At 59.9% G+C, this 45,566-nt stretch carries 42 protein-coding genes and 1 pseudogene; 17 read left to right on the forward strand and 26 right to left on the reverse strand.

Annotation, left to right across the window (positions count from 1 at the left end):
- Nucleotides 1–227: 227 nt before the first annotated feature.
- Together JNB85_RS29600 and JNB85_RS29605 are read left to right on the forward strand one after the other, a co-directional pair.
- Complete coding sequence (locus JNB85_RS29600) at nucleotides 228–479, forward strand: hypothetical protein (protein ID WP_220337972.1); 252 nt, start codon at nucleotides 228–230, stop codon at nucleotides 477–479.
- 116 nt (nucleotides 480–595) lie between these two features.
- Nucleotides 596–1,033 (forward strand): universal stress protein, encoded by a 438-nt coding sequence (locus JNB85_RS29605; RefSeq protein ID WP_220337973.1) that lies wholly within the window; start codon nucleotides 596–598, stop codon nucleotides 1,031–1,033.
- Between the two features lie 4 nt (nucleotides 1,034–1,037).
- Here the strand turns inward: JNB85_RS29605 and JNB85_RS29610 are convergent, their stop codons facing one another.
- Together JNB85_RS29610 and JNB85_RS29615 are read right to left on the reverse strand one after the other, a co-directional pair.
- Nucleotides 1,038–1,226, reverse strand: a complete 189-nt coding sequence (locus JNB85_RS29610; RefSeq protein WP_220337974.1) for a hypothetical protein — start codon at nucleotides 1,224–1,226, stop codon at nucleotides 1,038–1,040.
- A 197-nt stretch (nucleotides 1,227–1,423) separates the two neighbouring features.
- On the reverse strand, nucleotides 1,424–2,326 hold the full coding sequence (locus JNB85_RS29615; protein ID WP_220337975.1) for a LysR family transcriptional regulator: 903 nt from the start codon (nucleotides 2,324–2,326) through the stop codon (nucleotides 1,424–1,426).
- A 158-nt stretch (nucleotides 2,327–2,484) separates the two neighbouring features.
- Here JNB85_RS29615 and JNB85_RS29620 point away from each other — a divergent pair, with 158 nt between their 5' ends.
- Nucleotides 2,485–2,877: a hypothetical protein gene (locus JNB85_RS29620; protein WP_223216648.1), complete on the forward strand. Its 393-nt coding sequence runs from the start codon at nucleotides 2,485–2,487 to the stop codon at nucleotides 2,875–2,877.
- 76 nt (nucleotides 2,878–2,953) lie between these two features.
- Here JNB85_RS29620 and JNB85_RS29625 read toward each other — a convergent pair whose 3' ends face one another.
- Nucleotides 2,954–5,341, reverse strand: coding sequence for a phosphoketolase family protein (locus JNB85_RS29625; RefSeq protein WP_220337976.1), 2,388 nt, complete (start codon nucleotides 5,339–5,341; stop codon nucleotides 2,954–2,956).
- Nucleotides 5,342–5,412: 71 nt separating this feature from the next.
- Entirely contained in the window at nucleotides 5,413–6,588 is a 1,176-nt protein-coding gene (locus tag JNB85_RS29630; RefSeq protein ID WP_220337977.1) for an acetate/propionate family kinase, read from the reverse strand.
- A 217-nt stretch (nucleotides 6,589–6,805) separates the two neighbouring features.
- On the opposite strand from JNB85_RS29630, the gene JNB85_RS29635 reads away from it, so the two are divergent.
- Complete coding sequence (locus JNB85_RS29635) at nucleotides 6,806–8,401, forward strand: inorganic phosphate transporter (RefSeq protein WP_220337978.1); 1,596 nt, start codon at nucleotides 6,806–6,808, stop codon at nucleotides 8,399–8,401.
- Nucleotides 8,402–8,407: 6 nt separating this feature from the next.
- On the opposite strand, the gene JNB85_RS29640 is transcribed toward JNB85_RS29635, so the two are convergent.
- Nucleotides 8,408–9,979 (reverse strand): putative bifunctional diguanylate cyclase/phosphodiesterase, encoded by a 1,572-nt coding sequence (locus tag JNB85_RS29640; protein WP_220337979.1) that lies wholly within the window; start codon nucleotides 9,977–9,979, stop codon nucleotides 8,408–8,410.
- 236 nt (nucleotides 9,980–10,215) lie between these two features.
- Between JNB85_RS29640 and JNB85_RS29645 the strand changes: the two genes are divergently transcribed.
- The 4 genes from JNB85_RS29645 (at nucleotide 10,216) to JNB85_RS29660 (ending at nucleotide 12,908) form a co-directional block, all read left to right on the forward strand.
- Nucleotides 10,216–10,458 carry a DUF6894 family protein gene (locus tag JNB85_RS29645; protein WP_220337980.1) on the forward strand — a complete coding sequence of 81 codons (243 nt, stop codon included), beginning with the start codon at nucleotides 10,216–10,218 and terminating at the stop codon, nucleotides 10,456–10,458.
- Between the two features lie 60 nt (nucleotides 10,459–10,518).
- Complete coding sequence (locus JNB85_RS29650; RefSeq protein ID WP_220337981.1) at nucleotides 10,519–10,869, forward strand: hypothetical protein; 351 nt, start codon at nucleotides 10,519–10,521, stop codon at nucleotides 10,867–10,869.
- 108 nt (nucleotides 10,870–10,977) lie between these two features.
- Nucleotides 10,978–12,471, forward strand: a complete 1,494-nt coding sequence (locus tag JNB85_RS29655) for a sensor histidine kinase (protein ID WP_223216649.1) — start codon at nucleotides 10,978–10,980, stop codon at nucleotides 12,469–12,471.
- Nucleotides 12,468–12,908 carry a response regulator gene (locus tag JNB85_RS29660; RefSeq protein ID WP_220337982.1) on the forward strand — a complete coding sequence of 147 codons (441 nt, stop codon included), beginning with the start codon at nucleotides 12,468–12,470 and terminating at the stop codon, nucleotides 12,906–12,908. The genes JNB85_RS29655 and JNB85_RS29660 overlap by 4 nt, the downstream gene beginning before the upstream one ends.
- A gap of 275 nt (nucleotides 12,909–13,183) precedes the next feature.
- Here the strand turns inward: JNB85_RS29660 and JNB85_RS29665 are convergent, their stop codons facing one another.
- Complete coding sequence (locus JNB85_RS29665; RefSeq protein WP_220337983.1) at nucleotides 13,184–13,729, reverse strand: histidine phosphatase family protein; 546 nt, start codon at nucleotides 13,727–13,729, stop codon at nucleotides 13,184–13,186.
- 226 nt (nucleotides 13,730–13,955) lie between these two features.
- On the opposite strand from JNB85_RS29665, the gene JNB85_RS29670 reads away from it, so the two are divergent.
- From JNB85_RS29670 to JNB85_RS29680, 3 genes are all read left to right on the forward strand, one after another.
- On the forward strand, nucleotides 13,956–14,165 hold the full coding sequence (locus JNB85_RS29670; RefSeq protein WP_220337984.1) for a CbtB domain-containing protein: 210 nt from the start codon (nucleotides 13,956–13,958) through the stop codon (nucleotides 14,163–14,165).
- A gap of 110 nt (nucleotides 14,166–14,275) precedes the next feature.
- On the forward strand, nucleotides 14,276–15,010 hold the full coding sequence (locus JNB85_RS29675; RefSeq protein WP_220337985.1) for a CbtA family protein: 735 nt from the start codon (nucleotides 14,276–14,278) through the stop codon (nucleotides 15,008–15,010).
- A gap of 84 nt (nucleotides 15,011–15,094) precedes the next feature.
- Complete coding sequence (locus JNB85_RS29680; RefSeq protein WP_338050384.1) at nucleotides 15,095–15,703, forward strand: hypothetical protein; 609 nt, start codon at nucleotides 15,095–15,097, stop codon at nucleotides 15,701–15,703.
- Here the strand turns inward: JNB85_RS29680 and JNB85_RS29685 are convergent.
- Nucleotides 15,688–16,350, reverse strand: a complete 663-nt coding sequence (locus tag JNB85_RS29685) for a sulfite oxidase-like oxidoreductase (protein WP_220337986.1) — start codon at nucleotides 16,348–16,350, stop codon at nucleotides 15,688–15,690. The genes JNB85_RS29680 and JNB85_RS29685 overlap by 16 nt on opposite strands.
- Nucleotides 16,351–16,600: 250 nt before the next feature.
- Here JNB85_RS29685 and JNB85_RS29690 point away from each other — a divergent pair, with 250 nt between their 5' ends.
- The 6 genes from JNB85_RS29690 to JNB85_RS29715 all read left to right on the forward strand — a co-directional run bounded on the left by JNB85_RS29690 (nucleotide 16,601) and on the right by JNB85_RS29715 (nucleotide 24,382).
- Nucleotides 16,601–18,334, forward strand: a complete 1,734-nt coding sequence (locus JNB85_RS29690) for a sensor histidine kinase (RefSeq protein ID WP_223216650.1) — start codon at nucleotides 16,601–16,603, stop codon at nucleotides 18,332–18,334.
- Nucleotides 18,331–19,686, forward strand: a complete 1,356-nt coding sequence (locus JNB85_RS29695; RefSeq protein ID WP_220337987.1) for a sigma-54-dependent transcriptional regulator — start codon at nucleotides 18,331–18,333, stop codon at nucleotides 19,684–19,686. The genes JNB85_RS29690 and JNB85_RS29695 overlap by 4 nt, the downstream gene beginning before the upstream one ends.
- A 375-nt stretch (nucleotides 19,687–20,061) precedes the next feature.
- Nucleotides 20,062–21,045 (forward strand): tripartite tricarboxylate transporter substrate-binding protein, encoded by a 984-nt coding sequence (locus tag JNB85_RS29700; protein WP_220337988.1) that lies wholly within the window; start codon nucleotides 20,062–20,064, stop codon nucleotides 21,043–21,045.
- A 93-nt stretch (nucleotides 21,046–21,138) separates the two neighbouring features.
- The gene (locus JNB85_RS29705; RefSeq protein ID WP_192729327.1) at nucleotides 21,139–21,600 is read left to right on the forward strand and encodes a tripartite tricarboxylate transporter TctB family protein; all 462 of its coding nucleotides are present in this window, start codon (nucleotides 21,139–21,141) and stop codon (nucleotides 21,598–21,600) included.
- Between the two features lie 9 nt (nucleotides 21,601–21,609).
- On the forward strand, nucleotides 21,610–23,115 hold the full coding sequence (locus tag JNB85_RS29710; RefSeq protein ID WP_220337989.1) for a tripartite tricarboxylate transporter permease: 1,506 nt from the start codon (nucleotides 21,610–21,612) through the stop codon (nucleotides 23,113–23,115).
- 91 nt (nucleotides 23,116–23,206) lie between these two features.
- Nucleotides 23,207–24,382, forward strand: a complete 1,176-nt coding sequence (locus tag JNB85_RS29715; protein WP_220337990.1) for a M20 aminoacylase family protein — start codon at nucleotides 23,207–23,209, stop codon at nucleotides 24,380–24,382.
- Nucleotides 24,383–24,388: 6 nt separating this feature from the next.
- On the opposite strand, the gene JNB85_RS29720 is transcribed toward JNB85_RS29715, so the two are convergent.
- The 19 genes and pseudogenes from JNB85_RS29720 to JNB85_RS29810 all read right to left on the reverse strand — a co-directional run bounded on the left by JNB85_RS29720 (nucleotide 24,389) and on the right by JNB85_RS29810 (nucleotide 45,118).
- Entirely contained in the window at nucleotides 24,389–26,176 is a 1,788-nt protein-coding gene (locus JNB85_RS29720; RefSeq protein ID WP_220337991.1) for an adenine deaminase, read from the reverse strand.
- The gene (locus tag JNB85_RS29725; protein ID WP_220337992.1) at nucleotides 26,173–27,093 is read right to left on the reverse strand and encodes a nucleoside hydrolase; all 921 of its coding nucleotides are present in this window, start codon (nucleotides 27,091–27,093) and stop codon (nucleotides 26,173–26,175) included. Before JNB85_RS29725 ends, JNB85_RS29720 begins: the two co-directional genes overlap by 4 nt.
- A 4-nt stretch (nucleotides 27,094–27,097) precedes the next feature.
- Entirely contained in the window at nucleotides 27,098–28,123 is a 1,026-nt protein-coding gene (locus JNB85_RS29730; RefSeq protein ID WP_220337993.1) for an ABC transporter ATP-binding protein, read from the reverse strand.
- On the reverse strand, nucleotides 28,116–28,895 hold the full coding sequence (locus tag JNB85_RS29735; RefSeq protein ID WP_220337994.1) for an ABC transporter permease: 780 nt from the start codon (nucleotides 28,893–28,895) through the stop codon (nucleotides 28,116–28,118). The genes JNB85_RS29730 and JNB85_RS29735 overlap by 8 nt, the downstream gene beginning before the upstream one ends.
- Nucleotides 28,892–29,719, reverse strand: a complete 828-nt coding sequence (locus JNB85_RS29740) for an ABC transporter permease (RefSeq protein WP_220337995.1) — start codon at nucleotides 29,717–29,719, stop codon at nucleotides 28,892–28,894. The genes JNB85_RS29735 and JNB85_RS29740 overlap by 4 nt, the downstream gene beginning before the upstream one ends.
- A 63-nt stretch (nucleotides 29,720–29,782) precedes the next feature.
- A complete protein-coding gene (locus JNB85_RS29745; RefSeq protein WP_220337996.1) occupies nucleotides 29,783–30,805 on the reverse strand; it encodes an ABC transporter substrate-binding protein in 1,023 nt (340 codons plus the stop codon).
- A 1-nt stretch (nucleotide 30,806) separates the two neighbouring features.
- Nucleotides 30,807–31,851 (reverse strand): annotated as a pseudogene (locus tag JNB85_RS29750) (LacI family DNA-binding transcriptional regulator).
- Nucleotides 31,852–31,880: 29 nt separating this feature from the next.
- Nucleotides 31,881–32,339: an IS3 family transposase gene (locus JNB85_RS29755; RefSeq protein ID WP_220337998.1), complete on the reverse strand. Its 459-nt coding sequence runs from the start codon at nucleotides 32,337–32,339 to the stop codon at nucleotides 31,881–31,883.
- A 23-nt stretch (nucleotides 32,340–32,362) separates the two neighbouring features.
- Entirely contained in the window at nucleotides 32,363–32,896 is a 534-nt protein-coding gene (locus tag JNB85_RS29760; protein WP_220337999.1) for a helix-turn-helix domain-containing protein, read from the reverse strand.
- Between the two features lie 82 nt (nucleotides 32,897–32,978).
- Nucleotides 32,979–34,412, reverse strand: coding sequence for an efflux transporter outer membrane subunit (locus JNB85_RS29765; RefSeq protein WP_220338000.1), 1,434 nt, complete (start codon nucleotides 34,410–34,412; stop codon nucleotides 32,979–32,981).
- A 154-nt stretch (nucleotides 34,413–34,566) separates the two neighbouring features.
- Nucleotides 34,567–37,677 (reverse strand): efflux RND transporter permease subunit, encoded by a 3,111-nt coding sequence (locus tag JNB85_RS29770; protein ID WP_220338001.1) that lies wholly within the window; start codon nucleotides 37,675–37,677, stop codon nucleotides 34,567–34,569.
- A 50-nt stretch (nucleotides 37,678–37,727) separates the two neighbouring features.
- Entirely contained in the window at nucleotides 37,728–38,945 is a 1,218-nt protein-coding gene (locus tag JNB85_RS29775) for an efflux RND transporter periplasmic adaptor subunit (protein WP_220338002.1), read from the reverse strand.
- 150 nt (nucleotides 38,946–39,095) lie between these two features.
- A complete protein-coding gene (locus JNB85_RS29780) occupies nucleotides 39,096–39,698 on the reverse strand; it encodes a TetR family transcriptional regulator (protein ID WP_220338003.1) in 603 nt (200 codons plus the stop codon).
- A 98-nt stretch (nucleotides 39,699–39,796) separates the two neighbouring features.
- Nucleotides 39,797–40,741 carry a phosphoribosylaminoimidazolesuccinocarboxamide synthase gene (locus JNB85_RS29785; RefSeq protein WP_220338004.1) on the reverse strand — a complete coding sequence of 315 codons (945 nt, stop codon included), beginning with the start codon at nucleotides 40,739–40,741 and terminating at the stop codon, nucleotides 39,797–39,799.
- A 181-nt stretch (nucleotides 40,742–40,922) separates the two neighbouring features.
- Entirely contained in the window at nucleotides 40,923–42,665 is a 1,743-nt protein-coding gene (locus JNB85_RS29790) for an SLC13 family permease (RefSeq protein WP_220338005.1), read from the reverse strand.
- A 108-nt stretch (nucleotides 42,666–42,773) separates the two neighbouring features.
- Nucleotides 42,774–43,457 carry a phosphoribosyltransferase gene (locus tag JNB85_RS29795; protein WP_220338011.1) on the reverse strand — a complete coding sequence of 228 codons (684 nt, stop codon included), beginning with the start codon at nucleotides 43,455–43,457 and terminating at the stop codon, nucleotides 42,774–42,776.
- An 11-nt stretch (nucleotides 43,458–43,468) separates the two neighbouring features.
- Entirely contained in the window at nucleotides 43,469–44,275 is an 807-nt protein-coding gene (locus JNB85_RS29800) for a pseudouridine synthase (protein WP_220338006.1), read from the reverse strand.
- 163 nt (nucleotides 44,276–44,438) lie between these two features.
- Nucleotides 44,439–44,645 carry a hypothetical protein gene (locus JNB85_RS29805; RefSeq protein ID WP_183829869.1) on the reverse strand — a complete coding sequence of 69 codons (207 nt, stop codon included), beginning with the start codon at nucleotides 44,643–44,645 and terminating at the stop codon, nucleotides 44,439–44,441.
- A gap of 134 nt (nucleotides 44,646–44,779) precedes the next feature.
- Nucleotides 44,780–45,118 carry a hypothetical protein gene (locus JNB85_RS29810; protein WP_007815384.1) on the reverse strand — a complete coding sequence of 113 codons (339 nt, stop codon included), beginning with the start codon at nucleotides 45,116–45,118 and terminating at the stop codon, nucleotides 44,780–44,782.
- Between the last annotated feature and the right edge of the window lie 448 nt (nucleotides 45,119–45,566).

A 45,566-nucleotide genomic window follows, 5' to 3' on the forward strand; every position in this document is an offset into this window, starting at 1 on the left:
GGCGACAAATCGCAGACGTTCCTCCATCACCGAAGTCTCTTTCCACGGCATCAACACCTCCCGCCAAAAGCGAAAAGTGTTACCCATCTCTCCGGTACAAAACGTCACCTATCTCTCAAGTCGGGCACCGAAAGCGAAATATTAGATACGCCTTAGCCGTGGTCTTGTTTTCGCGTATGCAAACGCCATAATTTCTACCATAGGCGCAGTGCAAATTGGGGACTTTCATGAAATACGCGTTTGCCGCAATGCTTCTCCTGGTGGCGGGTTGCAGCACTACGACCGCCGATCAGCCGATACCGGGTAGTCTGACCTATGGCGGCAAAGTTATCCACTCGCCCTACAAGCCCGGCACCGTGATCAAACATACTTTCCTTGGCGACTTCGGCCTTCGGCAGTTCGAGCGGTATGTCGTCCAGCCTGATGGCACGCTCAAGCTTGTTTCCCGTATCGAAAGCGAGGATTTCCTCTGGAATTGAGGGGAGGGTCGAATTCGGTCGCTCGTGCCTCAACGTTGACCTCAGTCAAGGCGGAGGATTACGATTGATGTTGAATTCGTTCGTCATTTGAATTCAACCAGCAGAATGGATCTTCCATGTACGATCGCATATTGTTGCCCACCGACGGTTCGGAACTTGCCGGTCGGGGTGTCGATCATGGTCTTGCACTTGCCAAGGCGCTCAGCCTTCCCGTGACCGTTGTCAGCGTCATCGTGCCGCTGACCGGTTTTGCGCTGCAAGGGATCGTGCAGGCTGAGGCGATGGACAGCTATAATGAGGGCCGCCGAAAAGAGATCGAGGATCTGGAAAAGATCATCGGGGAAAAAGCGAAGAGCGCCGGCGTCGTCGCCGACTTCGTCAGCAAGGTGCATCTTTCGCCGGCGGTCGCCATTCTGGAAACGGCAGCAGAGCGGGGCTGTGGCCTGATCGTTATTTCCTCGCACGGTCGCCGCGGGATTTCGCGGCTCATGCTCGGCAGCCAAACGTCCGAGGTCCTTTCCGAGGCGGGTATCCCGGTCCTGGTCGTAAAATAAAAGCTCAGTCTTCCGCCAGTGTCGCGAGGGGCGCCGTGTGTTCGGCGACATGATCTGCCCTCTTGGCGGGCACTGCTCCGCTTTCCTCGCGGCTGTCGTCGGCTTCGTCATAGCTGACTTCCTCCGGCGTCATGTAGAAGGCCAGCACTTCCTCTAGGCGGGAGGCGGTCAGGCTGGTGGCGAAACCCTTCATGGCTTTCCTCGGGAGTGTTTCCAGTTGCGAATTCATAGCCTCCCTCAGGCCGGTCCGGAACAAGGGCCACGAGGTTGTCACCAACTTTCGAAGATCGGTGAGCATTTCCGTTTCCCCCGATGCGAAGAAACGCCCCATCTCTTTGTTTTTTTAGGCAATTCCGCAAAACCGCTGTGCGCTTTTGCTGGAGAATAGCTTTAGTCGCTGATAAGTTCGAGGCAGAATTCGATAAAGGCGGTAACCTTGGCCGGCACGTGATGCCGAGAGGGATGGATTGCATAAAGCGGGAAGGATTCGCCCGGCCAGTCTGGATAGAGCTCAACAAGACGTCCTTCGGCAAGCAGGTCCTTGACGCTGAGGGCAAGCACCTGGGCGATGCCGGCGCCGGCAAGGCAGGCATCGAGCATGGTGCCGGGGTCGCTCATCAGAAGCGGACCACGGGCGTCGAGCCGCACGATCTTCTTGCCTCTGTGCAGTTCCCATTCGAAGGTCCGGCCCGTCAGCGGATCGCGGAATTGGATGCAGGAGTGGTCGGTTATTTCGGTGGGCGTCTTCGGCGTGCCGTGCTCAGCGAGATAGGCTGGTGTTGCGACCGTGAGAACGCGGGTTTCCATCAGCTTGCGGGCGATGCGCGAGGAGCTCGGCTGCTGGCCGAAGCGGACAGCGATATCGTTACCACCGGCGACGAGATCGCTCATCAGGTCGCGCGTTATCAGTTCGAGTTCCAGCGCCGGATAGCGGGCCATGAACCGCTTCAGATGCGGCGCCAGCACCATGCGGGAAAAGATCGGGTCAACATCGACACGCAGGCGGCCGCCCACGGTCAGTGACGCGCCTGATGCAAGCGTGGCGGCTTCCTCGATGCCATCGAGATGTGGAGCGACCTGTTCGTAGAAACGGGCGCCTTCGTCCGTCAGTCGTACCGAGCGGGTAGTGCGGTCGAGGAGGCGCACGCCGATACGGGCCTCCAGCCTAGATATGGCGCGGCTGACGCCGGAGGCTGAAAGGCCCAGCACATCGGCCGCTTTGACGAAGCTGCCGCTTTCGACCACTGCGGCAAGCGTGCTGACACCCGAAAGGAGGCGACCGTCGAATGCCATGATCCACTCCTGATTTGATGTCATGGATGATGTTGAGAAAGTGCAGCTTAGTCAAGAAAACACTCCCTTAGCGCTGCCAGCATTGGCTTAGAAAGCCTGCTCAATGGAACCTCTTGCCGCCGATCTGGTTTCTCCGATACAGATTGGAGGATCAAGCGATGACCCAATATGGTGACGACAAGAACCGAATTGTGGATGAGAAGACAGGCATGCCGCTCGGGCAGGCATCCTATGAAGAGGAGAAAACGCTTGCCGATGAGCGGCGCAGCGTTTCGCTCTGGGGCGTGCTGGCAGCCGGCATCCTGGTCATTCTGATCGCTGCGGCAAGCTTTGCTATCTGGCCGGGGACGACCAACGAACCGGCTTCGACCGCGTCCACGACCCAAGATCCGATCAACGCGCAGCCCTCGGGCCAGGGCACATTCGACAATAATCCGGCAACAGGCTCCATCAAGCCGCCGGAAGCCACCGACCGCGATCCGACACCTGATGGTAGCGGTGGTGGTCCGACCGGCGTGACCACGCCGAGCGGCACGCAGAACGGACGGTAATATTGTGATCCCGCATCACGGCTGGGGAAGGGCCGCGCGGTAACCGTGCGGCCCTTTCATGTAAGGTTACCTGCTCTCAGGCCGCGGGCCATTTCCAGTTACGCACGTCGGGCATGTCCTCACCATATTCGCGGACATAGGCATGATGCTCGACGAGTTTAGCTCTCAGGCTTTCCAGCACTTCAGGCACTTTCTCCTTCAGGCCCGGAACGCGCTCGATCCCCTCGATGGCGAGGTGGAAGCGGTCGAGCTCGTTGAGCACGGTCATGTCGAAGGGTGTGGTGGTCGTGCCTTCCTCAATGAAGCCGCGCACATGGATGTTGCGATGGTTGGTGCGCTTATAGGTCAGCCGGTGAATGAGGTAGGGATAGCCGTGATAAGCGAAAATGACTGGCTTGTCGGTGGTGAAGATCGCATCGAAATTCTCATCCGTCAGGCCGTGCGGATGCTGATCCTTCGATTGCAACGCGAGCAGGTCGACCACGTTTACCGTGCGGATTTTCAGTTCCGGAATATGCTGGTGCAGCAGATCGACGGCGGCGAGCGTTTCCATGGTCGGCACGTCGCCGGCGCAGGCCATGACGAGATCAGGCGCCACCGTATCTTCTTCATGGCTTGCCCAATCCCAAACGCCGATACCGGCCTCACAATGTTTCACCGCCTCGTCCATCGTCAGCCATTGCGGTTCCGGCTGCTTGCCGGCGACGATGACGTTGATGCGGTCATAAGTCCCAAGGCAATGATCGCCGACCCAGAGCAAAGTGTTGGCGTCCGGCGGCAGGTAAATGCGGACGATATCAGCCTTCTTGTTGGCGACGAGATCGACGAAGCCGGGGTCCTGATGCGAGAAGCCGTTATGGTCCTGCCGCCAGACATGCGAGGTCAAGAGGTAGTTGAGGGAGGAGATCGGCTTCCTCCACTCCAGTTCGCGGGTGACCTTCAGCCACTTGGCATGCTGGTTGAACATGGAATCGATAATGTGGATGAAGGCCTCGTAGCAGGAAAACAGGCCATGCCGGCCCGTCAGCAGGTAGCCTTCCAGCCATCCCTGGCAAAGATGCTCGCTCAGAACCTCCATGACGCGGCCGTCACGCGACAGACCGACATCATAAGACTCGATTTTCTCCATCCAGACGCGATCCGTGACTTCGAAGACGCTGCCGAGACGGTTCGATTCCGTTTCGTCGGGGCCGAAAATGCGGAAATTCGCATTGGCATCGTTGAGCTTCAGCGTATCGCGCAGATAGCGACCAAGGATTTCGGTGGATTGGACCATTTCAGCCCCCCGCTTTTCCACCTTTACCTCATAGGAGCGGATATCGGGTGCGATCAATTCTTTGCGCAGAATACCGCCGTTGGCATGCGGATTGGCGCCCATACGGCGCTCACCCGAGGGGGCCAGCGCCCGCAGTTCCGGCTTCAACCGGCCGGCGGCGTCGAAGAGGTCTTCGGGATCGTAGCTGCGCATCCAGTCTTCGAGGATTTTCCGGTGCCCGGCGTTATCGCGGCAATTGGAGACCGGCACTTGATGGGCGCGCCAGAAACCCTCGACCTTCTTTCCGTCCACCTCTTTGGGTCCGGTCCAGCCTTTGGGACTGCGTAACACAACCATCGGCCAGCGCGGGCAGGCTTGTGGCGCTTTGTCGCTGCGGGCCTCTTTCTGAATGGCGCGAATACGGTCGAAGACTTTCTCGAAGGTTGCGGCCATCTGCTGATGCATCTTTGCCGGCTCGTGACCCTCGACGAAGAAGGGTTCATAGCCATAACCTTCGAACAAATGCGTGAGATCCTCGTCGGTTGCCCGGCCGAGGATGGTTGGATTGGCGATCTTGTAGCCGTTCAGATGCAGGATCGGCAGTACGGCGCCGTCGCGGGCGGGATTCAGGAACTTGTTGGAATGCCAGCTTGCCGCAAGCGGGCCGGTTTCCGCCTCGCCGTCGCCGATAACGCAGGCGACGATCAGATCGGGATTGTCAAAAGCCGCGCCATAGGCATGGACGAGCGCATAGCCGAGTTCACCGCCCTCGTGGATGGAGCCTGGCGTCTCCGGCGCTGCATGGCTCGGAATGCCGCCGGGGAAGGAGAACTGGCGGAAGAGCTTGCGCATGCCGTCCTCGGTCTCGGCGATATCGGGATAGATCTCGCTGTAAATGCCTTCGAGATAGGTATTGGCGACCATGCCTGGCCCGCCATGGCCGGGACCGCACATATAGATGACGTCGAGATCGCGGGCGCGGATGACGCGGTTCAGATGCGCGTAGATGAAGTTGAGGCCGGGCGTCGTGCCCCAGTGCCCGAGCAGGCGGGGCTTGATATGTTCTGATTTCAGGGGCCGACGCAGGAGAGGGTTGGACAGGAGATAGATTTGCCCGACCGAGAGATAATTGGCTGCCCGCCAGTAGCGGTCGATAAGCGTGAGTTCGGCGTCTGACAGAACTGCTGGAGTCGAGACATGCTTTTCCATGGATTTCTCCGTTTAAACTTGTTCAACGTCAATTCTAGCCGATGGCGCCGGCATGCTCTTGATCTGGATCATCAGGAGCGAAGAATGGAGAGTGCCTCCTGCGCGATGACCTGTTCCTCGTCGGTGGCAATGACATGCGCCGTGATGCGGCTTGCGGGTGTCGTGATCGTGAAGCCGTTGGCGGCATTCGCCTTTTCGTCGACCGTAAGGCCGAGCCAGGCCAGCTGCCGGATGACGGAAGCGCGGATCTGCGGCTGATGCTCGCCAATGCCAGCTGTAAATACGATGGCGTCGAGCCCGCCCAGCGTCACCGACATGCGGCCGATCTCGCCTGCGATGCGCAATGTGAAGAGGTCGAGCGCCTCTTGGGCTTCTGCGCGGCTATCCTCGAGAAGATCGCGGGTATCGGCATTGATGCCGGAGACGCCAAGCAGACCGGAGCGATGGTAGAGCAAATCTTCCACCTGATCGGCGGACTGCTTCTTTTGCTGCAACAGATGGAGGATCACGCCGGGATCCAGCCAGCCCGGTCGGGTTGCCATGGGAATGCCGTCGAGCGTCGAAAAGCCCATGCTGCAATCGCGGCTGACACCCTTTTCCAGGGCGCAGAGGCTCGCGCCGCTACCGAGATGCGCGGCGACGATTTTCGGCTTGTTCGATAGCTTGCGGCTCACTTCGCCGGCAATGAATTTGTAGGAAAGGCCGTGAAAGCCGTAGCGCTTGATGCCCTCGTCATGAAGTACGCGGGGGATGGCGAAACGGCGGACGAGATCGGTCTGCGTGGCGTGAAAGGCGGTATCGAAGGAAGCCGTCTGGGCAAGGTGTGGCCGCAGGTGCTTCAGGGCGCGGATGAAGCGGAGCGCTTGCGGCTGGTGAAGGGGTGCGAGCGGCGTGAGTGCGTTGATCGCCTCGATCGCGGCCATATCGAGGGCCATTGCTTCGATGAAGTCATCGCCGCCATGAACCACGCGGTGACCTGCCGCACGAACGGCATCGATATCGAAATGCTCAGAGAGCAGCTTGAACGTTTCGTCGATGACGGCGTGCAGATCGTCGGTCAGCTTGGCCTTCAGCGGCGTTTCAAATGTCTGTGGGCCTTCGGTAAGACTGAAGGCAAGCGGTTCAGACCGAAAATCGATCACGCCCTTGCCGATGCGGCGCACATTTGCATCTTCGATTGCGAAAATGCCGATCTTCACCGTCGACGAACCGGCATTGAAGGTCAGGAGAAGGTCGGTCGACGGCATTTGCTTGATGCTCCCGCAAGCGTGACGATAAACGAACTTAGCGCCATGGCGCCGCGTGGAAAGCCTCTTCTCTCCCTGCGAGCAATTTTCGGTTGTCGATTTCGGTCCCCGAAGATGCCGGCTCGGGATGACGCGTGGAATGGTTGCGTCATGAGAGTTTCACGCTGCGGATTTATTAACAAATGGCAAATTTGCAAATGGAACAAGGAACTATTCCATGGCCGACATTGCCCCAAGCCATAGTGACGTTTCCCATCCGCTGCACCATTCGAATTCCGTAGGCAAGTGGTTCCTGCCGGTGTTCGGTCTCATTCTGGTCTGCGGTCTCGGATATGTCGCCTATGCCCTGTCCCGTGATCTGACTGCCGCCGTTGCCGTTCCGTGGGTACTTCTCGGTCTCGCGCTGCTGATCGCGCTCGGCTTCGAGTTCGTCAACGGTTTCCATGATACGGCCAATGCCGTGGCGACCGTTATCTACACGCGCTCCATGCCGGCGGAATTTGCCGTCATCTGGTCGGGCTTCTTCAACTTCCTCGGCGTTCTGACATCCACCGGTGCAGTGGCCTTCGGCATCCTGGCGCTGCTGCCAGTCGAGCTGATCCTGCAGGTCGGTTCCGGTTCGGGCCTTGCCATGGTCTTTGCGCTGTTGATCGCAGCGATCATTTGGAATCTCGGCACGTGGTATCTCGGCCTGCCGTCATCGAGCTCGCACACGCTGGTCGGCTCGATCATCGGCGTTGGCCTCGCCAACCAATTCCTGGCGCCGGCAGGCTCTGCCACCAGCGGCGTGGACTGGTCTCAGGCAACCAATATCGGCTTGTCGCTCTTGATTTCACCAATCATCGGTTTCGGCCTTTCCGCCGTCCTGCTCGTCGTTATGAAGTTCCTGGTGCGCAAACCCGAACTCTATCAGGAGCCGAAGGGCAACCAGCCGCCGCCGTTGTGGATCCGCGCCATCCTGATCTTCACCTGCACGGGCGTGAGCTTCGCCCACGGTTCGAATGACGGCCAGAAGGGCATGGGTCTCATCATGCTCATCCTCATCGGTCTGGTGCCGACCGCCTTCGCGCTCAACCGCACGCCTGATGTCAACTATCTCGAAGCCTACAAATCGGCGTCGGCGCAGGTAGAAACGGCGCTTGGCAAATATGTAAAGCCGGGCGTGACTGTCACCGACTACAAGGCCGAAGTCGGCAATGCCGTCAAGAACAAGGTCTGGACGGATGCGACCACCCCGGCGCTGCAGCAGTATATCCATCAGACGAGCGCCGAAGTCGCTGCTTTCCCGACACTGGAAGCCGTTCCGACCAATCTCGTCGGCAACGTCCGCAACGACATCTACCTGATCGGCGAGGCGCTCAAGCTCGTCGACAAGAAGAAGCTGCTGCCGATGGACGCCAGTGATCTCAAGGCCGTCACCGGCTATCATGCGGCGGTAGACAACGCGACGAAGTTCATTCCGTTGTGGGTGAAGGTCGCCGTCGCGCTGGCATTGGGCCTCGGCACGATGGTCGGCTGGAAGCGCATCGTTGTGACGGTTGGTGAGAAGATCGGCAAAACCCATCTGACCTACGGCCAGGGTGCCGCCGCGGAAGTCGTCGCCATGGCGACGATCGCCTCGGCCGACCATCTCGGCCTGCCGGTTTCGACCACGCACGTGCTGTCATCAGGTGTGGCCGGCACGATGGCTGCGAACGGCTCAGGCCTGCAATGGTCCACCGTGCGCAATATGCTCATGGCCTGGGTTCTGACGCTTCCTGCCTCGATCGCAATCGCCTTCTTGCTGTTCGTGGTTCTTCGCCAGATCTTCTAAGGTTGGTCAGGCCGTAAAGGCGAGACTGGTATTCTGATTTTCGATAAAGATGCCCGCCTCTGCGGCGGGCATCGCTTTGCCGAAGAGATGGCCCTGGCCGATGTCGCAGCCAAGCGGCAGTAGATAGGCGAGCTGGGCGTGCTCCTCGACGCCTTCAGCAGTCGTCTTGATGTTGAGGCTTCTTCCGAGAGCAAGCATGGCGCGGACGATCTTTTCCTGCTTCTCGTCCTCCCGGCAGGTGGCGATGAAACTCTTGTCGATCTTGATTTTGTCGAAGCGGTAACGGGCGAGCTGAGCAAGGCTCGAATAGCCCGTACCGAAATCATCGAGAGCGATCTGTACGCCGGCTTTATGCAATTCATCGAGAATATGGGCTGCGATCGCGGGATCCTGGATCAGCGCGTTTTCGGTAATTTCAACTTCCAGCCGCCCGGCGGGCAGGCCGCTTGCCGCGAGCACTTTGAAGATGCGCGAGGGAAGGAGTTTATCCTCCATCTGCACAGGTGACACGTTGAAGGAAAGCCTTACATCATCTGGCCAGGCGAGGGCATCGCTGCAGGCCTGGGCGAGGAGGTTTTCGAAAAGTTCGGTTATCATGCCGGTTTCTTCGGCAATGCCGATGAAGACCGGAGGCGGAATCTTCATACCGTCTTCGTCAGTCCATCGGGCCAGCGCCTCAAAGCCGCAGAGCCTACCACTCCTAAGGTCGATCAGCGGCTGATAGTGGGTCTTGATCGCCTTGTTCTGAATGGCGCCCCGCAGCTTGCTCTCGAGTGATGCGCGTTCCGTCACCTTGTCTTGCATGGACGGTCGGAAGATCAGGTGATGGTTGGGACCGCGTGATTTCGCCTCGTACATGGCAAGGTCGGCGCGGTGAGCTGCATCCTCGAGTGGCTCTGCGCCTTCGTTCCAGCGGTCGTAACCCACGCTGGCGCCGACTTCGACGGCAAAGCCATCGATCAGGATGGGTCGGGTGACTGCCTGGATGAGCACTTTGGCGAACCATTCCTCCCGCGCTTCGGTCATGCCGAGGGCGATGACGATGAATTCATCCCCGCCGAAACGATAAACGCAATCGGCATTTCCCAGTGCGCAGATGCGCTTGGCTACTTCCACCAGCAGCACATCGCCACCCTTGTGGCCGACAAGGTCGTTGACTTTCTTGAATCCGTCGAGATCGACGGAGAAGATCGTAACGTTGCTCTTGGCCCCTTCGGGGACGTCGCCGTCCTTATAGGCGGGCTTGGGCAGGATCTTGCGTTCAAAGGCGTAGCGGTTCGGAAGCTTGGTCAGATGATCGTGAGTAGCGGTCCAGTCGGCGCGCGCCTGGGCGGCACCGCGAAGTTGCGTCTCTTTGCGAAGGTCGCCAATCCGCAACACGGAATAGATGAAACTCATCCCGCCGGCAATGCCGAGGGCAAGCACGAACTCGTCGGCGCCGTAGTTCTCCAAGCCGCTCATGAAGGAAACGAGCCAGCTATCGACATCCAGCAGGGTACCTGAAATCCACAGCGTTGCTCCAAGCGCCATGAGACACAGGCATTGCTTTCCAGCCCTGCTCCTGAAGAATTCCGCCATGAGCTTCTCTACCTCCATCCGGGGCGGAAATATCATGAAAGTCTGAAATGTTTATTGAAACCTGAAGGCGAATTGTCGGAGATCGTGCCATCCATTCGGTAGCACTTTCATCATAAACGGCAGACCGTGCGCGCTGCGCTGCTTCTTAGCGCGATATACGGAAAGCCGAATTTTTGCAGGCAATTTGAAACCTTTGGCCGCCTGTTGCTTTAAGCTTTCGCAACGGATGCAGCGAGATGTCTCTCTTCTATTTCAAGACCGTAGACAATGACGGCATGGTTCCGGATGACCTGCCGTTCGAATTTCCCGATCTTTTCGCCGCCGTGGAAGAGGCAAAGCATGTGCTGGCCGAAATGGCGCTCGATGGCCTGCCGCAATGGCCGGGCGGATCGCTGGGCATAGAAGTGCAGAACGGTGATCGCACTCCCATCGTGCGGCTGCGGCTGGAGCTGAAAGTAGACTACGTCCGGCCGTCTTGAGCGGAACCAATGTCGCGTCCAAACCGTTTTTCAGAACTATTCAAGAGAGAGGACAATCTCATGCACGTTGTCGGCACCCAGGTCATCCCCGCCTATGGCAGCAAAGGTGGTTTCACGGTCGAGTTCGTGGGCGACGGCGGCGAAGTCGTCTCCGTGCAGATCAAGAGCGATCGCGGCCAGCAACTGAACCGGCTGAATGCGGTCGAAAAGGCGAGGGAAGTGATGAGCCGTTTTGCTGCGGCGGAGATCTGCGAAGACGGCGCTCGCCTCAGCGTGCTCCAGACCGCCCGTGCGGCGGGTGATCAGGGAACGATGGAAGAGCAGCTCGATGAAGGGCTGGAAGGCACATTTCCCGCCAGCGATCCAGTCTCGGTCACCAGCACCGCAATCCCCAAGGGCAGCAAGCACTGATCTGCCATTCATGGCCGCACCGTAGAAGGCGCCCTGCGATCATCAGCTTGATCGCAGGGCGCTTTTCGGTCACAGGTAGTTTAGACCCGCAGCTCAAAGATCGCTCTCATGCCCTCCTCGAATGCCTCCTTCGTGCGCTCCGCGCTTATCATGCTGGCGCTCGGCGTGTTGATCCTGACGTTGATTGTCGGGACCTCGCTCTGGCTTGTTCGGGAAAACAGTGTCTATTCCGATGAGGTGGCGCAGATACGTCAGGTGCGCAGCGCTGCCGCCGATCTGCTCTCGACCCTTCAGGACGCCGAGACCGGCCAGCGCGGCTTCCTGCTGACGCTGGACCGGAAATATCTCGATCCCTACCATATAGCGATTGCAGGCTTCTCGGAGCGGCGGCAGCGGTTGCGGAATGCCACGAATGATGTTTCGCTCTACAGCGGAAGCATGGTGCCTCTGGATAGTGCGATCGACGCCAAACTCAAGGAGCTATCGTCGACCGTTACGCTCGCGTCGCAGGGGCAGATGGCGGATGCACTTGCCATCGTCCGCAGCGATGCCGGCAATGCAGCAATGGCGGTGGCACGCTCGACGCTCACCGGTCTTATCGCTTCGACAGACGATCGCCTGCGGGTTATCGTTACCGAACAATTGAATGCGGCCGCTAATCTGCAATGGGTCACGGTGGGCGGCGCGATTGCCATTGTCATCGTCGTCGGTGGCGCCATCCTCATCATCATCCAGCACGTGCGGGAACTTTCGCGGGCGCAGAGGGAACTCGAAGTGCTCAATGTCGGGCTGGAAGAGCGCGTGAGCGAGCGCACCGAAGATCTTATGCGGGCGAACCAGGAAATCCAGCGTTTTGCCTATATCGTCACGCACGATCTCCGCGCGCCGCTCGTCAACATCATGGGCTTTCTAAGCGAGTTGGAAACCAGCCTAAAGGCGGTAACCGCCTATGTTCTTGCGGATGACAGGGCGCCGAGCGAGGAGGAAATCAGGGAGGCGCGGCTTGCGGTGGAAGAAGACCTGCCGGAGGCGGTGAATTTCATCCGCTCCTCCACGCGCAAGATGGACTCGCTCATCAATGCTATCCTGAAGATTTCGCGGGACGGGCGGCGCAAGCTTGCTCCGGAGCGGATCGATCTCAAAGCGTCGCTCGAAACGGCGGCCGCGAGTGTCCGGCATCAGATCGCCGCTTCCGATGGAACGGTGGAAATCGATGTGCGCGTGCCTTCGCTTGTGACTGACCGTTTCTCGCTCGACCAGATTTTCGGCAATGTCTTCGACAACGCGGTAAAATATCGTTCGCCGGCCCGGCCGCTCGATTTGCGGGTGAGGGCAGTGCCGGCAGGCAAAGGGCGCGTCCAGATCGATATCAAAGACAATGGCCGCGGTATTGGAAAAGCGGATTTGGAGCGGGTATTCGAGCTTTTCCGACGTGCCGGCGAGCAGGACCAGGCAGGTGAGGGCATCGGGCTTGCCTATGTGCGCTCGTTAATACGAAATTTGGGGGGCGATGTTACGGTCGATTCGGCCGAAGGCGTCGGAAGTACATTCACACTAGTACTGCCGGCAGACCTAAGCACGATTATAAAGGCAGAAACATGAAAGCTACCGGCAAGGAAGTCACCATCGTCATGATCGAGGACGATGAGGGGCATGCCCGTCTCATCGAGAAGAACGTGCGTCGCGCAGGCGTCAACAACGAGATCGTGCCGTTTACCAACGGGACCAGCGCTCTCGATTTCATTCTCGGAACGGATCGCAGCGGCGAAGTGAGCCGCGACCGCTATCTTCTCGTTCTGCTAGACCTGAACCTGCCGGATATGTCGGGCATCGATATTCTCGATAAGATCAAGGGTAACGAGCATACTAAGCGTCTGCCGGTGGTGATCCTGACGACGACCGACGACGAGCGTGAAATTCAGCGCTGCTATGACCTCGGCGCCAATGTCTACATTACCAAGCCCGTCGATTACGAGAATTTTGCCCATGCGATCCGCCAACTCGGCCTGTTCTTCGCGGTGATCCAGATCCCGCAATAAACCGGCAAAGAGAAAGGCGAGCGGCCGTAGCGCGCCCGCCTTTAACTCTGAGAGTTCAGGCGACGTTGATCAGCAGTGGAAGGCTGATCATGATGCCGACGAGAACGGCGACAACAGTTGCGACACGCACGGCGCGAATACGCCGCGTGCGCTCCCCACTCCAGTCATAGGTCATTTTTCGTCTCCGCAGGGAAGGACGTAGAGCCCCGGGGTACCGGGTTCAATGTGTATGGCCGCGTTTGCTTGTGTAAGGCTGGACTAATTTAGGGGCGTGTTCAGAAACGCAGCGACCAGCGGCGGTTGTCATGCGTCATACGCACCATACCGAGCGGCTGAACATCTATTGTCCAGAAGGAAGCAGGCGGTGCTTTCAGGACATCCAGGATCGCGGCGCGGATGACGGCTGCGTGGGTAACTGCCACGACATGGCCGCCGAGCGGCATTTCCTCATTCATCCAGCCGGTGATGCGTTTGCAAAGCTGTTGCAGGCTCTCACCCTCATGCGGGGCAGCTTCGGGATCGGATATCCAGAGAGCAAAATTATCAGGCTCTTCGGAATGAAGGCTCATAAGCGGCTTGCCGCTCCAGCGACCATAGTCGCAGTCCCTGAGCGCGGGGGCAAGGACCGCGTCGAAGCCCAGCATTTCGGCGGTCTGCCGGCTGCGCAGCGCCGGGCTTACGAAAACCCTGTCCGCCTGTCCCGGTGACGGCAGCGTGGCTTTGCTCATCGCTTGTTCCTCCAGCGGTTCATCCATGGGAAAGGAAGCCGTGCGATTTGCCGCCGTGGCGCCGTGATTTATCCATGTGAGGCGAGTGGTCACGTTATGCGCCCTCCGGAGATAGGGCGGGATGACCGCCACGCGTATGAAGTTTCGTTGACAGTATCTTTGACGTGCAGATATAACCGTGACGTTGCGGGTTTGGAAGCCGGTGAAAGTCCGGCGCGGTCGCGCCACTGTGACCAGCGTGTCGAAGTTCTTCGCGTTGGAAGTCAGACCCTACTGCACACGAGATCTTCGACTGAACGCGTCATTCCAGGAGGAATACATGTCTGACACCACTTTTGCGCCGGTCACGTCGCCCGCCCCAATTCCTGTAAGCCAGATTCTGCCATGGGCGATCTTCGGCGGCCTGCTGATGCTGATTGCCATCTATTTCGTCGGAACCGAAGAAGGCGCGATGGCGCTCTTCAACGGCATGTATGTGCACGAATTCGTGCATGACGCCCGCCACCTCCTCGGCTTTCCCTGCCACTAAGCGTCGCGATCTTCCAGATCCGCTTGATACGGTTTAGTGGTAGTTTTTGCATGTCGTCATCGCAAAACCGCTGAACGCTTTGTGCGACATGCTTTAGGGGAGTGTCTCACATGGTTGGAAATCTTCTGCTTCGCGGCATGATCGCGGGCGTGATTGCTGGCATCCTGGTTTTCGCCTTTGCGCGCTTCTTCGGCGAGCCGCTCGTCGATGCTGCCATCGCCTTCGAAGAGGCGGCGGCGCAGGCTGCCGGCGAGGTTGCCGAGCCTGAAATCGTCAGCCGCGCCACCCAGGCGGGGCTTGGGCTCTTGATCGGCGTCATGGCGTACAGCGTTGCCATTGGTGGGCTGTTTGCGCTTGTCTTCGCCTTCGTCCATGGCCGCTTCAGCAGCCTTTCGGCACGCGGCACCTCGGCCGTTATAGCAGTCGCCGCTTTCGTCACCATCGTCATCGTTCCGGCTATCAAATATCCGGCCAATCCGCCGGCTGTCGGCAACTCGGATACGATCGGGGTGCGCACCGAGCTGTTCTTCCTGATGATTGTCGTTTCGATTGCTTCGCTGATCGCGGCCGTTGCAATTGCCCGCAGCCTGACAGCGCGCTACGGCTTGTGGAATGCGGCGATCCTTGCGGGTGTTCTCTTCGTCGTCTTCATCGGTCTGGTGGAATATCTGCTGCCTCCGATCAACGAAGTGCCGGAGAACTTCTCGGCGATGGTGCTATGGCGTTTCCGCACGACCACACTCGGCATGCATATGATCCTCTGGCTGGTGCTCGGTCTCGCTTTCGGCGCGCTGGCGGAGAAGCGCCTCGCGGCGAAGGGCGTGTTGCGCCCAGCCCATCGATAAGGAGCGGCAGAGGGGGTTGACGCTCCCTCTTTGCTCGCAACGCGCGTCGGCTCTTCGGCTGCTGCGCCGGGACTTGGACGTATTGTGAAAAACGGATTCAATCTCCTTTGTTTCGGCCTTGCCCTGCTGATCGCGGGGAGTGCGTCCGCGCATGGAGGCGGTAGGGACGAGGGCAGCCGCGCTGGCCTGCCGGTGCCCGAAATATCTCACGGGGAAATGGCTGTGATTGCCGACTATCGCGGCCGTATCATGGATCTCGCCGCAAGTGCGGTCGATACGAACGAGCCTTTCCGGCGTGTCCTGAACTATGCCGAGATACAGTATTCCTACTGCCTCTGGGGTCGGATGCCTGGCAGCGTGACCGATGAGGAAAGTCCGTTCAACGAATGTGCCCATGCCTACCTGGCGGCGACCAAGGCGGTGCTGCTTGCTATGCGCGACATGCCGCAGGAAGCCGTAGCCGCCGGTGAAATCGCATCGGCTGTCGATGTCGATATGGTCCGGCGCGGGCTCTCGCTGGTGACCTGCCGCTTCAGTGACGAAGGTTTCGACACGGCCGATGTCGTGCGCCCGCGCTGGAGCGAAATTCCCCTGCATCCGGCGAGCATGGCCTCGCTCACCGGATTTGCGGCGATCCTCGCTGCGGGGTTCTTTGTCCTCAGGCGGCTTCTTCGGATTCAGTCTTCCGAATAGCGCTGCTCGCGCCACGGATCACCATACATATGGTAGCCGTTCTTTTCCCAGAAGCCGGCCTTGTCGGCCGGCAGCAGATCGATGCGGCGCAACCATTTGGCGCTTTTCCAGAAATAGAGATGCGGCACGACGAGGCGCATCGGGCCACCATGATCGCGGGTGAGCGGCAGGCCTTCCCATGAGGTGGCAAGGATCGCATCCTCAGCAGCGAAATCCGAAAGCGGCAGATTGGTCGTATAACCGTCGTAGCTCGTCAGCATGACGTAAACCGCTTCCGCCTTCGGCATTGCGAGATCGAGCAGGTCCCGCGTCGAAACACCCTTCCACTTGTTGTCGTAGCGTGACCATGTCGTCACACAATGAATGTCGCTGACCGTTGCACTCTGCTCCAGCGCCTGGAAGGCGGCCCAGTTGAGATCGAGCGGCGTCTCGACCAGGCCGCGAACTTCCAGCCGCCAGCTATCGATGGAAATGATCGGCTGCTGGCCGAGGTCGAGCACCGGCCAGTTCTTGACCAGATGCTGGCCCGGCGGCAGGCGCTCGGTTTCCGGGCGGCTGATCTGGCCGGTCAGGAACTTTCCTTCCGCGGCCCAGCGGCGTTTGGACGTCGTGAGCTTGCTGTCTTCGGGGATCTGGTCGTCGCTCATAGCGGTCTCCTTGCGGTGCCGCAATCAGACATCCGCCCCTGGAAAGTGTCAAGTTTCGGCGCCTCTTGGAAATCTGGACTGTGCTGATTACACTCGGTCCGTCGGGTTATGCCTCCACGGGGAGCGGAGGCGGAAAGGGAGGAGCGAGACTCTGTCTTCGCGCTATCGTGTCATTGCGGCGCTTTGCGCTGCACCTTTATTGGTTTTCGCTTTCTTCTATTATGGGAGCGCGGTCGCCACGCGCGCTTATATGGGCGAGGCTTCGGCGCAGGCGGGTACGGCGCTGCGGCTCGCCGTCTCGGCGCTGAGCGGTCATCTTAGCCGCTATGAGGCGTTGCCGGCGCTGATCGCCGATCACGACGATATCAAGGAGCTGGTGAGTCGGCCGGATGATCGCTCACTGCGCGACAATGCCAACCTCTACCTCAAGGAAATCAACGGGCTGCTGAAATCGTCCGATATTTATGTCGTGCGTCCGGATGGCGAAACGATCGCCGCCAGCAATTTTGATGGTCCCGGGAGTTTCGTTGGTGAAAACTTCAGTTACCGTCCGTATTTTCAGGAGGCGATCGGCGGGCGCCAAGCACGCTTCTATGCGCTCGGTACGACGTCGCTCAAGCGTGGCTATTATTTCTCATCACCAATCCGGGTAGACGGGAAAATCCGCGGCGTTATCGTCTTCAAGGTCGATATCGACGTAATCGAATCCTCGTGGAGCGGCGGCGAATACCGTATCTTCGTCTCCGATCCTGAAGGCATCATCTTCATGTCCGACAGCCAGGACTGGCTTTACGGCGCGATCCTGCCGCTGAGTTCGGATCGCGTGGCGCGCACCGAAGCGTCACGGCGTTATGCGAGTGCCAAGCTCGTCGAACTGCCGGTCATCCGCCATCGTTTCGAGGATCATGACCTGATGACGCTCGCCAGCGATCACGAGCAAAGCGAATATCTCGTGCTTTCGCATTATATGCCGGCCGAAGACTGGACCGTGAACGTGCTGATGGATACGAGCTCTATCCGAGCGCAGGCCCGTACCGCGCTGGTCGTCGTCTTCCTCATTCTCTGCATTGCCGCGCTGACCTTTGCCATTCTTCGGCAGCGGCGCGTGCGGCTTGCCGAGCGCCTGCAACTGCAGGCCGAGGCGCGGAACGAGCTGGAGCGGCGGGTTGATGAGCGCACGGCCGATCTTGCCCGCGTCAACAGCCGCATCGAGGAGGAGATCGCCGAGCGACGCCTGACCGAGCAGCAGCTGCGCCAGACACAGGCCGATCTCATCCAAGCGGGCAAGCTTGCCGGTCTCGGTCAGATGTCGGCAGCGCTTTCGCATGAGTTCAATCAGCCGCTTGCCGCCGCCAAGACCTATACGGACAGCGCCTATGTCCTGCTCGAACGCGGCCGCACGGCCGAAGCGCAAGACAATATCCAGCGGATCGGCGGGCTGATCGATCGGATGGCCTCCATCAGCCGGCACCTGCGCAATTTTGCGCGCAAGCCGAACGAGAAGCTCGGCCCGGTGCCGCTCGACGAGGCGATCCGCGACACGTTGGAGATCATCGCTTGGCGGTTGAAGGCGGCGGACGCCGATCTGCGACTGCATCTTGGAGCACGGCCGCCGGTGGTCAAAGCAGGTTCGGTGCGCCTTCAGCAGGTGCTGGTCAATGTGATTTCCAATGCGGCTGACGTGGTCGAGGGGCTGGAGGACAAGCGTATTGAAGTCTCGGCTTCCGAAGAGGCGGGCAGGGTGATCCTGACCGTGCGTGATCATGGGCCTGGTGTGCCGGCGGCAATCGCCGAGCGCATCTTTGATCCTTTTTTCACCACCAAGGGCGTCGGCAAGGGTCTCGGTCTCGGCCTTTCAATCTCCTATAACATCATCAAGGATTTCGGCGGCAGCTTAACCGTTTCCAACCATCCGGGAGGCGGCGCCGTGTTCTGCATCGAGCTTTCCGCAGCAGCTGGCATGATGCCGGAGGCGGCGGAATGAACGAACAAAAGATATTGCTCGTCGACGACGAAGAGGAACTGCGTCGCTCGACTGCACAGGCGCTGGAACTTTCGGGCTTCAGCGTCGAGACCTTCTCCAATGCCGATCATGTGCTGGAGCTGATCGGCTACAGTTTTCCTGGTGTCGTCGTTACCGATATCCGCATGCCCGGTATGGATGGCATGACGCTGATGCAGAAAATCCGCGAACTCGATACCGAAGTGCCTGTCATTCTCGTCACCGGCCATGGCGATGTGCAGCTCGCCGTCAAGGCGATGCGTGAGGGCGCCTATGATTTCATCGAGAAACCATTCACGCCGCAGATGCTCGCCGGTGTCATCCGCCGCGCCATGGAGCGGCGCAGCCTTGTGCTGGAAAATCGGCTGCTGAAGGCTGTTGCCGGCAAGCGTGACGACATCGAGGCGCGGCTGCCGGGGCGCACGCAGATCATGGTCGATCTGCGCTACCGCATCCGCGCGATCGGAGCGAGCGATGCCGACACGCTTGTTGTCGGCGATACTGGTGCGGGCAAGGAAGTGGTGGCCCGCGCGCTGCACGATATCAGCTCGCGGGCAAGCCGGCCCTTTGTCGCCATCAATTGTGCAGCTCTTCCGGCGAACCTGATCGAGAGTGAGCTTTTCGGGCACGAGGCCGGCGCTTTTCCGGGCGCGGTGCGGCCGCGTTATGGCAAGTTCGAGCATGGGAGAGGCGGCACCATCCTGCTCGACGAAATCGGTTCCATGCCGTTCGATCTGCAGGCGAAGTTCCTGCGGGTACTGCAGGAGAGAACGATTTCCCGCCTTGGATCGAATGAGACCGTTCCGCTCGACGTGCGGTTCATCGCCACGAGCAAAGTCGATCTGGAAGCGGAAGTCACTGGCGGCCGATTCCGCGCCGACCTCCTCTACCGGCTGAATGTCGCAACCCTTCATGTGCCGTCGCTCTCACAGCGCCGTGCCGATGTTCCGCTGCTCTTCATGCAGCTCGTCAGGGAGGCGGCTGCGCGTTACGGCAAAGACGAGATGGCCGTGCCGCCGGATGTGATTTCCGACATCGCGCAGCGGGACTGGCCGGGAAACGTCCGCGAGTTGCGCAATGCAGCAGACCGCTTCGTGCTCGGTCTCGATGGCGGCGGTCGGCTAGCCGAGGCAGCCGGGCTCGCGGAGCGCGTGGCCGAATTCGAGCGCGGCGTGATTGCGAGCGCGCTTGTCGCCCATGGCGGCAGCCTGAAACCGGTCTATGAGTCGCTTGGGATTTCGCGCAAGACGCTTTATGAAAAGATGCAGAAATACGGTCTCGACAAGAAGTTGCTGGCCAATGAGATGGCCGGCGAGATGCGTCGCGAATTCTGATCCAATGCCGAATTTCTCGATGTGATCGAACCGATCAGTGAGGCCTGACCCATTCGACGCCGGTCGAGGGCTCCAAAGTCATCAGACCCTCTCTGGCGGTTGGCCGCAAATTCTCTCTCACTTCAAATCGCCTGGAACAGACGAGGTCCGTTCTGCCCCCCAAGCGATGGATGACCTAGCGATGGGTGGATTTCCACCCATCGCTTTAACCGTTTGTTTCCAAGTCGACCCATGCTGCGGCGCACCGTCGCAAAATCGTCATTCCTTCCCTCACACCGCGATTGCGGCTGCAGGTCCCTGGCCTGCAAATGGATCATCCGAGCCGGCGCGGGAGGATGCACCGGCGGACGACCATTTTTCATGAGGGAGGAAAAGATGAAAATCCTGAAGGCCATGCTCGGCGTGACAGCAGCAGCTGCTGTTTCGCTTCTCGCCCATGCCGCTTCGGCTCAGAATTATCCCGAGCGCACCATCACCATGGTCGTGCCCTTCGCCGCTGGTGGCCCGACCGATACCGTCGCGCGCCTCGTCGCGGAATCCATGTCGAAGGATCTCGGCCAGCAGATCGTCGTCGAAAACGTCGGCGGTGCCGGTGGCACGCTCGGCGCTGGCCGGGTTGCCGCCGCCGATCCGGATGGCTACACCATCCTGCTGCACCATATCGGCATGGCGACCAGCGCCACGCTTTATCGCAAGCTTGCCTACGACCCGCTGAACGCCTTCGAATATGTCGGTCTCGTCACCGATGTTCCAATGACGATCGTTGCACGCAAGGATTTCGAACCCGCCGATCTGAAGAGCCTGATCGACTATGTGAAGGCGAACAAGGATAAGGTCACTGTCGCCAATGCCGGTATCGGTGCCGCATCCCACCTTTGCGGCATGATGTTCATGAGCGCCATCCAGACGCCGTTGACGACCGTTCCCTACAAGGGAACCGGTCCGGCCATGACCGACCTCCTTGGTGGCCAGGTCGATATCATGTGCGACCAGACGACCAATACGACGAAGCAGATCAAGGGCGGTACGATCAAGGCCTACGCCGTGACTTCGCCAGCCCGCCTCGAAGTACTCAAGGACATTCCGACCGCGGTAGAAGCCGGCCTGCCGGGCTTCGAAGTCGGTATCTGGCACGGCATTTATACGCCGAAGGGAACGCCGGCCGAAATAAACGAGCGCCTGTCGAAGTCGCTTCAGGTCGCGCTGAAGGATCCGAATGTTGGTGCCCGCTTTGCCGAACTCGGCACCGCTCCTTCGTCGGACGCAGATGCGACCCCGACAGCCCTGAAGGCCAAGCTCGAGAGCGAAATCGGCCGCTGGAAGCCCGTTATCGAAGCTGCCGGCGAATACGCGGACTAAGCCTGGCTGCTGCATTTGCCCCCTCCTTCCGCCGGGAAGGAGGGTGTTTGCGCAGCCTCCGCGACGCTCCATTCTCCAACTGCAGGAGACATTATGAAATCTCTTAGCTTCGACACCACCAATGTCATCTGCGGCGCCTTGCTCGCTGCAACTGGCGTCTTTTTCGCCTATCAGTCGCTGAACCTTGATATTGGTACGGCGCTGCGTATGGGGCCTGGTTACTTCCCGCTCGTCCTGTCAGGCATCCTCGTCCTGCTTGGTCTCATCATTCTCGTTCAGGCCGTGCGGGTTCAGGGCGAACCGATCGAGCCGCTCGCTTGGCGCGGGATGCTCTTCATCCTGCCGGCGCCGATTTTCTTCGGGCTGACGGTACGCGGACTCGGTTTTGCGCCGGCAATCTTCCTGACGTGTTTCATCGCCTGCTTCGCCTCCACTCGCATGAACGTGCTGATGGCGGTTGGCCTTTCGCTGGTGCTGACGGTCTTTTCGGTGGCGGTGTTCAGCTACGGGCTCGGGCTGCCGTTCGAACGCTTCGGTCCCTGGGTCCGGTTCTAGGAGACGGCGATGGAACTTTTCAGCAATCTCGCGCTCGGTTTTTATACGGCAGCAAGCCCGGAAAACCTGTTCTTCTGCCTGATCGGCGTGTTGCTTGGCACGTTGATCGGCGTGCTGCCGGGTATCGGTGCCACGGCGACGATCGCCATGCTGCTGCCGATCACTTTCCAGCTTGAGCCGGTCTCCTCGCTCATCATGCTGGCCGGCATCTATTACGGCGCTCAGTATGGCGGCTCGACGACGGCAATCCTCATCAACATGCCGGGTGAATCGTCCTCGGCAGTGACTGCCATTGACGGCTACCAGATGGCGCGCAAGGGCAGGGCCGGCGCGGCGCTCGCGATTGCCGCACTCGGCTCCTTTTTTGCAGGCACGGTCTCGACCTTCCTGGTGGCGATCTTTGCGCCGCCGCTGACGGCGATTGCACTTCAATTCGGTTCTGCCGAATATTTCTCGCTGATGATCGTCGGCCTCGTGTCCTCGATCGCGCTAGCCCATGGCTCGGTGGTCAAGGCGCTAGCGATGGTGGCGCTTGGGCTGCTGCTCGGTCTTGTAGGCACGGACATTTATACCGGCACGCCGCGCTTCACGCTCGGCATCCGCGAATATGCCGACGGGCTGAATTTCGTGGCACTTGCCGTCGGGGTCTTCGGTATTGCGGAAATCCTGCGCAATCTGGAAGGCGAGAAGACTCGCACCGTGTTGATGGCGAAGGTCTCGGGGCTCCTGCCGTCGAAGCAAGAGTTCAAGGAGATGATCGCACCGGTTATTCGTGGAACGGTCATTGGCTCGGCGCTCGGCATCTTGCCGGGGGGTGGCGCGATCCTTGCTTCCTTTGCTTCCTATACGATGGAAAAGCGCATGTCGAAGAAGCCGGGAGAGTTCGGCCACGGGGCGGTTGCCGGCGTTGCCGGGCCAGAGTCGGCCAACAATGCAGGGGCGCAGACCTCGTTTATTCCGCTGCTGACGCTTGGAATCCCGGCAAACCCTGTCATGGCGCTGATGGTCGGCGCGATGATCATCCAGGGAATCGTGCCGGGTCCGAATGTGGCGACGGAGCAGCCGGCGCTCTTCTGGGGCATCATCGCTTCCATGTGGATCGGCAATCTGATGCTCGTCATCCTCAACCTGCCGCTGATCGGGCTGTGGGTGAAGCTGCTGACGGTGCCATATTACGTGCTCTTTCCCGTAATCATGGCCTTCTGCTCAATCGGAGTCTATAGCGTCAATTCCAACGTCTACGACCTCTACGCCGTCGCCTTCTTCGGCCTCATCGGCTACGTGCTGGCGAAACTTCGCTGCGAGCCGGCGCCGCTGTTGCTCGGCTTCGTGCTCGGGCCGCTGCTAGAGGAAAACCTGCGACGCGCCATGATCCTGTCGCGCGGCGATGCCACGACCTTCATCACGCGGCCCATCAGTGCCACGCTGCTCGCGATCGCTGCTGCGATGTTGATCATCGTCTTCCTGCCGAGCGTCAAGCGCAAGCGGGAAGAGGTCTTCGTCGAGGAGGCATGAGGGCTTGCGCTCCCAACCTGTTTGTTGAAGAAAGGACGATCTGATGCGGGCGTCGTCGGGCGCCCGTTTCGCTTTACAGGATATCCAGGCTATGAGCATCCCCGCCCGGATCAGCAACGATCTGCCCTTCCTTACATCCCTTCGCCGCGACCTGCATGCCCATCCAGAACTTGGTTTCGAGGAGGAGCGTACCAGCAACATCGTCGCAAGGCTCCTGCAGGAGGCAGGTATCAAGGTGCATCGCGGGCTTGGGGGTACCGGTGTCGTCGGTACGCTGCAAATCGGCAATGGCACACGCTCGATCGGGCTGAGGGCGGACATGGATGCGCTCGCCATGCCGGAAACGGCGGAGCGTCCTTACAAGTCGACGGCACCCGGCAAGATGCATGCCTGCGGCCACGACGGGCATACGACGATGTTGCTCGGCGCGGCACGCTATCTGGCTGAAACGCGAAGTTTTTCCGGCACGGTGCATTTCATCTTCCAGCCGGCCGAGGAAGGCCGTGGCGGTGCGAAGCGAATGGTGGAGGATGGGTTATTCAAGCAGTTTCCTTGCGATGCCGTCTATGGGTTGCACAATATGCCAGGGCTTGCCGTGGATGAGATTGCGGTTGTCGAGGGGCCGCAGCTTGCTTCCTCAGATAGCTGGCGGATCACTTTTCGGGGTGTTGGTACGCACGGCGCAAAGCCGCATCTCGGCCGCGATCCCATTACAGCTGCCGGCACTTTCCTTTCGTCCCTGCAGACGATTGTCGGGCGCGTCGTCGATCCCCTCCAGTCAGCGGTCGTTAGCGCCTGTTCGGTAGCGGCCGGCAATCCGAAGGCATTGAACGTCATCCCAGATATCGTCGAGATCGGGGGAACCGCGCGTGCCTATTCGCCTGAGGTGCGGGACCAACTGGAAGCGGAGATCGGCCGTCTGGCGCAGGGCACGGCCGCCATGTACGGCATTCTGGCTGACTATGAATTCGAACGCCGCATTCCGCCCGTCGTCAATGACGCGGACGCGACTGCTCGGGCTCTAGGCGCCGCACAGGCGGTGTTCGGTGAAAAGGCGCGTACGAGCTTTCCGCCGTCGACCGCCGGCGACGATTTCGCTTTTTTCGGGCAGAATGCGCCCGGCTGTTATGTTTGGCTAGGCAATGGCCCGGCTATCGACGGAGCGCTCCATCATAATACAGCCTACGACTTCAATGACGATGCCCTCGGATACGGAGTGGCCTATTGGGTGTCGCTTGTGGAGCAAGAGCTCAAGGCTGAAGCGTAAGCCGCCTCAGAAGGTTTCCAGGACGGGGCTTTCCAGCACTTTGCCGGTTACGACGTCGGCAATGCCTCGATCGGTCTGGTGCGGACCGACATTGCAGGCAAGCGTCGCACCGAAGCAGGCCTTGAAGACCAGATAGGGCGGTTTCCAGTCGACGATTTTCTCCATCGCCTTGCGGATGCCGGTGAAGCCGTTGGCGGTTTCCTGCAGGGAAGCATCTGTCACAAGGCCGGAGAACGGCAGGGGCAGAAGGACTTCGACGTGCCCGTCCTTTGCTACGGCCATGCCGCCGCCGACTTCGATAACGGCATTTGCTGCAAGCGCCATGTCTCGTGCGTTTCCGCCGATAACCGTGAGGTTGTGGCTGTCATGTGAGACGGTAGTGCAGAAGGCACCGCGCCACTGACCCCAGCCGGTCAGGAAGCCTACACGCGGCCTGCCATCCATCAGCCCGTGACGATGCGCGACTGCAATCATGGCGCTGCCGGTTGGCGGCACGACGACGCCGTCGCGAATATCTGCTTCAGCTTCGCCCCATTGGGTAAAGCGCGGGCGGTCGATCGTCGCGAGGCGCGCTTTCGTACCGTTAGCGGGAATACGGAAATCATCGTCGGCGAGCGCTGTGAGCTTGACCGATTGCATCAGCGGACCGGCATCGAGCGGCTGGATGGAATCCTTAACCGCGCCATTTTCGGCAACAAGGCGGCCGTTGGCGATGACGGCGCGCGCCCTGAATTCACTTATATCCTCAAACAGCACGAGATCGGCGCGGCGGCCGGGGGCGATGAGGCCAAGGTCGGAGCGCCTCAGGCGCTGTGCGGCATTGAAAGTTGCCGCGCTCAGCGCCCATTCCGGGCGCATGCCGTAGCGCACGAGACGGCGCACTACATCGTCGAGGCCGCCATTCTCGTAGAGTTCATCCGGGAAGACGTCGTCGGTGCAGAGCGTGACGGTCGGCGGGAGATGACCGATGCTATCAAGCGCATCGGCGAATTCCTTCAATAGATGGTCGTGCGAGCCTCGCAGTTCGATCGTCATTCCGGCTGCGAGCTTCTGCAGAAGGTCGGCGCCGGAGGTGAGCTCATGATCAGAGGTCACACCGGCGGCCATAAAGGCATTGAGATCGGCGCCTTCCAAGCCACGGGCATGGCCGCAGACGAGTTTGCCTGAGGCCAGGCCGGCATTGACGATGTCAGTCATGCGTGGGTCGCCGTCGATGACGCCGCGCATGTTCATGACTTCCGCGACGCCACCGATTGTGGGCGAGCGCAGCAGTTCGGCAATGACGCCAGCATCGAAATCGGCACCGGCGACTTCCAAGCCAGGGGCGGAGGGAACACAGGAGGGAGCAAGCAGGATTACGCGCAGCGGCAGATTGCGCGAGGCTTCGATTGCCCAGCGCACGCCGTCGAGACCATGAACATTGCCGAATTCATGCGGATCCCAGACGATCGTCGTCACGCCCCGCGGCAGAACGGCCTCGGCATATTCGGCCGGCGTGACCATCGAGCTTTCGATATGCATATGCGTATCGATCAGGCCCGGGGAAATGATGCTGCCGGCCGCGTCGATCACTGTTGCAGCATCGCTGCGGCTCGCCGGGGCGTGTACGCTCGCGATCAGGGCGCCGACGAGGCCGATATCGGCCTCGCGGATCAGGCCGGTCACGGCGTCGAGGATACGGCCGCCGGTAACAAGCACATCGAAAGGGCCACTACCGCGCGCCGCAGCCACGGCGCGGGCGCGTAAGGCCGGTTCATTGAGATCGGCGGGTTCCTGTCGCGGTGTGGCGGTCATTTACGGGCCTCATTAACCAAGGCGGCGAGAATGATGACACGCGCCATATCGGCATCGATGTCAGCGGCGAACTGTGCATTGAACGTTGCATGGGTGGTACGGGTTTCGACGACCGTGCGCCCGCGCGTATGCTGCCCCTGCAATTCCACGTCGATGCGGGCAGGGCGGAAGCTCACCACCTGCGGAGCGACGAAGGCGACGGCAGCCGAGGGATCATAGATCGCCATCGAAGGACGGCCGCGGCTGGTGCCGATGCGGATATAACCGGCGAACATGTCGGCAATCAGTTCGGCATTGGCACCGCCGGCAGCGCGGACTGGATCGGCATCCTCGGGCTTTGCGAGAACCTTGCGGCAGAGATCGAGATCGACCATGCGCAGTGGCAACTTGTGTGCGATGACGATCGCCAGCGCTTCGGGGTCGGCAAGTGCGTTGAACTCCGCGGAGGCCGTATGATTGCCGGAGGTGACACCGCCGCCCATCCAGACGAGCTCGGTGATGCGGGCGGAGAGATCGGGCCGGGCAAGCACGAGTGCGGCGATATTCGTCAATGGTCCAAGCGCCAGAATGCGGTGCGGGCCTTCCAGTTCCAGCCAGCGGCAAAGCGCGACGAAGGCATCGCTATCCGGCAGGATCGGGGCAGGCGGTAGCCGTCTACCGGTCGTCGGAATGCCGCTTTCGCCGAGGATCGCCTGCGCCGTCTCAAGTTTGCCGAGCACGGGCATGTCGCGGCCGGTGTGAATCGAAAATTTCCAGCCGAAGGCCTTGGCGGCACCAGCCGCATTGGTGCGCACCCGCGGTAGCGGCGCATTGCCGAAGACCAGCGAGACGCCGTCGATATCGAGTTCGGCGTTCGTCACCACCATGATGGCGGCGATATCGTCGAAACCCATATCCGTGTCGATCCAGACACCCATGATCTCACCCGAAACGCTTTAGGCTTGCGGAAACTGCGACCGGCAAATCGAAGGCGATCGTACTGCCGAGCTTGTGCTGTGGCAGGGCGGCGTCGACTTCCGCCTTGATAGGGCCAAGCGCGCTGTCCAGCAGATACTCGCGGCTGTTGCCGGCAAAAGACGTGCCGCGCACTGTGCCTTGGAAAGGGCCAGAACCAAGGATCACCGCACGCGGCCGCCAGGCCAGGCCCGCCGCATCGTCAGGCGCTGCGGCGGAAAGCGCGACAGGGCCGTTCGGCGTCGCGAGTTTTCCGTCCTTCAGCGCAAAGATGTTTTCGAAGCCGACGAAATCGGCGACGAAGGAAGAAACAGGCTTGTTGTAGATGTCCTCGGGCGTGCCGATTTGCTCGATGCCGCCGTTCAGCATGACGATGATGCGGTCAGCAAGCGCAAGCGCTTCCGCCTGGTCGTGGGTGACGAAGATCATCGTTACGCCAGTTTCCTTCTGGACGCGTTGAAGCTCGGCACGCATTTCAAGGCGAAGGCGGGCGTCGAGGTTGGAAAGCGGCTCGTCGAGCAACAGCACTTTCGGCTCCATGACCATGGAGCGGGCGAGCGCCACGCGCTGCTGCTGGCCGCCCGAGAGTTCGCCCGGCTTGCGGCCGGAAAATTTCGCAAGGCCGACGGACTTGAGGCCGGCATTGACCTTGCCGTCCAGATCCTGGCCGCGAAGACGCTTCAGGCGCAGACCGAAGGCGACGTTTTCATAGACGGTCAGATGCGGGAAAAGCGCGTAGGACTGGAAAACCAGGCCGACGGCGCGCCTGTTGGCGGAGACGCGGGTGATCTCGGCGCCATCGAGATTGATGCGGCCGGAAGCAGGGTTCAGCAGGCCGGCAATGGCGCGCATGGTCGTCGTCTTGCCGCAGCCGGAGGGACCGAGAAGGGCCACCAGCTCGCCTTTGGCAATCGACAGGTCGAGGTCCTTCACTGCGACCGTATCGCCATAGGCGAGCGTCAGTTTGTCGAGTTGAAGGTAGGCATCAGACATAGCGAGAGAATCCCAGGAAGCGTTCGGCGAGGAAAACGATGCCGATCGAAAGGAAGGCGAGCAGCGCCGAGAGCGCGGCAACGGACGGGTCGTAGGTGGTCTCCATATAGCCCAGCATGTCGATAGGCAGCGTGCGGACGCCAGGGCCGGAGAGGAAGAGCGAGACCGGAACCTGATTGAAGCTGGTGACGAAGCCGAGGATGAAGGCGGCGAGAATGCCGCCGCGGATATTCGGCATGACCACGCGGAAGAAGGCGCCGAGCCGCGAGGAACCGAGCAATACGGCAGCTTCCTCGATATCTGAGCGCAGGTTGCCAAGGCTTGCGGACACAACACGCACCGCATAGGGCAGCACCAGAGCCGTATGGGCAAAGAACAGCGCCAATGTGATGTTGAAGCCGAAAGGTACGACCAGGTAACGCAGCAGCGCCAGACCGACGATGATGCCGGGCACAATGATCGGCAGCGAGACGATGGTTCTTACCGTCTCTGCGCCCGGCAGACGGTAGCGCGACAGGGCATAGGCGGCGGGGATGCCGAGGATGAGGGCTGCAAGCGTGCCGAAGACCGCCAGAAACATCGACATGGCAAAGCTGTCGCGGAAACTGTCGATGGTGAAGACCTTGGCCACCCAGCGCAGCGACAGGCCCTGCGGCGGGAAGGCCAGCGTATCGCCCGCCGAAAGCGAAGCGGCGATGATGATCAGGAAGGGGCCAATCAAGAAGACCAGCAGCAGGAAGAGCACGACGGGTGAGAGGAGACGGACGCTCATCGGCCGTTCCTTGCAGTGGCAAGACGCTTCAGCAGGATATTGGCGGCAAAGCTCATCACGATCAGGATGAAGGCGATGACACTCGCCGAGATGAAATTATTGGCGACGGAGACCTGCTGATACAGCAGCGTTTCCAGCATCAGCACTTTGGAGCCGCCGAGGATGGCCGGCGTGATATAGGCCGTCAGCGAGCCGGTGAAGACCAGAGTGCCGCCGACGACGAGACCTTCCTTGGTGAGCGGCAGGATAACTTTCCAGAAGACCTGGAACCAGTTGGCGCCGAGAACACGGGCGGCGGGAATGGCATCCTTCGGCATATTCTCGAGCGCGCTGATCAGCGACAGGATCATCAGCGGCAGGAAAAGCTGCAGCAGGCCGATGAAGACGGCGGTTTCGGTGAAGAGCAGGCGCAGCGGCCCCGGACTGAGCCCGAGGCCGGTGATCGCTTCATTGACGATTCCGGTGCGGCCGAGAATAACAATCCAGGCATAGGTGCGCGCGACGGGCGAAATCATCAGCGGCAGGGTGATGAGGCCGATCATGCGCCCCTTGCCCTTCGGAGGAAGATTGACGATCGCAAAGGCGGCGGCATAGCCGATAATGGCCGACACCGCAGTCACTTCCAGGCCGAGCCGGAAGGTGCGGAAGAAGACCGCGCGGTTCAGTGTCTGCGAGAAGAAATCCGTATAGGCGGCAAGCGTCCAGGTTCCACCACTGCGAAAACCCTCCGTAAGCAGGATCGCGACGGGCAGCAGGAAGACCACGGTGGCGAAGATCGCTGCCGGCAGGGTAAGCGCCAGGGCTTCTGCGCGGTTCTGAAACATGAGACGCCTTTCGAGCAGGGAGGGTCAGTCCCGGTCGGTGCCGGGACCGATTTTAGACGTAGCTTATTGGCCGACCTTTTCGTTCCATTCCTTCAGCCAGCTGCTGCGGTTGTCGAGGGCGGCTGCGGACGGGATCAGTTTCAGGCTCTTGGCAGTATCTTCGCCATAGGTGATGTTGTTGGCGACCTTATCGGAAACCTTGACCTCCTTGTTGGCAGGGCTGTCGATCATTTTCTCTGCGAGCTTGGTCTGGACCTCGGTCGAGAGCCAGAAATCCATGAACTGCAGAGCAAGGTCCTGGTTCTTCGAACCCTTGGTCAGAATTAAGACGTTCATGCCGCCGGTCTGGCCTTCCTTCGGCGTTGCCCAGGCAACGGGAAGGTCGAGCTTGGTGAAGCCTGCCCAGGAGAAACGACCGATAGGAGCGGCCCAGATTTCTTCCTGCTGCATGAGCTGCACGAGCTGGGAAGACTTTTCGTAGAAGGTGACGATCTCGTCCTTCTTTTCGCCAAGCGCTTCGATCGGTGCCTTGAGATCAGGCGTGTCCTTGCCGAGTGCGAGGCCGAGCATGTAGAGCGCCGGTGGCCCCTGGTTGGTCGTGACGTTCGGGAAGGCAACGTGACCGACATATTCGGGCTTCAAGAGATCGGCCCAGGACTCGATCTTCATCTTGTCTGAGCGGTAGGCAATCGAGGTGGCGTAAAAGGTGTAGCCGACACTCATGCCGTCGCCGTTCGGATCCTTGGCGATATCATAGAGCTTGGAGAAATTTCCGAGCTTGGACGTATCGATCTTGTCGACCAGGCCGGCGCGGGAAGCGGCAAGGCCGTCAGCCATGGAGACGGCGGCGAGATCGACCACCGGATTGGCTTTGTTGGCCTCCATCTTGGCGATACGTTCTACGCTGTTGCCGGTTTCAACAACAAGCTTGCAGCCGCACTTGGCTTCGAAAGGATCGTACACGATCGTCTTGTAGTCATCCTGCGCGAAGGCGTAGACGGAAACGGTCAATGTCCGCTCCTGCGCAGCGGCACCAAGCGGGAACAGGGCGGCCAGCGCCACCGATGCAATCAGGGCTTTCTTCATTCTACAAGTTCTCCATCTCTGAGGTTTTTGGTTGCCGGCTTCATGAGCCCGGATGACTGGCGGATGATCAGCTGCATGGGCACACGTTCGGTGTGCGCCGTAACCAGAACGCCCTCCCGTGTGCCGCTTTCGTTTATTCTCTCGACCAGCGCCGAGACGGCGATTTCGGCAATGGTATCCATGTCCATCCTCACCGTCGTCAGCGACGGCGTAACGACAGGCGACCAGATGAGATCATCGAAGCCGGTGACGCTGACATCGGCGGGCACGCTGATGCCGTCCTGCTGCAGTTCAGTCAGCGCGCGCAGAGCCTGCAGGTCGGAAAGGGCCGCAAAGGCCGTGAAGCCCTGACGCGCCTTTTCCTCAAGCCCCAGCCGGCAGCCGGCGCCTGTCTCGTGCTCCAACCGCTCGATCCAGAGCGTCTCGGAGCGCATCCCGGGCTGCAGGCCGGCCCTGATGCCGCCGGCTCGGTCATTCTGGACGTTAGACTCGCGATTATTGCCGATAATGAGGATCTGCTTATGGCCAAGGCTCGCAAGGTGGGCGGCGATCTCCTTGCCACCCTGCCAGTGATCGGCGGCGACCGTATTGCCGGGCGTGGAGGCGGTATCGATGACTGCGACCGGGCAGCTTGCGCCGGAAATGCGGGTGGCACGGCGCGGCACGATCACCATGCCGTCGACGCCACGCTCCACCAGCCGGTTGATCGCTTCGGTCTGCGCCGTGATATCGCCGCGGGAGTCGGCGATCAGCACGCCATAGCCTGCTGCGGATGCGGCATATTCGATGGCCTGAGCGATCTTCGGAAAGAGCGGATTGGCAATGTCAGGCAGGACAAGGCCGAGCACGCCGCTGCGGCCAGTGCGAAGAGCCCGGCCGGCCTGGCTCGGCACGTAGCCGAGTTCAGCAGCATGTGCGCGAATTCTTTCGATCAGGGCGTCGGATACCCGGCCCTTGCCGGAGAGGGCGTTGGAGACCGTGGCAACGGAGACGCCGAGCGACGTCGCTATCCTGCTGAGATTGGGTCCCGGGCGTTGTGAAGCCATTATTTGAGGCGCCGCGCTTAATCGTTTAATCAATTGCATAGCGTAGCGATTACGGCTTGTCGAATCCAAATTTCTCCTATGCGCATATATCTATCCCGGCAGATATTCACGCAAAGAAGCTTCTCGCCAGCCACGTTAAACTCGGTGACGTCCGTCACCCATTTCTGATTGATCGCCTGTGCGGTGAACTGCCGCTTGATGAGATCGGGGGCGGTGCGCCCGACGCTGCCCTTGTAGGAGCGGTATTGCTTCGGCCGCACCAGCGATTTCAATCCCATCTTGACCATCAGGTGCTGGACCGTCTTGTGATTGACCGCCTGTCCGAGCTGGCGGATCGCCGCCGTCACGCGCCGATAGCCATAACGGCCCTTGTGAGCGTCAAAGATGGCCTGGATCCGGTTTTTCAGTTCAGCATGCTTGTCGCAAAGCGCCGACATCTTTTGCCGATAATAGAACGTGCTGCGGGAAAGGCCCGAAAGCTTCAGCAACCCGTCAAGCGGATAGAACGGCCTTAACGCTTGGACGACTTGCGCTTTTGAGCGCTGGTTGTTTCCCGCGTTAAGGCCTCCCATTTTTTTAAGAAGGCGTTCTCCATCCGCAAATAGCTCAGTTCGGCAAGCAACTCTTCGCGGCTCTTTTTATCATCGCTACGTGAAGCGTCCGGTTCTTTGGGCCCTGGCGGCTCGGGTATTGATCGGGGCCTTCCTTTGCGGCGCGGGCTCAGGGCGTCGATCCCGCCCCGCTCATAATGTTTTTCCCAATCCGAAAGGCAACTCTTATTGCGGATGTTGAACAGCGCCGCCGTCTGGCGATACGACAGCCCATCCTCCCACATCCGCTGGAGAACCGATAGCTTGAATGCTGCATCGTAGTGGCTGAACTTCTTCGCAAGCCCCACAGCCCCGTGCGCCTCGTAGCTTGCGACCCATTTGCGAACCGTCGAATGGTCCACTCCGAAATGCGCGCCCACTTCCCGAGCGCTACGCTCGCCCTTTCGGTAAAACTCCACAACAGAAAGCTTAAAAGCCACGCTGTGTTTGGACATGCAAAACCCCCGAAGGTGGATGTCCAACTTTCGGGGGGCAGTTCAAAACCGCAGGGCTTCGAAATAACGCTATGCTAGGATCTTAGCTGCCTTTGGTAACCTTGACCGGTCCCGGACCGGTGGTCTTGCCGCCCGGAGCAAAGCCGCCACCGGTTGCGATGTTGAGTGCAGCGTAATCCTTGGCCATCTGCTGAACAGCGGCGGCAAGGCTTGCCTGAGCGAGAGAGACCTGACGCTGGGCGTCGAGAACGTCGAGCAGCGAGGAAGCGCCGTCCTTGTAGGATGCCGTCGAAAGCTCGAGGGTTTCCTGGGTCGTCCGGACCTGGGCGCGCAACGCATCAACGGTCTGGGCGTCGCGGCGAACGGCCGAAAGGGCATTCTCAACCTGCTCGACTGCTGTCAGAACGGTCTGCTTCCAGGCGAGATAGGATGCGGCTGCGTCGGACTTGGAGACGTCGACATTGGCGCGCAGGCGGCCACCATCGAGGATCGGCAGGTTCAGGGTGGGGCCGAAGGACCATGCCGACAGGCCGCCGTGTATGCCGCGCTGGTTAATGTAGCTCGGCGAGATCGAACCTGAGAGCGAGATCGACGGGTAGAGCTGAGCCTCTGCGACACCGATCTGTGCGGTAGCGGCGGCAAGGTTGCGCTCGGCCTGGCGAATATCCGGACGGTTGCGGATCAGGTCGGCCGGAATGCCGGATTTGATGCCTCCGCGGAAAGTCGGCTGACCGGAGCCACGCATCAGTTCATCCACCATCGTACCAGCCGGCTGGCCGACGAGGGTGGCGATATGATGGGCCGAAACGCGGATGTTGGTTTCGAGGCCGGGGATTTCTGCGAGCGTCGACTGGACAAGACCTTCAGCCTGCACGACGTCGAGGCGGGATGCCGCACCTGCGTCGAGCTGGAACTTGGTGAGGTCGTAGGTTTCCTGACGGGACTTCAGGTTGGCCTTCGAAAGCGCCAGGCGCTGCTGGTAGAAGCGCAGATCGATATAGGTTGAGACAAGGTCCTGGATGTAGGACAGCTTGGCGATGTCGGCACCCGCGTAAGCGGAATCAAGAGAGGCGAGGGCGCTTTCCTTGCTACGCTTGTAGAGACCGAACAGATCAAGCAGCCAGGACAGAGAAAGCTGTCCGGCGCTGGTGTTGCGGGTGTTGGGCTGGTCGCGCAGTTCGCCTGTCTGGCCACTGATGGTGTGGGAAGCGCCGACATCGAGGGCGGGCAAGGCACCGGCGCCGGCGATGGTCACGTTGGCGGATGCGGAATTGATACGCTCGATCGCTTGTTGAATCGTCAGGTTCTGGCTAAGTCCGGTCTGGACAAGGCTGTCGAGCTTGCGGTCGTTATAGGCGGTCCACCAGGCCGTGGTAGCGACATCGCCGATGCTCTTTTTGCCACCTTCACTGAATTTTCCAGGAAGCGCCATTTCAGGAGGTACGTGATCAGGGCCTACTACACAGCCCGACAGCAATAACAATAGCGCCGGTGTGGCATAACGAAGAGATACCATGCATTTTTTCCTGTAACTCGAGCAAGTCAATTCTTGTCCGAAGCGTCATGCTTCACTATCGGCCTGACGCGCCTCGTTCCTTACGCTAAACACATGCCGAAGCAGTCCGTGCGCAATGTAGCAATCCGGAAAGCTTTCTCACAGTGCATTTATATCACACTCCCGCCTCATTTTTTTGCCGTGTGGCAAAGATGCGGCGGATCACGACGAAGAAGGACGGCACGAAGAAAATGCCGAGCATCGTCGCCGAAAGCATGCCCCCGAGCACGCCGATACCGATCGCGTTCTGGGCAGCGGAACCCGCGCCTGTTGCGATGGCCAAAGGCACGACGCCGAGAATAAAAGCCAGAGAGGTCATGATGATCGGGCGCAGGCGCAGCCTTGCTGCTTCCAGCGTTGCCTCGAAGAGCCCCATGCCCGTCTCCATTCGGTCCTTTGCGAATTCCACGATCAGGATCGCGTTCTTTGCGGCAAGGCCGATGGTCGTGAGCAGGCCCACCTTGAAATAGACGTCGTTCGCCTGCCCGAAGAGCGTTGCTGCGGCAAGCGCGCCGAGCACACCGACCGGCACGGCCATGATGACCGAGAACGGGATCGACCAACTCTCGTAGAGCGCAGCCAGGCAGAGGAAGACGACGAGAACCGAAATCGCGTAAAGCATCGGTGCCTGCGAGCCGGAGAGCCGCTCCTGATAGGAGATGCCCTGCCAGGCGACCGTGTAGCCGCCGCCGAGCTGCTCGGTCAGGGCTTCCATCTCATTCATGGCCTCGCCGGAGGAGACTCCAGGGGCTGCCGCACCGTCCAGCGGGATGGCGCTGACAGCATTGAACCGGGCGAGTGACGGCGCGCCTTCGACCCACTGGGTTGTCGTGAAGGCGGAGAAGGGCACCATCTCGCCGACGTTGTTGCGGGCATACCAGTGGTTCAGATCGGTCGGCTGCATGCGGAAGGGCGCGTCGCCCTGGACGTAGACCGGCTTGATCTCGCCGTTCAGCGTGAAGTCGTTGACGTCGCGGCCGGTGAAGATGATCGACAGCATGGAGTTGACCGAGGCGAGGTCGACACCCATGGCGCCGATCTTCTCCTGATCGATCAGGATCTTCATCTGCGGCTCGACTTCCTTGTTGTTCGAGCGCAGTGCGACGACCTTGCCGGTGGCGCCGGCCATCTGGATGAGCCGCTTGGACGCAGCCGTCAGGGCTTGATTGCCGTGGCCGCCGGTGTCCACCAGATACATTGAGAAGCCGCTTGAGACGCCAAGACCTTGGATCGCTGGTGGCAGCAGCGCAAAGACCTGCGCCTCGCGGATCGTGAAGAAGTTCTTGAGAGCCCGGTTGACGACCGACTGCGCGCTTAGATTGTGATCAGTGCGCAGCGAGAAGTCCTTGAGCTTGGTGAAGACGATAGCGCTGTTCTGGCCCGAACCGTTGAAGCCGAAGCCGAGCGCGCCGAAGACGGAATCCACCGCATCCTTTTCGTTCTCACGAAAGTATTTTTCTACCTTCTCAACGACGGCCTGCGTCTGCTGTGTGGTCGAGCCCGGCGGCGTGGTGACGATGGTCAGGAGCACACCCTGGTCTTCCTGAGGCAGGAACGAGCTCGGCAAGCGCGTAAAGAGATAGGCGCAGCCGGCGCCGACCAGCAGGAACACCAGCATGACGCGGACCGGCCGCTTCAAGAGGTAGCCGATCGTGCGGACATAGCCGTTGGTCGAGCGGGTGAAGTTGCGGTTGAACCAGTCGCCTATGCGATGTTTCTTATGCTCGTCGACCGGCTTTAGCATCGTGGCGCAGAGCGCCGGCGTCAGCACGATGGCGACGAGGGCAGACAGCAGCATGGCCGACACGATGGTGATGGAGAACTGGCGATAGATGATGCCGGTCGAACCGCCGAAGAAGGCCATAGGAATGAAAACCGCGGTCAGCACGAGAGCAATGCCGACGATGGCACCGGTGATTTCACCCATCGACTTCTCGGTCGCTTCGAGCGGCGAGAGCTTTTCCTCCGACATGATGCGTTCGACATTTTCCACGACAACGATGGCGTCGTCGACGAGAAGACCGATCGCCAGCACCATGGCAAACATCGTCAGCGTATTGATCGAATAGCCTGTTACCGCAAGGACGCCGAACGTGCCGAGAAGCACGACGGGAACGGCGATGGTCGGGATCAATGTCGCGCGCAGGTTCTGCAGGAAGATGAGCAGGACCACGAAGACGAGCACGATCGCCTCGATCAGCGTATGCACGACCTTCTCGATCGACAGCTCGACGAAGGGGGTCGTGTCGTAGGGATAGGTGATCTCGACGCCTTCCGGCAGGCCACGGCCGATTGTTTCAAGCGCGGTGCGGACACGGGCGGCGGTGTCGATGGCGTTGGCGCCAATGGCAAGGTTGACGGCGAAACCCGACGATGGCAGGCCATTATAGCGCGAGCTGCCGCCATAGCTTTCCTGACCGATCTCGACGCGGGCGACATCGCTGAGGCGGACAGTCGAACCGTCCTTTTCGACCTTCAGGATGATGTGCTCGAAATCCGCGACAGTGGTGAGCTGGCTTTGCGCGGTGATGGTAACGTTGATCTGCTGGCCCGGGACGGCCGGCTGGGCACCGAGCGAGCCGACGGAGACCTGCGTATTCTGGGCCTGGATAGCCGAGGTCACGTCGCCTGGAGTGAGCTGAAACTTCTGTAGCTTGAACGGATCCAGCCAGACGCGCATAGCGTAACCGGAGCCAAATATGTTGATGCTGCCTACACCTTCCAGACGCTGGATCTGGTCCTCGATCGAGGTCGACATGATGTTGCCGAGGTCAACGGAGGTGCGCTTGCCGTCTGTCGAGACCAGCGAGCCGACGAGAAGAATGCTCGAGGTGGAGCGCGTGACGCTGATACCAGCATCGATGACATCGCCCGGGAGCTGCGACTGGACGAGCTGCAGCTTGTTCTGCACCTGCACCTGCGCGATGTCGGGATTGATGCTGGTCCCGAAGGTCAGCGAAATGCTGGCCGAGCCTGTCGATGAGGTCGAGGTCATGTAGGTGAGGTCGTCGAGACCAGTCATACCGTCTTCGATAATGGTGGTCACCGATTTTTCGACCGTCTCGGCGCTCGCGCCGCGATAGCTCGTGTTGATGCGGACCGTGGTCGGCGCGATATCAGGATATTGCGAGATCGACAGCGTGAAGATGGCGAGCAGACCTGCGAGCATGATGGTGATCGCAATGACCCAGGCGAAGATCGGTCGTCGAATGAAAAACTTGGCCATCGGTTATTCCTGTACGGCTGGGACGGTGACGATACGAAAATGCCTGCGCATTACTTTGCTGCTGGCTTCTGTTCGCCTCCGGCCACGGGCTGATCGGCAGGGACAACCACGCCGTTGTCGTTGATCTTCATTGGAACCGGCTTGACCGGCATGCCTGATACAATCGACTGCAGACCGCTGACGATGAGCTGATCGCCATCTTTCACACTCTGGGTCACGAGCCAGGAATTGTTGGAGGGCGAGGCGTTCTCGAACACACGAGTCTCAACCTTGCCCTCGGCGGAAACGAACTGTGCCGTCAAACGGCCGTTTGCGTCGCGGGCGGTTGCAAGTTGCGGCAGCGCATATCCGGCTTCAGCACCGAGTTCGACCGTAGCGCGTACATACATGCCCGGCAGAACGACGCGGTCCGGATTTGGGAAAACCACGCGAATGATGAAGGTGCCGGTCGTTTCGCTGACGACCTGCTTCGACATGTCGAGCTTGCCCTTCTGATTATATTCACGGCCGTCTTCGAGGATCAGGCGGAACGCGATATTGTTGTCCTCGCCCTTGACGTCGCCGGCAGCGATCGCATCGCGCAATTTCAGCAGGTTGGTGCTCGATTCCGTCAGCGAAATGTAGATCGGATCTAGCTGGCGAATAGTGGTCAACGCGGTCGACTGGTTTGCTGCAACGACGTTGCCGATATTGTAGGCCGTCTGGTCTATGATACCGTCGAAAGGGGCCGTGATCTTTGTGTGATCGAGGTCGATCTGCGCTGCGGTCAATGCCGCTTTTGCGGCTTCGACTTCTGCATTTGCTTGGGCAAGCGCCGTGCGGGCGGTCTCGAATTCGATCTGCGTCGCACCGCTGCCGACCAGACGCTGGTAGCGGTCGAAATTGCTCTGGGCGCTCGGCACGCTTGCCTGAGCCTTGGAAATCGCAGCCTGTGCCTGCTCGACTGCTGCGCGGTAGGCAGCATCGTCGATCTGGTAGAGCAGGTCGCCCTTCTTGACTTCGCCGCCTTCCTTGAAGGCGATTTCGCGGATGATGCCGTTCACTTGTGGGCGAATATCGGCCACCTGGAAGGCTTCGGCGCGGCCAGGCAAGATCGTGGTGATCGGATAGGTATCCTTCTTCAGCGTCACCACACCGACCGGAGCGGCCTGCTGGGCAGCACCGCCTGCGCCTGCATTGCCGGCGGGCTTGCTGCCACTCTCGTTGCAGGCGGCGAGGCCCATAACCAGCAAGAGGGCCGATGAGATGATGAGGGCACGCCGGATCATGCTGAATTCCTGTGCGGTTGGCAGTAGCGGTTCAATCGCCGGCCCTATGAGGCGCCGCTCTATATAGGAGTGATGATTGATCCGGAAACAGATGCCGTTATCCGATATTAAGAAAAGCTTTACGAAGTGACGTAATTCAGCAATCGTCACTTAGCAAGGGTTATTTTGCAGTGCGGCATCCACCAAACACACGATTTTTTCCGCACGGTGAACAAGTGTGTTTTTGTCCTCCTTGGCAATGAGAATGGGATGCAGAACACAGGCCAGAACGTCTGCAACGGTGCGGGCTGCCGCGTCCGTATTGTCGCAATGGTAATTGCCTTCGGCCACGCCTTCACGGATGATCTCGCCGAGCTTCTGCTCTATCCGTTCGCGATAGCGCTGACCGGCATCAAGCTTGGCGTCGATCGTTGAGATCACCATTTCGAAGATGTAGGGGTTTTGCTGGATGTCCTGCAGATGGCTGTCGAGCAGGCGCATGACGAAGCTCAGCAACTGCTCTTTCGGTGGCAGGCTGGCGTCGACGGCGGCGAAGCGCTCCGTGGCATTGCCGAGATGGCGCTCGGCAATCGCATCGACCAGCACTGCCTTTGATTGAAAATGCTTGAAGACATTGGCCGGCGACATGTGCAGCGAAGAGGCGATATCAGCGATGGAAACCGCAACGAAGCCGCGCTGGCGAAACAGCGTCTCCGCCATCGAGAGGATATCCTCCCTGGTTTCTTCGGCCTTGCGCCTGGGCCTGCGTGCCATCTGTCCCCCGCCGGGCTTGGCCCGGCACCCCTTTTTTCCAATGCTAGCGCGATTGGCTGAAAGGCTGCAAGCAGGCTCGCAGCTCAGGCTTCAACGGTTTAGGGAAAATAGGGCGCGAGATTTGCCCGGATACGCGCCGCGGGCGTTTCGCCGCGGTCATCGGGTACGAAGCGCTCGCCGGTGATCCATTCATAGGCCTTGATATAGACGGCCGACGTCTGCTCGATCAGCTCGACAGGAATTTCCGGAATCGCATCTTTGTAGGGGTCGCAGCGTTCGGCCACCCAGGCGCGCACGAAGTCCTTGTCGAAGCTTTCCGGCCGCTTGCCCGCTTCGAAGGCGGCGGGATAGGTTTCCGCCACCCAGTATCGGCTGCTGTCGGGTGTATGGATTTCGTCGGCCAGGATGATGTTGCCGTCCTTATCGGTGCCGAATTCGTATTTGGTGTCGACGAGGATGAGGCCGCGTTTTGCCGCCATTTCCTGGCCGCGGGCAAAAAGCGCCAGCGCATACCTGGAAAGCGTTTCCCACTGCTCTTTCGTCAAAAGGCCGCGGCTGACGATCTCGGCCGGTGTCAACGGCTCGTCGTGGCCGCCATCGAACTCTTTGCTGGTCGGCGTGATGACCGGCTCCGGAAGAATCTGATTGTCGCGCATGCCGTCGGGCAGGCGCATGCCATACATCTCGCGCTCACCTTTTTTGTAAAGCGTCAGGATCGAGGTGCCGGTCGTGCCGGCGAGATAGCCGCGCACGACGATCTCGACCGGAAGGATATCGAGCCGCTTACCGATGACGACGTTCGGATCGGGATAGTCGAGAACGTGATTGGGGCAAATGTCCCTCGTTGCCTCGAACCAGTAGCGGGCCGTCTCGGTCAGCACCTGTCCCTTGTAGGGAATGCAGGTCAGGATGCGGTCGAAGGCGCTCAGCCGGTCGGTGCTGATGATGATGCGCCGCCCATCCGGAAGATCGTAATTCTCGCGCACCTTGCCGCGGTAGTAGTTCGGCAATTCCGGGAAATGGGCTTCGGAGAGAATACGCACGGTGCTTGGCTGTCCTTCTATCGGCTGAGACTAAAGCGTGCCGCGATCTTTAGGATTCGCTTCGCACGCTTCAGGTCTTTGTTTTACGCATGTCGTTATCGCAAAACCGCTGCACACTTTTGCGCCGCATGCTCTGACCCTGCTCTAGTTTCATTGCCGGGGAAGTCAAGCAAAGGCTCATTCAAAGCCAGAAGAGGGCGATGAGAATGAGCGTGACTATATAGCCGGCGAGCGTCAGCGGCCAGCCGGCGCGCAGGAAATCGCCAAAGCGATAGCCGCCGATGCTCATCGAGAGCGTATTGTTGTGATGGCCGAAGGGGGTCAGGAAATCCTGCGAGGCGCCGGCGGCCACTGCGATTAGATAGGCCTGCGGCGGCTGCTGGCCGGCGCGCGCAAATTCCAGCGCAATCGGCGCAAGTACGATTGCGACCGTCGCGTTGTTGACGAACGGCGTCAGCGCCATGGCGAGAAGCAGAACGAGTGCGATACCCCACAAGGGATAGCCGATCGGAAAGGCCAGGCTCAGCCATGCTGCAATGGTCTCGGCCGTGCCCGTTGTTGCAACCGCCTGACCGATCGGGATCATCGCTGCGAGCATGATGATGATTGGCCAGTTGATATCCGCCATTGCCTGGCGGATGTTGAGATAGCCGCGCAGTGCGAGCGCCAGCACCACGAAGGCAAGAGCAATATCGGGGCGAAGGCCGAAGGCGGAAGCGACGACGCCGCAGGCGAAGATTGCAAAAGGCTGCCATGAAGCTGACGATCCAGGGGAGGGGGCTGCGGAAGCAAGCGGAAGGCATTCACACTCTTCCAACGCTTCAGCTATGGCCGCTTTCGGGCCTTCCAACAGCAGGATGTCGCCAATCGAAAGCTGCAGATCCGCAAAGCGTCCTTCTATGCGGGGAGAGCGCATCGACAGTGCCGAGATCGTGATCCCGCGATTGCGGAAGACCTCGAGCGAGGCAATGCGCGAGCCGACAACCGTACTCTCCGGCATGACAACGGCTTCGATGCTTGTGAAATCCGGCTGCAATCCGTGTGGATGGGCATCTGGCACCAGCGCCTGCGAGACGGCCAGATCCGCGAAGACCGAATCCGCACCCTGCGCCAGCAGAATATCGCCCGGCTGGATAACCGATTGTTCGAGCGGGCCAAAGACGAAAGCCCTGTCGCGGATCAGGGCATGCGGCTGGATGCCGAAACGCTCGGGACATTGGGCAAGTGTTACGCCGACGAGCGGTGAATGCTCAGGAATGCCGCGCTCCACGACGATGCGGCGGGCCGACTGAGTTGACATTTCCCCGGTCTCGTCCGGCTCCGGAAACAATCGCTGCACGATCAGCGCGATCAGCAGGATGCCTGTTACGGCGACCGGAAGCCCGACATAAGCGAAGTCGAAGAAGCGGAAACCTTTGCCGGTGTTTTTTTCAAGCGCATCGCTGACGAGAAGATTGGCGGGTGTGCCGATCAATGAGACGAGACCACCGAGAAGGGCGGCGAAGGAGATCGGCATCACAAGTTGTCGGCGCGGAATACTCATGAGCGTGCTCAGCCGCAACGCCAGCGGCAAGCTGATCGCAAAGGCACCGATATTGTTCATGAAGATCGAGATGAAGCCGGTCAGAGCGGAGACGCCTGCTATGACCCGGAAATGGGAGAGACCCGATGCCACGAAGCGCTCGGCGAGGCTGTCGAAGAGTTTGGTGCGCGCCAGTATTTGAACGATCAGAAGGATTTCGACGACGGTGACGACGACAGGGCTCGCAAAGCCGGCAAAGATACTATCGGCAGGGTATAGACCGAGCACATAGCCCGCGAGCAATCCGCCGATCGCGATAACTTCGATGCGCAGGCGGTCGAGGGAGAACAGGAAGAGCATTGCCACCAGCAGGATGAGGAGGGCTGCTTGCTCAAGCGTCATCGGCGGTTCCTGTCTTCGATCACACGCCGAATGTAGCTCTTCGTCTCGTGCTGTATAGCCCGTTCAGACGAAAGAATGATCGGTCTTTACATGTGAGTTCGATGCCGCTCAGGCAGGTTTTCGCCATTTTCCTTCGGCTGTGCGCTGGAGGATGGGCGTTGCGAAAACGCCTTTCGTGCGTGTCTGCCATTGCGGCCCTGCGGCATTGAGTTTAGCGCGCCAGCGGTCCGATTGCAGCATGGCCGCACCAATGACGACGGGTTCGATGTTACAGCTCGTGAGCAGATCAAGGCCCGCGACGATCGAGGTCCCGCTCGATATGACGTCGTCGACCAGCGCGACACGGCGTCCTTCCAGGAGAGGCAGCATGCGCGGATCTATATAGAGCCGTTTCTGTTGTTCCGGCGCGGTGATCGAAGAGAGCGAGACTGACAGTTCGTCGCGATACCAGAATTTGCGGGAGGTGCCGAGCGGCACGTAACGGCTGTGGCCGAGCTTCTGAGCGACGGCCGCCGCAAGGGTCAGGCCGAGCGTCGGCAGGCCGGCGACGACATCGATGCCTGATGGTTCTATCTTTGCCGCAAGGTTTTCGGCGAGCACATCCAGCACCGCAAAGCTTGCCTGATTGATGATCAGCGAGGCCAGCGCATGCTCGCCATCCGAGAGTATACGGATCGGCAGGCGCAACTGCCTGCCATCTTCCAGTTCCGCTGTAAAGAAGGAGCTGAAATCGCCACCTGTTTGGAAACTGCCCGGCGGATGGATCTCCTGCCAGAAATCATGCGGTTTCATCTCGTTCATTCTCAATCTCGTATCGCCTTGCCGGTACCGACTTTCCGGCGAAGGTCTTTGAGTTCAGATTCTGTCAGCACCCTGACCGATCCCTTCGGCAGGTCGCCAAGCTTCAGCCCACCGATCGCGACACGCACGAGCCGCAGGCAGACGATATCGAGCGCCTCCAGCATCCGGCGGATCTGCCGGTTGCGGCCCTCCTGCAGTTCCACTTCGATCCAGGAATTGCGGTCGCCCTCGCGCAGCTTGCGGACAGCGGTGGCGCGCAGCAGTTCGCCGTCATGCCGAAGGCCTGACATCATTGCCGCCAGCATGTCGTCATCGGCGATCCGATCGATCTGCACATGGTAGGATTTCGATACGTGGGTGACTGGATCGAGCAGCGTCTGGGCGAATTCGGTATCGTTGGTAAAGAGCAGCAGCCCCTCGCTCGCCTTGTCGAGCCGACCGACGGGAGAGAGATGCGGGACATCAAAGTCGGCCAGGCAGTCATAGACGGTCGGCCTGCCCTCCGGATCATGACGAGTGGTCACAAGGCCGCGTGGTTTGTTGAGCATCAGGTAGATTCGGGCCTCGGCGACGATCTCTTTGTCATCGACCTTGATAAGGGCGGTCGAAAGATCGACCCATGCCGAGGGATCCGTGACAATGCGATCACCGACCGCGACGCGGCCCTCAGCGATCAGCCGTTCGGCCTGCGTGCGGGAACAGTAGCCGAGTTTGGAGAGCGCACGTGGAAGCGTGACCCGCTTGCCGGCCGGTGCGGCCTGGGGTCTGCTGCGTTCGTATGTTTTCTGCGGTGATCGCCGGCCTTTCACTCCGCTATCCCTGATGCGATTGCGAAAGCCGTTCTTTGCATGAACGACGCACGGACGCCAGCAACGGTGCTCGAAATTCTGGGGAGTAGAGGACTTCGGATGCCTAAAGAAACCATCGACGCTTTGGACAAAGCGTAGTGGGCAAGAGAGTTTTTCTACCGTCTTAAGGGCAGGCCATGAAACCGGCGAGTTCCTGCCGGTTCATCATAATGCCAGCTGCGGCCTTGGCAGGGTCCGGATGAGTATAGGAAAGGCTCGGCATTTCGGGCAGATCGAGCGCCTGGCGCATGTTCATGATGCCGACTGCGCGACGTCCATCGCTGGCGTCGACGCTGACTTCAACGATCAGCTTCTCTCTCTTATTGTCCATAATGTCCTCCCTTCATTTTTATGTTCTCGTCATTCGCATTAAAAATTGGTTTTTCTAAGACATAAGTGTCTACGCATCCTGCGAAAAATGGATCTGCAGGATGCGTAAAAATGCGGGATCTGGAGCTTGGTAGCTCAACGCCACCAGTGACGCGGCTCGGGCTGCGAGGCGCCTGACAACATATAACCTGCCAGGAAGCCGATCGCGCCGGCAACCAGAAGCGCCGTTGTGGTCGCTGCCGGGTGTTCTCGGGCCGTGCCTGCGACTGCGGCTCCTTCGGCTCTGATCTGCGCAACGGCGCTCTTGGCACGTGGCAGCGCATCTTCGTAAGCCTTGCCGGCTCGGTCTCGCACTTCATAATAGGCTTCGGCGCCCTGTGCTGAAATCATCTTCTGCAGACGGGAAACCTCCTGCTGGAGTGCGGCAATGTCCTTGCTGACGGAAGTTCTGAGATCGTCGGTATTGGCGGCCATATCTGTCTCCTTTCCTTCAATGGGGAAGAAAACACCAATCAGCGCGTTAGGTTCCGCGCTTCACCGATAATTGGATGTGACGGTAGTTTGACGGCGGGCGCAGAGGCCTAATTTAACCCGCCTTAACCATAAAATTGGCCAGGACACTGTTTTTTCGCAGCCTTTCTGCTTTTTAGACGCTACTGACTCCGGTTTTTTATCACCTGGTAAAAGATTTTCCGGAGATGTCGCCTCAGAAAGGCACCTGTGGATAACATCGGCGTATAAAATTCACTGTCGAATCAACCTGTTACAAAAATGTCAAAAAAGTTGGATTGGTGGTGTTGACTGTTTTGGTTTGGTGGGATTATAAGCCCACTCACTGACGAGGGCGGCGGCGCTGCTGGCGACGAAGTTTCTCGTTCTTAAGAAATCAAGCGGATTGGCGGATGCTGGTTTGTTGCTCTGG

It is taken from the genome of Rhizobium mesosinicum (assembly GCF_019511345.1).
In the GTDB taxonomy this organism is placed as follows: Bacteria; Pseudomonadota; Alphaproteobacteria; order Rhizobiales; family Rhizobiaceae; genus Rhizobium; species Rhizobium mesosinicum.

Bases quoted from the DNA above. Each gene is read 5' to 3' on its own strand.
- JNB85_RS29600 (WP_220337972.1), top strand. From the start codon at position 228: ATGAAATACGCGTTTGCCGCAATGCTTCTCCTGGTGGCGGGTTGCAGC.
- JNB85_RS29605 (WP_220337973.1), top strand. From the start codon at position 596: ATGTACGATCGCATATTGTTGCCCACCGACGGTTCGGAACTTGCCGGT.
- JNB85_RS29610 (WP_220337974.1), bottom strand. From the start codon at position 1,226: ATGAAGGGTTTCGCCACCAGCCTGACCGCCTCCCGCCTAGAGGAAGTG.
- JNB85_RS29615 (WP_220337975.1), bottom strand. From the start codon at position 2,326: ATGGCATTCGACGGTCGCCTCCTTTCGGGTGTCAGCACGCTTGCCGCA.
- JNB85_RS29620 (WP_223216648.1), top strand. From the start codon at position 2,485: ATGACCCAATATGGTGACGACAAGAACCGAATTGTGGATGAGAAGACA.
- JNB85_RS29625 (WP_220337976.1), bottom strand. From the start codon at position 5,341: ATGGAAAAGCATGTCTCGACTCCAGCAGTTCTGTCAGACGCCGAACTC.
- JNB85_RS29630 (WP_220337977.1), bottom strand. From the start codon at position 6,588: ATGCCGTCGACCGACCTTCTCCTGACCTTCAATGCCGGTTCGTCGACG.
- JNB85_RS29635 (WP_220337978.1), top strand. From the start codon at position 6,806: ATGGCCGACATTGCCCCAAGCCATAGTGACGTTTCCCATCCGCTGCAC.
- JNB85_RS29640 (WP_220337979.1), bottom strand. From the start codon at position 9,979: ATGGCGGAATTCTTCAGGAGCAGGGCTGGAAAGCAATGCCTGTGTCTC.
- JNB85_RS29645 (WP_220337980.1), top strand. From the start codon at position 10,216: ATGTCTCTCTTCTATTTCAAGACCGTAGACAATGACGGCATGGTTCCG.
- JNB85_RS29650 (WP_220337981.1), top strand. From the start codon at position 10,519: ATGCACGTTGTCGGCACCCAGGTCATCCCCGCCTATGGCAGCAAAGGT.
- JNB85_RS29655 (WP_223216649.1), top strand. From the start codon at position 10,978: ATGCCCTCCTCGAATGCCTCCTTCGTGCGCTCCGCGCTTATCATGCTG.
- JNB85_RS29660 (WP_220337982.1), top strand. From the start codon at position 12,468: ATGAAAGCTACCGGCAAGGAAGTCACCATCGTCATGATCGAGGACGAT.
- JNB85_RS29670 (WP_220337984.1), top strand. From the start codon at position 13,956: ATGTCTGACACCACTTTTGCGCCGGTCACGTCGCCCGCCCCAATTCCT.
- JNB85_RS29675 (WP_220337985.1), top strand. From the start codon at position 14,276: ATGGTTGGAAATCTTCTGCTTCGCGGCATGATCGCGGGCGTGATTGCT.
- JNB85_RS29685 (WP_220337986.1), bottom strand. From the start codon at position 16,350: ATGAGCGACGACCAGATCCCCGAAGACAGCAAGCTCACGACGTCCAAA.
- JNB85_RS29690 (WP_223216650.1), top strand. From the start codon at position 16,601: ATGGGCGAGGCTTCGGCGCAGGCGGGTACGGCGCTGCGGCTCGCCGTC.
- JNB85_RS29695 (WP_220337987.1), top strand. From the start codon at position 18,331: ATGAACGAACAAAAGATATTGCTCGTCGACGACGAAGAGGAACTGCGT.
- JNB85_RS29700 (WP_220337988.1), top strand. From the start codon at position 20,062: ATGAAAATCCTGAAGGCCATGCTCGGCGTGACAGCAGCAGCTGCTGTT.
- JNB85_RS29705 (WP_192729327.1), top strand. From the start codon at position 21,139: ATGAAATCTCTTAGCTTCGACACCACCAATGTCATCTGCGGCGCCTTG.
- JNB85_RS29710 (WP_220337989.1), top strand. From the start codon at position 21,610: ATGGAACTTTTCAGCAATCTCGCGCTCGGTTTTTATACGGCAGCAAGC.
- JNB85_RS29715 (WP_220337990.1), top strand. From the start codon at position 23,207: ATGAGCATCCCCGCCCGGATCAGCAACGATCTGCCCTTCCTTACATCC.
- JNB85_RS29720 (WP_220337991.1), bottom strand. From the start codon at position 26,176: ATGACCGCCACACCGCGACAGGAACCCGCCGATCTCAATGAACCGGCC.
- JNB85_RS29725 (WP_220337992.1), bottom strand. From the start codon at position 27,093: ATGGGTGTCTGGATCGACACGGATATGGGTTTCGACGATATCGCCGCC.
- JNB85_RS29730 (WP_220337993.1), bottom strand. From the start codon at position 28,123: ATGTCTGATGCCTACCTTCAACTCGACAAACTGACGCTCGCCTATGGC.
- JNB85_RS29735 (WP_220337994.1), bottom strand. From the start codon at position 28,895: ATGAGCGTCCGTCTCCTCTCACCCGTCGTGCTCTTCCTGCTGCTGGTC.
- JNB85_RS29740 (WP_220337995.1), bottom strand. From the start codon at position 29,719: ATGTTTCAGAACCGCGCAGAAGCCCTGGCGCTTACCCTGCCGGCAGCG.
- JNB85_RS29745 (WP_220337996.1), bottom strand. From the start codon at position 30,805: ATGAAGAAAGCCCTGATTGCATCGGTGGCGCTGGCCGCCCTGTTCCCG.
- JNB85_RS29760 (WP_220337999.1), bottom strand. From the start codon at position 32,896: ATGTCCAAACACAGCGTGGCTTTTAAGCTTTCTGTTGTGGAGTTTTAC.
- JNB85_RS29765 (WP_220338000.1), bottom strand. From the start codon at position 34,412: ATGGTATCTCTTCGTTATGCCACACCGGCGCTATTGTTATTGCTGTCG.
- JNB85_RS29770 (WP_220338001.1), bottom strand. From the start codon at position 37,677: ATGGCCAAGTTTTTCATTCGACGACCGATCTTCGCCTGGGTCATTGCG.
- JNB85_RS29775 (WP_220338002.1), bottom strand. From the start codon at position 38,945: ATGATCCGGCGTGCCCTCATCATCTCATCGGCCCTCTTGCTGGTTATG.
- JNB85_RS29780 (WP_220338003.1), bottom strand. From the start codon at position 39,698: ATGGCACGCAGGCCCAGGCGCAAGGCCGAAGAAACCAGGGAGGATATC.
- JNB85_RS29790 (WP_220338005.1), bottom strand. From the start codon at position 42,665: ATGACGCTTGAGCAAGCAGCCCTCCTCATCCTGCTGGTGGCAATGCTC.
- JNB85_RS29795 (WP_220338011.1), bottom strand. From the start codon at position 43,457: ATGAAACCGCATGATTTCTGGCAGGAGATCCATCCGCCGGGCAGTTTC.
- JNB85_RS29805 (WP_183829869.1), bottom strand. From the start codon at position 44,645: ATGGACAATAAGAGAGAGAAGCTGATCGTTGAAGTCAGCGTCGACGCC.
- JNB85_RS29810 (WP_007815384.1), bottom strand. From the start codon at position 45,118: ATGGCCGCCAATACCGACGATCTCAGAACTTCCGTCAGCAAGGACATT.